Annotated in this window: 34 protein-coding genes, 1 rRNA gene, 3 pseudogenes and 1 riboswitch; of the genes and pseudogenes, 9 read left to right on the forward strand and 29 right to left on the reverse strand. The window is 37.4% G+C overall.

Translation table 11 applies throughout. The annotated features are described in order from the left end of the window. Window positions 1-596: 596 nt before the first annotated feature. The 8 genes and pseudogenes from ABH966_RS22575 to ABH966_RS22610 all read right to left on the reverse strand — a co-directional run. Window positions 597-5,822, reverse strand: coding sequence for a hypothetical protein (locus ABH966_RS22575; RefSeq protein WP_370082376.1), 5,226 nt, complete (start codon window positions 5,820-5,822; stop codon window positions 597-599). A gap of 111 nt (window positions 5,823-5,933) precedes the next feature. Further along, the gene (locus ABH966_RS22580) at window positions 5,934-6,962 is read right to left on the reverse strand and encodes a WxLIP family cell surface protein (RefSeq protein ID WP_370082378.1); all 1,029 of its coding nucleotides are present in this window, start codon (window positions 6,960-6,962) and stop codon (window positions 5,934-5,936) included. A gap of 78 nt (window positions 6,963-7,040) precedes the next feature. Continuing rightward, entirely contained in the window at window positions 7,041-7,826 is a 786-nt protein-coding gene (locus ABH966_RS22585) for a WxL domain-containing protein (protein WP_370082380.1), read from the reverse strand. A gap of 22 nt (window positions 7,827-7,848) precedes the next feature. Then, entirely contained in the window at window positions 7,849-8,694 is an 846-nt protein-coding gene (locus tag ABH966_RS22590) for a WxL domain-containing protein (RefSeq protein ID WP_370082382.1), read from the reverse strand. Window positions 8,695-10,114: 1,420 nt separating this feature from the next. Beyond that, window positions 10,115-10,981, reverse strand: a complete 867-nt coding sequence (locus ABH966_RS22595; protein ID WP_370082384.1) for a GNAT family N-acetyltransferase — start codon at window positions 10,979-10,981, stop codon at window positions 10,115-10,117. 440 nt (window positions 10,982-11,421) lie between these two features. Next, on the reverse strand, window positions 11,422-13,254 hold the full coding sequence (locus ABH966_RS22600; protein ID WP_370082386.1) for an ABC transporter ATP-binding protein: 1,833 nt from the start codon (window positions 13,252-13,254) through the stop codon (window positions 11,422-11,424). Further along, entirely contained in the window at window positions 13,254-14,975 is a 1,722-nt protein-coding gene (locus tag ABH966_RS22605; protein ID WP_370082388.1) for an ABC transporter ATP-binding protein, read from the reverse strand. Before ABH966_RS22605 ends, ABH966_RS22600 begins: the two co-directional genes overlap by 1 nt. A 77-nt stretch (window positions 14,976-15,052) precedes the next feature. Further along, a pseudogene (locus tag ABH966_RS22610) lies at window positions 15,053-15,499 on the reverse strand (DMT family transporter); the annotation flags it as partial. A 364-nt stretch (window positions 15,500-15,863) separates the two neighbouring features. Here ABH966_RS22610 and ABH966_RS22615 point away from each other — a divergent pair. After that, complete coding sequence (locus ABH966_RS22615) at window positions 15,864-17,885, forward strand: EAL domain-containing protein (RefSeq protein ID WP_370082390.1); 2,022 nt, start codon at window positions 15,864-15,866, stop codon at window positions 17,883-17,885. Between the two features lie 93 nt (window positions 17,886-17,978). Here the strand turns inward: ABH966_RS22615 and ABH966_RS22620 are convergent, their stop codons facing one another. Together ABH966_RS22620 and ABH966_RS22625 are read right to left on the reverse strand one after the other, a co-directional pair. Continuing rightward, the gene (locus tag ABH966_RS22620; protein ID WP_370082392.1) at window positions 17,979-18,446 is read right to left on the reverse strand and encodes a threonine/serine exporter family protein; all 468 of its coding nucleotides are present in this window, start codon (window positions 18,444-18,446) and stop codon (window positions 17,979-17,981) included. Window positions 18,447-18,458: 12 nt separating this feature from the next. Next, a complete protein-coding gene (locus ABH966_RS22625) occupies window positions 18,459-19,211 on the reverse strand; it encodes a threonine/serine exporter family protein (protein WP_370082394.1) in 753 nt (250 codons plus the stop codon). 272 nt (window positions 19,212-19,483) lie between these two features. On the opposite strand from ABH966_RS22625, the gene ABH966_RS22630 reads away from it, so the two are divergent. After that, window positions 19,484-20,893: a polysaccharide deacetylase family protein gene (locus ABH966_RS22630; protein WP_370082396.1), complete on the forward strand. Its 1,410-nt coding sequence runs from the start codon at window positions 19,484-19,486 to the stop codon at window positions 20,891-20,893. A gap of 847 nt (window positions 20,894-21,740) precedes the next feature. Here ABH966_RS22630 and ABH966_RS22635 read toward each other — a convergent pair. From ABH966_RS22635 to ABH966_RS22655, 6 genes and pseudogenes are all read right to left on the reverse strand, one after another. Beyond that, on the reverse strand, window positions 21,741-23,825 hold the full coding sequence (locus tag ABH966_RS22635) for a beta-propeller domain-containing protein (RefSeq protein ID WP_370082398.1): 2,085 nt from the start codon (window positions 23,823-23,825) through the stop codon (window positions 21,741-21,743). Between the two features lie 238 nt (window positions 23,826-24,063). Continuing rightward, a pseudogene (locus tag ABH966_RS27085) lies at window positions 24,064-24,339 on the reverse strand (pre-peptidase C-terminal domain-containing protein); the annotation flags it as partial. A gap of 69 nt (window positions 24,340-24,408) precedes the next feature. Then, a pseudogene (locus ABH966_RS22640) lies at window positions 24,409-27,294 on the reverse strand (collagenase); the annotation flags it as partial. A gap of 416 nt (window positions 27,295-27,710) precedes the next feature. After that, window positions 27,711-28,904: an acyl-CoA dehydrogenase family protein gene (locus tag ABH966_RS22645; RefSeq protein ID WP_370082402.1), complete on the reverse strand. Its 1,194-nt coding sequence runs from the start codon at window positions 28,902-28,904 to the stop codon at window positions 27,711-27,713. A gap of 10 nt (window positions 28,905-28,914) precedes the next feature. Next, on the reverse strand, window positions 28,915-30,087 hold the full coding sequence (locus tag ABH966_RS22650) for a saccharopine dehydrogenase family protein (RefSeq protein ID WP_370082404.1): 1,173 nt from the start codon (window positions 30,085-30,087) through the stop codon (window positions 28,915-28,917). A 26-nt stretch (window positions 30,088-30,113) separates the two neighbouring features. Continuing rightward, window positions 30,114-31,592 (reverse strand): aldehyde dehydrogenase family protein, encoded by a 1,479-nt coding sequence (locus ABH966_RS22655; protein WP_370082406.1) that lies wholly within the window; start codon window positions 31,590-31,592, stop codon window positions 30,114-30,116. 484 nt (window positions 31,593-32,076) lie between these two features. Here ABH966_RS22655 and ABH966_RS22660 point away from each other — a divergent pair, with 484 nt between their 5' ends. Then, on the forward strand, window positions 32,077-32,877 hold the full coding sequence (locus ABH966_RS22660) for a TIGR00266 family protein (RefSeq protein WP_370082408.1): 801 nt from the start codon (window positions 32,077-32,079) through the stop codon (window positions 32,875-32,877). Window positions 32,878-33,022: 145 nt separating this feature from the next. On the opposite strand, the gene ABH966_RS22665 is transcribed toward ABH966_RS22660, so the two are convergent. From ABH966_RS22665 to ABH966_RS22680, 4 genes are all read right to left on the reverse strand, one after another. After that, complete coding sequence (locus tag ABH966_RS22665) at window positions 33,023-33,985, reverse strand: 2-hydroxyacid dehydrogenase (RefSeq protein WP_370082410.1); 963 nt, start codon at window positions 33,983-33,985, stop codon at window positions 33,023-33,025. A gap of 527 nt (window positions 33,986-34,512) precedes the next feature. Next, a complete protein-coding gene (locus ABH966_RS22670; RefSeq protein WP_370082412.1) occupies window positions 34,513-35,814 on the reverse strand; it encodes a protoglobin domain-containing protein in 1,302 nt (433 codons plus the stop codon). A 391-nt stretch (window positions 35,815-36,205) separates the two neighbouring features. Then, window positions 36,206-37,039 (reverse strand): undecaprenyl-diphosphate phosphatase, encoded by an 834-nt coding sequence (locus tag ABH966_RS22675; protein WP_370082414.1) that lies wholly within the window; start codon window positions 37,037-37,039, stop codon window positions 36,206-36,208. Window positions 37,040-37,156: 117 nt separating this feature from the next. Next, window positions 37,157-38,236 carry a metallophosphoesterase gene (locus ABH966_RS22680; protein ID WP_370082416.1) on the reverse strand — a complete coding sequence of 360 codons (1,080 nt, stop codon included), beginning with the start codon at window positions 38,234-38,236 and terminating at the stop codon, window positions 37,157-37,159. A 426-nt stretch (window positions 38,237-38,662) separates the two neighbouring features. Here ABH966_RS22680 and ABH966_RS22685 point away from each other — a divergent pair, with 426 nt between their 5' ends. Next, window positions 38,663-39,811 carry an acyl-CoA dehydrogenase family protein gene (locus ABH966_RS22685; protein WP_370082418.1) on the forward strand — a complete coding sequence of 383 codons (1,149 nt, stop codon included), beginning with the start codon at window positions 38,663-38,665 and terminating at the stop codon, window positions 39,809-39,811. 128 nt (window positions 39,812-39,939) lie between these two features. Here ABH966_RS22685 and ABH966_RS22690 read toward each other — a convergent pair whose 3' ends face one another. Genes ABH966_RS22690 through ABH966_RS22705 form a run of 4 tightly spaced genes read right to left on the reverse strand, consistent with a single transcriptional unit; the run spans window position 39,940 to window position 43,238 of the window. Continuing rightward, window positions 39,940-40,179, reverse strand: coding sequence for a hypothetical protein (locus tag ABH966_RS22690; RefSeq protein WP_370082420.1), 240 nt, complete (start codon window positions 40,177-40,179; stop codon window positions 39,940-39,942). 22 nt (window positions 40,180-40,201) lie between these two features. Then, window positions 40,202-42,397 (reverse strand): sensor histidine kinase, encoded by a 2,196-nt coding sequence (locus ABH966_RS22695; RefSeq protein ID WP_370082422.1) that lies wholly within the window; start codon window positions 42,395-42,397, stop codon window positions 40,202-40,204. A 15-nt stretch (window positions 42,398-42,412) separates the two neighbouring features. Further along, a complete protein-coding gene (locus ABH966_RS22700) occupies window positions 42,413-42,568 on the reverse strand; it encodes a hypothetical protein (RefSeq protein ID WP_370082424.1) in 156 nt (51 codons plus the stop codon). Continuing rightward, window positions 42,546-43,238: a response regulator transcription factor gene (locus tag ABH966_RS22705; RefSeq protein ID WP_370082426.1), complete on the reverse strand. Its 693-nt coding sequence runs from the start codon at window positions 43,236-43,238 to the stop codon at window positions 42,546-42,548. Before ABH966_RS22705 ends, ABH966_RS22700 begins: the two co-directional genes overlap by 23 nt. Before the next feature lie 655 nt (window positions 43,239-43,893). Here ABH966_RS22705 and ABH966_RS22710 point away from each other — a divergent pair. After that, on the forward strand, window positions 43,894-44,124 hold the full coding sequence (locus ABH966_RS22710; RefSeq protein WP_049667308.1) for a MerR family transcriptional regulator: 231 nt from the start codon (window positions 43,894-43,896) through the stop codon (window positions 44,122-44,124). A gap of 51 nt (window positions 44,125-44,175) precedes the next feature. Here the strand turns inward: ABH966_RS22710 and ABH966_RS22715 are convergent, their stop codons facing one another. The 3 genes from ABH966_RS22715 to ABH966_RS22725 all read right to left on the reverse strand — a co-directional run bounded on the left by ABH966_RS22715 (window position 44,176) and on the right by ABH966_RS22725 (window position 48,041). After that, window positions 44,176-45,162, reverse strand: coding sequence for a homoserine dehydrogenase (locus tag ABH966_RS22715; protein ID WP_370082428.1), 987 nt, complete (start codon window positions 45,160-45,162; stop codon window positions 44,176-44,178). A 796-nt stretch (window positions 45,163-45,958) separates the two neighbouring features. Next, window positions 45,959-46,345 (reverse strand): hypothetical protein, encoded by a 387-nt coding sequence (locus ABH966_RS22720; RefSeq protein ID WP_370082430.1) that lies wholly within the window; start codon window positions 46,343-46,345, stop codon window positions 45,959-45,961. Window positions 46,346-46,739: 394 nt separating this feature from the next. Further along, window positions 46,740-48,041, reverse strand: coding sequence for an O-acetylhomoserine aminocarboxypropyltransferase/cysteine synthase family protein (locus tag ABH966_RS22725; RefSeq protein WP_370082432.1), 1,302 nt, complete (start codon window positions 48,039-48,041; stop codon window positions 46,740-46,742). 117 nt (window positions 48,042-48,158) lie between these two features. After that, a riboswitch (SAM riboswitch) is annotated at window positions 48,159-48,272 on the reverse strand. A 258-nt stretch (window positions 48,273-48,530) separates the two neighbouring features. Here ABH966_RS22725 and ABH966_RS22730 point away from each other — a divergent pair. Beyond that, window positions 48,531-49,163, forward strand: a complete 633-nt coding sequence (locus ABH966_RS22730) for a glycerol-3-phosphate acyltransferase (protein WP_370082434.1) — start codon at window positions 48,531-48,533, stop codon at window positions 49,161-49,163. Window positions 49,164-49,349: 186 nt separating this feature from the next. Beyond that, complete coding sequence (locus tag ABH966_RS22735) at window positions 49,350-50,831, forward strand: DASS family sodium-coupled anion symporter (protein ID WP_370082436.1); 1,482 nt, start codon at window positions 49,350-49,352, stop codon at window positions 50,829-50,831. A 171-nt stretch (window positions 50,832-51,002) separates the two neighbouring features. Here the strand turns inward: ABH966_RS22735 and ABH966_RS22740 are convergent, their stop codons facing one another. After that, window positions 51,003-52,523 carry a succinyl-CoA:acetate CoA-transferase ScpC gene (locus ABH966_RS22740; RefSeq protein ID WP_370082438.1) on the reverse strand — a complete coding sequence of 507 codons (1,521 nt, stop codon included), beginning with the start codon at window positions 52,521-52,523 and terminating at the stop codon, window positions 51,003-51,005. A 284-nt stretch (window positions 52,524-52,807) separates the two neighbouring features. Here ABH966_RS22740 and chrR point away from each other — a divergent pair, with 284 nt between their 5' ends. Continuing rightward, window positions 52,808-53,539 carry a class II chromate reductase ChrR gene (gene chrR / locus ABH966_RS22745; protein ID WP_370082440.1) on the forward strand — a complete coding sequence of 244 codons (732 nt, stop codon included), beginning with the start codon at window positions 52,808-52,810 and terminating at the stop codon, window positions 53,537-53,539. Between the two features lie 157 nt (window positions 53,540-53,696). Next, window positions 53,697-54,161: a GNAT family N-acetyltransferase gene (locus tag ABH966_RS22750; RefSeq protein WP_370082442.1), complete on the forward strand. Its 465-nt coding sequence runs from the start codon at window positions 53,697-53,699 to the stop codon at window positions 54,159-54,161. A 147-nt stretch (window positions 54,162-54,308) separates the two neighbouring features. On the opposite strand, the gene rrf is transcribed toward ABH966_RS22750, so the two are convergent. After that, window positions 54,309-54,392 (reverse strand): 5S ribosomal RNA (gene rrf, locus ABH966_RS22755); the annotation flags it as partial.

The following is a 54,392-nucleotide window of genomic DNA, read 5'->3' on the forward strand; positions in this document are numbered from 1 at the left end:
CAGGATCAAACTCTCCATAAAAAGAAATTTGATTAGCTCAAATTGTTTTGCTGGCATCATGTTTGATGTCCAAAATTTTGTTTCGTTCACTAACTTGAGGTTAGCTACTAAAAACTTTATTGATTACGTTTTGCTTGTTCAGTTTTCAAGGTTCATTTCGTTACTGTTTTTCTAACAGCAACTCTTATATAATATCATGTCACGAACTCAATGTCAACAACTAATTTATTTAACTTAATTGTTTTTCAGTAGATGTCTTAGCGACTTTTATAATATTACACTCTTAATCTAAGATGGTCAATACTTTTTCTAAAAAAAATTGATAGTTTCTTATTTCACCGAGAAACTTCCTATTATAGTGTTTAAGAAATAAATTAATATTAGACTCATTAATTTAATGTTATATTGTTATCTAACATATCATTTCTTCATAAAAAATTAAACAAAAAGAGCCTGAGACAAAAAAAGATGACTCCAAGCATCGAAGTCATCTAAATGCCACATAGTACGGCAATCCCTTTTTATTAAACTATCTACTTTATAAGGTTCACTCATGTTTGATACACACTTTAGTAGCTTTCAAAACTTCACTAGATTTATTCGTTGGTCGGTACATCCTGAAGCATCCACGTGATCGTTCCTTCAAAAGCATCAGCTCTTGCCTTTCCAGCTGGCACTTCTAGATAAAGTCCGTCTCCATCTTCACTCCATGTATTAGAAATATCGACTGTTCGGCGCCCGTCTGTTGTTTCCTTTGTATAGATTTCCGCTGAGATATCTTCAGTAAGGTATGAATCTTTCTTACCATAACGGTAACGTAAACCATCTAATCTAGCACCACCTGGCTTCGTCCCTATTAACGGCTTAGCAAGTTTAGCCATCACCGTCCATTTCGAAGATAGCGTACGAGTATCTTTTACAGCTAAAGGCATATCGAGCTTAATTGGATAATACTTTTTAGTTCGTGGTGAAATCACTAGCTTTTCTCCAAAGTCGATAACTTTAGGTGCAGAATCGAACTTCAACACGGCAGCAATTTCAGTTCTCACTTCATTTGATGTCCCTTTGAATTCTTCTTTAGTACTATATTTTCCAGATACTGTCGCCTGACCTGTAATCGTTCCCGTTATAGCATCTTCTTTCACTGTAGCATTATACGTAACATATATTTTCTTAGAACGAACCAAGTCAGCATCAGCATTCAGACTTGCTTCAATTATTTTTTTAGATTCATTGAATGTGGCTGTACCAACTTTGTTTCCGTCCTCATCAATTACTTTTATGTCTTTGTCTGCTAGTGGTTCTAAATTCGTATTATATGTTTGGGTAATTTTAACTTGATCATATTTACCTTTATCATCCGAAATATACCTGGGATTTACTGAAATACTATAGCTTAACGTTTCTCCTGGTGCGACTACCTCTGCCTCTTTACCCCCTTCATCAAATACTTGTTCTGTAACTGTTAACGTTGGGCGAAGTTTTATCATTTCGATATTTGATTGCTTTTTATCTTCGTCCAGTACATAGACACTAATATTGTGATCTACTCCTTTTTTTACTTGATCCCTTGGAATCGTATACGCCCAGTTAGTGACACTGCCTGGATTCGTATTTTTATACTCTCTTATTAGCTTAGCATCGCTACCATTTATCTTGTCGCTACTATCTATCTTATAGTAAAGATCAATTTTTTCGCTATCTGTAGCCGACCATGTTCCTGAAATATGATAATCACCATCATCTGTATATTTACCATCGTTATCTAATTCAATTATAGGCATAACATCTAATTTACTGGTTATTCCTATCTCAACATTCGCTTCTTTAATACGGTAAGGGTCTAGTCTTTCCGGCTCCCATCTCATAGCCCAACCCGGATGCTCTTGGTAAGCTCCCATTAAACCGCCAAACGAAGAATCAGGTGTACCCGGTGAATCCAATGTGGCATAATAAGAACCATCTTGATCGAATGGTCTTTCGGTTGGGAAATTACTTGCTTTTAATGCAACTGGATTATTTGCATAGCCACTACGGTAGAAATAAAGATAAAAAGGTTTTTTGTCAGCCATAGTTGTTCCACTTTCTTGGAAAAAAACACCTTTATAATTTCCTAACGAGTACATTTTACTTTGCTTGTGTTGTCCAACAATATCCATGTGGACAGAATAAGCAATATTTGTAAAGGCATGTTGATCGCTTAGTTTTAAATATTTCATACTTACATTTACACGACCTTTAGCACTTACCGAACTCATTTTAATTTTTATAAAGCCATCTACGTATTCACCATTAAGAACAGCCCCATAACCAATCAATTCTTGTGTCGTTTCATTTTTAAAAAGTTTTAACAGAGGCATAACCGTAGATTGATATTTTGCTGTATCATCTGCACTATCCCCATGAGCAATCGTGACTCCAGTCCCAGAGAGTATATTCGAAGCTCTCCCCTTTTCATAATTGTACGATACGATACTATAAGCACAGTAAGCGCAGGAGTTTTCTAAAGCTGTAATCATTTGGAAATTTTGCGCCATTATAAACATACGCTCACTAGCCAAAAATCGACTGTCCACTACTTGTTGAAGTGTGTTATCCATAGTAGGTAGTGGGCGGTTCCAGTCATCATTGTGTTTGTAATAAGAGGACAGATCCCATAACGAACTTACATACCGTTTTTCAGAGTCAATATCTCCGAAATACATGTAATAATCTCTGTAATTCGGGTCTTTTGTTTTGTATTTAAGCCCCTGGTTTATTTTCATTTGTGTAAATCCATCTAATTCATTCGGAGAATCTAACATCGAAAAATCAATCTCGCCAATCTTACCAACTTCACTTATTTTCATTCGCGTATGCAGATTAGTAGAATTAATTAAAATTTTCGTTTCAACTGATGTCTTATTGATTTCATCACCCGTACTATATTTTCCGGATGCTGTCGTCTGACTTATAATATATTCATTTTCCATATCTTTTTTCACTTTAGCGTTATACGTAATGTTTATCTTCGTAGAACGTGGCAAGTTTTCATCAAGCGTTATTTCAATTTCATTAGCGGAGTCTTTGTATGTGGCTGTACCAACTTTTTTCCCCCCTGCATCTATTACTTTAAGATTTTCTGGCCGTTCTAAACTCGTTGCATATTTTTGAGTAATGCTGACTTGGCCATATGTGCCTCCAGCTTCTTCACTATAATTTGTTTCTACTGCAATTTTATAGTTTACAGTTCCTTCTGGTGCAACTCTCTCTGCCACTTCGCCATCTTTATCAAAAACTTGTTCTGTAATAGTAAATTGCGGGCTGATTTTTGTTGTTTTTTCGTCTGATACAAAACCAGACTCATTTTTTATATATACAGTAATCGTGTGATCTAAACCTTTTTTCATTTCATCTTTTAGAATCGTGTGCTCCCACTGAACATCAGTACCAGGATTTTTATTTTCATATTCTTCGATTTTCTTAGGTTCACCGCCATCAATCGTATAATAAAGAGTGACATGTTGACCTCTATCATCATTCCAAGTCCCTTTTATACGGTAACCAGCATCTGTATATTCTATATCATTATCTAATTTAACTTCTTGCTCAATAGTATGCTGATTACTGTCAGTTACCATAAGCTCGAGATTCACTTCTCTAACCTCGCCATATTTTTGTTCGTCAGTTGCCCATCTTAATGACCAGCCCGGATCCTGCGTAGAAGGATATTTTGCATTCTCACCAGGATCTTCACTACCAAGTGAACTCATTGTAGGGTAAAAGGCATCGCTGAACGGTTGGTGTGCCGGGTCATCATTTACTTTCAACTCAGCTGGATGATTCGCATAGCCATCACGGAAGAAATAAAGATAATATGGATGTTTGTCTTTACGATGTGCCCAATTAACATTCTCATCAACAACAAAATAAAACCCTTTATTATTTCCTAACGAATTTATAGGCGCCTTATAATTAGAGACGCTATAGAGGTTACCAATATCTGTACGAACATTATAAGCAAAATTAGTATATTTATATTTGTCGTTTAATTTTAAAAACTTCATGCTTATATTAACAAGCCCTTTGGATTCACTTACTGAACTCATTTTAATCTTTACATAGCCATCTAAAAAGTCTCCATTAATAACAGCTGCATAAGCTACCAATTCATGTGTAACTTCATTTTTATATAGTTTTAAAATTGGCATTTCTGTTGATTGGAACTCTGCCTTACCATTTTCATCATTTCCTTGGGCAATCACTAATCCATTACCTACCTGATTTTTCGAAGGTTTTCCGTTTTCATAATAATATGTTGCGGTACCATAATACTCAGAGTGAGGGAACAATGTCATAACTGCAAAATTTTGTGCATGAATATAGTTCTTACTTTGCATTAAAGCTTCAAGTGTTGTGTCCCTGCTAGGTAGCGGTCGCATCGCGTCATCACCAAAGGCAACATTGCCGTGTTCTAATGCATTACTAAACCGATCATTATTGTAATCTCCGAAAAGCATAAAATATTTTCTTCCACTGGACTTTTCTTTCGAGAACTCAAGCAAGCTATTTTTGTCCATTTCTTTAAATCCAACTACAGGATCATTTTTATCCAATGGTGAAAAATCAATATTGCCGATTTTACCAACGTCACTTATTTTAATTCGTGCATTAGTAATTAAAATTTTCGTTTTATCGGATGTCTCATTGGCTTCATCACCTGTACTATATTCCCCGGATGCTGTCGCCTGACTGATGATATATTCTTCCTCTTCCATATCTGTTTTCACTTTAGCGTTATACGTAATGTTTACCTTCGTAGAACGTGGCAGGTTAGCATCAAGAGTTGCTTTAATTACATTGGCAGATTCATTATATGAGGCTGTACCAACCTCTGTTCCTTCTTCATCTATTACTTTAAGGTCTGCTGGTTGTTCTAAACGTGTAGCATATTGTTGAGTAATGTTGACTTCACCATATGTGCCGGTATCTTCGTCGATATAATCGGTTTCTACTATAATTTTATAGCTGACTGTTTTTTCTGGTGCAACTTCCTCCACCTCATGGTCATCTTCATCAAATACTTGTTCTGTAATCGTTAATGCTGGGCGTATTTTTATTGTTTCTTCGTTTGATTTCGTACCAGACTCGTTTTCTGCATATATCGTAATGTCGTGATCTAAACCCTTTTTCACTTCATCATCTGGAATCGTGTACTCCCACGGAATAGTTGGATCAGTGTCTGTGTTTTCAAATTCCGCGATTTTCTTCTCATCATTATCATCAATCTTATAGTAAAGAATGGTAGGTTGACTGACTTTACTCAGTGTCCCCGTTATTCGGTAACCACCATCTGTATATTCTCCGCCATTGTCTAATGTAACTGTAAGGTTTTCTTCACTGGCTGATTCTTCTGGTTTCTCACAGTCCATTGCTAGTTCTTCTTCACACTCCACTGCTGGGTTTTCTTCATTGTTCGACTCAGTCTGTTCCTCACCTGTAGCTGGTGGCTCTTTATCACCGTTCGACTCAGTGTCTGTTTCATTTTCAGGTGCTGACTCTTCTTTATTTTCTGACTCGGTCTGTTCCCCGCCTGTAGCTGGCGGCTCTTCATTACTTTCTGACTCACTCTGTTCCCCACCTGTAGTTGGTGGCTCTTCTTTGTTTTCTGACTCAGTTTGTGCATTATTTTCAGGTGCTGACTCTTCTTTACTTTCTAACTCGATCTGTCCATCATCTTCTGTTACTGCATTTTCGGGGTCAAAAGATGTCTCTGCTTCAGATATAGTCAGCGTTGAAAAGATTAAGATAAAGGTCAACATCCAGACTACTATTTTCTTCATTTTCACACCCTCCCTCTATTAGAATCCTATTCAATACTAAATAGATTACTAGAATTAATTGATAAAAAAACAATTGTCAATCCCAAGTTCAAACATACGTTTTTTTATCAATTAATCATTCATTCCTTGCTGCTTTCCCTGTTTCTTCTTGCTATAAAATATATACACTAGTAGCCCTATTACTAGCATAATTAGTAACCCTACCATATACGCTAAATAATTCGGACCTTCAATCGATACATCCATTGCATTGAATTGCTTCGCTTCTTCTCCTTTGATGGCAAAATCCTTTTTGAATTCCCATGATTCTTTGCTCGACTTAGCCTTTATATGTAACGTATATTCTCCAGTTTTGAACTTTTCACCATCTAACGGAATAGGGTAATCTAAACTTGAATTTGGCGCCATTTGCATGTCTTGTTTTTTAGCTTGATAGAGTACTTCTGTTTTTCCTTTTTTCGTCACTTCCGCATCCACTTCGAAACGATTTATATACGTAGCCGTAGGATTTTGAAGTGTAGCATTTATGACATTACGTGCATTCAATTGCCCAGCCTCAACTTCATGTAATTTCAAATCCTGCGCTACTACTTCATCTGTCTCTTGTAGCGTAATGCCTACTACATAAGCATATTTATTTTCAATACTTAAACCTTTATTGTTTTCTTCTTTTTTTGATGTTGTTTCCTTCTCTTCTAACGTAATACCGCCTGCTAAAATTCCATCAAATTCCTCTTCAGGCATCGTTACATTTAAGTGCAAATCTTTACTCCCATTAGCCGGAACTGTAATCTCCTTATCTGTTTTTATTAAATCTCCCATCTCATACAATAATGAAGAATCACGTTCAGTTTTTGTAGATCCATACTCTACAACACCATTGAGATTTGTTGTAGCTGTATTAATTTTAGGCTCAATCACGACATCCTCTGATGTATCGTTTCTTAAACGAATCGTTAATGTTTGCTTTTGATTAGGTTCCATTTTCAAATTAAAATACGTTTTTTCTTTATCAATTTGATTTTCCGGAATAACAGTATGTACACCAAAATTAAATTCAGATGCAGAAGCGAATGGTGCAAACCATACTAGGCCTACCATTACTATTCCAACTAAGGTCAACAACATATTTTTTCTCATAAATTCAACCTTCCTCATTACATAATTACTTAGGTGGGACACTGTAGAAAACTACAGTGTCTCATCCCTATTCTTTACTTATTCGTCGCCTTCGCCTTCATTACCAGTTGGTACGTTTTTTAATGTCCATATTAATTTTGTAGAATAGTTGTCAGCATATTTTGTTGTACTACCAGGCACCTCTAGCGTGATACTTTCTGCAGCTGTGTTGTTATCACCAAATACAAAAGCGAAAGTACCGGCACCTTCTTCATCACCAGCAACCATTATATTTTGAGCCACGCCTTTTCCATCTCCGTCAAATCCCAAAGTAAATTCTCCGTATGGAGTTGGTTCTCCAGATTCAGAAACCGTTACTACATGACCATTTTTAAAAGAAATTGCAGCTCCAGTTAACACTTTACCAGTTTCTTTGCCCTTAAATTGACCATCTTGCGTTAGCGTTAATATCCAACCTGTTCCTACTCCACGGTTATCTGTCACTTGAACATAGTTTGGACCCGGACCGCGATCGGTAAACTCTTGTGGTTTTACTTTATAAGTTTTAGTTGTAGATGTAATTTGTTGCTCACCAAAGCGCAAACTAGATGCAAAGTCAATACCTAATGGACCCTTCGTTCCTGGATCCGGCTTACCACCTGGATTTGTTGGATCTGTTGGATCAACTGGTGGATTTGTTGGATCTGTTGGATCAATTGGTTTTTCTGGGTCCGTTTCCCCGCCACCTTCACCAGTCGGTTGGAATTGAATAACTGCATTAGAGTTATAAGATTTTTCTTCTGCAAAGGCAGATGTGCTCCCTGCGAATACGCAGCCTGTTACCATAGCTGTAATACCTAACATTTTCAAATCGATTTTCTTCATCATTTTGACCACCTTTAATAGTTTAGTTACTCGGAATATCAGATAACTTCCAAGTTAATTTTGTACTGTATGTAACAGTATCCGTTGGCGTTTCTCCCGGAATAGTAAGGGAAATCGCTTTTGTTTTTTGAATTTTCTGACCAGAATCACCAGTCATCTCCTCAACTGTTCCCCAGCTCTTCACCCAAAGTCCAGCCCCCGCAAGCGGCTTCGCGGCCATTACAAGCGACTCTGCTCCATTCGGATCCAATGTAATTACTTCAGCATTTATTGGTGATGGCGCGTCTGATACACCTTCAACAGTTGGGTCAGCAAATTGGATTTGCGAACCCGTTAATTCCTTATGCTGTGCGCTAGCATTAGAAAATTGACCCTCTTGTTTAATCGTCAACGTCCACCCCGAATTTGTTCCACGATTATCTGAGATTTGAACATAGTTCGGTACATATTTACTTCCCTCACTAGTATGCAGTTCCTGTGCATTGGCATAGTACGTCACACCTTGCTCCGTATTAGCAATTTCACTAACACCAAAATCAAGGTTTGACACATGGTCCAAGCTTAAGGGACTGCCCGTCCCAAGGTTTGGATCTTGTGGATTTGTCGGATCTACTGAATCTACTGAATTTGCTAGATTCCCCGGGTCTTGATTAGTTGGTTTTACTGGCTTTACCGGTTTCCCTAGGTCTGAATCAGTTGGTTTTACTGGTTTTACTGGTTTTACTGGTTTTACCGGTTTTCCTGGGTCTGGATCAGTTGGATCTACCGGAACTTGCGGATCTGTAGCCGGAATAAATTTCACCACTGCCTTCGATTCAAAAACATCACCTTTGCCATCTGCTAAAGTAAATAGTGGCGAAATGGCCATCCCACTTAGTACCGCGGCAATTGCTGCAACTTGTATTGTTTTTTTCTTCGTAGGTGAATTCTCCTTTCATAATTATTTTTTATATTTACGTATCAACTAAAATGCTGACACGATAAATAACACTTCATGGATTACTTTTAAAAGTAGAATTAAATAAAACCATTTTTTAACCTATTTGTAATATTATTACATTTAATAGACAGAAAAGGACATACTTCCATAGGCCAAATCATCCTCTCATTTCATTGCTTTTTATTAATATTTACGTATCAGACAAAATGCTGCTACGGTAAATAACACTCTTTGAAATTACTATTCTTTAATAAGATGCGTCTCCCAATTGCGGATTTTTTCTAGGTCCCTAGACTTTTCCTAAAAACTATCTTCCTATTACTTTGATAATTTTACGATTCAGCATTAAATGAAAAGAGATACTTAGAAACATCATTACAATTACCGCAAATACAAGTTTATTTACTTTTTACACTTAACCTATACCTCTAACTGAACACCTTTAAACATATTTTTTCTCTTTTAAGTCTTTTTTAGCTTTTCATCACTTGCATTTTCAGATTGTATAGCATTTTACAAAAGAATAAAAATCAACTTTTGTTGCTTTTCTAACAAAATTTGATAATAGTGAATTTAAATTTACTATTCGGTATTAAATGAAAAGCATCTCTACTATAACTACAAATACAAGTTTATTTACTTTTTACACTTATCCTATACCTTTAACTGAACATCTATAAACATATTTTTCTTTTTTAAGTCTTTTTTTACTTTTCATCTCTTGCAGTTTCCGATTGTATAGCATTTTATAAAAGAATGAAAATCAACTTTTGTAGCTTTTCTAACAAAATCTGATAATAGTGAATTTGAAACTACTGATTTTTTAAAATTCGCACCCGATTTCCAAAGAGTATTGTTGAAAACTATTAGCGCTATTTGGATTTTGTGTCTGACAGGATCCTAGAGTTAGTGATGGTACCACTTCTGCCTAACTTGCAACAGTCGAATATCAAGGACCATTTTCCAACTTTTCGTGTGAAATTATTCCATTTCCAAAGGCAAAAAAAGAAAAAGGACATCCTTTTATCGGACATCCTTTTATCTTAAAGATTATGCTTATTAAGGGTAAAACCTTCTGGGGAAAGATGCAAATCAACTTTTGTTCACTTTTGAACAAACTTTGATAAACTTCTTATTTGAATCCGTTATAAATTTTTTTCAACCTTATATTATGGGGGCGAATGATGTTTTCTTGGAGTTTCCTTCGAAAGAAGACTTACCCACCCTTTTATGCTGTTCGTCTTCTCCATCTGAAAATTCTCCACATCCTTATCGCCGGTGTTTGGACTTCATTTCTAAACACAAAAAAATGAGGAGCGATGCTTCAAGCACACTCCTCACTCTTCACTTATTGTTTTACATAATAGTCTATTTGTTGAGCCTTCATAAAGCCGGCCTTCTCATAAACAGAAAGCGCCTTTCGATTGTCAATTTCTACATCGAGCATGACGAATTTGACTCCAATTTTGCTCGCATAATCTTTGGAAAATGACAGCATCGCAGTACCAATCCCTTGCCCCTCACAGTTTGGATGAACTGCCAATGCCGTTACCCATTGAATTTCATTTTCCTGGGCAGTCGTTACTGTTCCAACAATTTCGCCATCTTTACGCGCTACCCATAGCTTTCGTCCATTCGTTGAAGTATTAAAAGCGATTAGCTCCTCAGATTCTTCAGGTAGGTCTCCAAACGCTGCACTATAAATAGCAATCAGCTCTGCCTGTTCATCTGTATAAGGAATGATTTCGATATCATTCTTTAATTCTACTGACTCTGCTCTTGTTTCTAAAGTGGCCTCTGAAAAGCTATATGTAAAGCCTTTCTTTTCAATAAACTTGTGTCCACAAGGTGAGCCATCTATCACTACCGCCAATTGACCTTCTGCCCCACGATCTTCGAGGCCGGCCAGTAAAGCTTCTACTAAAGCAGTTCCAATTCCATTTTGACGGTACTTAGGTGTTACAACTAAAGACCATTCATATGTATGCAGCCCCATTAAATCTATTGCACTAGCTGCACCAACTAATACATCTTTGTCATCTTCATATGCAAGTACCATAAAGCCCTTCGATTCAAAGGAACTCGCCATAGGCAAACCCATAGCAGTCTCATATACACGATAATCATGTGTGGTCGCTTCTTCACACAATATTTTTAATTCATTTAATGTTTCCCCATCTAACGGAAAAGACACTGTCATCACTGAAATATTCATCATTTACTCCGTTCTTGTATAGACTATTGCCCTATTGTAGCAAGAAAGAAAATACGCTGGCAACAAATTATACTAACCACTGCTAATCACTTCTAATTATTAACAATTTTACTCCAAATATAGTGAAATTAAAAGGTTTTATATGATTTTTGACGGTTATAGACTGAAAATTACTAGAACAAGGTATGTATTTCTATACAACCACATTCATTTGTAAGCCCTATTTCCACTACGGATGAGCGTCGAGTTGCTCCCTTACCCAAAAGAATTATTTCCACTTAGCTGTTTGTACTCAATTATACCATTTATACTAATAAATTACATTTAAATTATAGGATAAAAGTCAATACTTCAACTAAAAAAGAGCAATTCCAAAATTTCAAAATCACTCTTTTTTATACTGGATGAATGAGATTTATACTTACATCGTTACTTTCACCCTACTCATCAAGATGATGAGATGAAGATTGTAACATCTGCGCATAGATGCCACCGGATTCCATTAATTTTTGTTGAGGACCTGCTTCAACTAACTCACCTTTGTGCATAACAAGCACAATATCGGCATTGTGCACTGTATTTAAACGGTGAGCAATAACAAAGCTAGTGCGTCCTTGCATTAACACATCTAGAGCCTCTTGAATCGCAAGCTCCGTAACAGTATCAATACTACTTGTCGCCTCATCCAACAACAATATTTTCGGATCAGCAATAAATGCTCTTGCTATTGACAATAACTGCTTTTGACCTTGCGAAATCCCACTGCCATCTGCGGCAAGTACAGTGTCATAGCCATCCTTTAGCGTCATAATAAAGTCATGTGCATTCGCACGCTTCGCCGCTTCCTCTATCTCTTCATCGCTAGCATCTAATCGACCATAACGGATATTTTCACGTACAGATGCTTCAAACAAAAACGGATCCTGTAATACAAAGGCCATTTGCGAGCGCAATGCTTGTCGTTCTATTTGCTGAACGTTTACACCATCAAATAAAACATCGCCCTTTGATACTTCATAAAATCTTGCAATAAGCTGCAAGATCGTTGTTTTTCCTGCTCCAGTAGCCCCAACAAGAGCTACCGTTTGTCCGGGCTCCACGTTAAAATTAATGTCCTTCAAAATGTAAGCTTCCTCTGCTTGCTCATATTTAAAGTACACATGTTGAAAGCTCACTTGCCCTAATAGCTTATGCTTTTGTGCGGAAGCAACTTCCTCCTCAGGCTGTTCATCCAGTAACGCAAATACACGCTCAGCACCAGCAATCGCAGACAGTACGGTATTAAATTGATTGGCCAAATCATTTAAAGGTCGTGTAAATTGCCTTGCGTATTCTGTAAAAATAACAATTACGCCAATTGATACATGCCCGTAAAAAGCAAGTACACCGCCAATACCAGCTACAATTGTAAAACTCATATTGTTTAAAAAGTTCATGACCTTTGGGATATACCCAGAGTATGTTTGTGCCCAAAAGCCAGTACTTTTTAAGCGTAAACTTTTTTCGCGGAATTCCGCTTTCATACGTTCTTCTTGTGAGAAAGCTTTGACAATTCTCTGACCCGAAATTGTTTCTTCAATCATGCCATTCAGAGCTCCTATGGCCGCTTGCTGTTCTTTAAACAAAGGTGCCGTTCTCCGTGTGATCCAACGCATTGCCCAAAACATAATCGGTATAATGGTCATCGTTAATACCGTTAGTAAAGGGCTTAAACTTAGCATGATAATCACCGTTCCCGTAAGCGTTATTACACTAGAAAACACTTGGATAAAGGAGCTATTTAATGTTGAGCTAACTGCTTCAATATCATTCGTCATCCGACTCATTAATTCTCCATGCTGACGACGATCAAAAAAAGCAATCGGCAGCCTTTGGAAATGAGCAAATACACTCGTTCGTAATCTATAAATGGTTTGTTGGGCAACACCAATCATCCAATAGTTTTGCAAAAATAATGATACTGCTAAAAGAGCATAAATGCCGATTAACAGCATAATCCCCTTCTCAAGTCCTGCAAGTTCTCCATGCGTTACGTACATGTCAATCATTTTACCGATTAAATACGGCCCAAGAAGAGAGAAAATGGAACTCGCCAAGACAAGTAACAGCACAATAATTAGTAGTACACGTTGTTCATCGACTATTTTCCATAAACGTAGTAGTGTGCTTTTCCAATCTGTCGCGCGAGGTCCCTTCTTTTTCTTAACAACTTGCTTCACATCATCTTTCGTCAAAATCGGCTCATAGCCAAAAGGCTTTTGGAAAAATCCCATTATTCCTCCACCTCCTGTTGAGAGATTGCGATTTTTTTATAAAGCACTGACGTTTGTAAAAGCTCTTCATGCGTCCCGTATGCGACCACTTTCCCTGCATCAATGAGTAATATGCGATCTGCACCTTTAGCTGTCCGAATTTTTTGAGTGACTACTAGCATCGTTGCTTGTTCCTCACTCAAAGCTTCCCATAATGCCTGCTCCGTTTTAACATCAAGTGCACTTGTACTATCATCAAGCATTAATATATGCCCTTTTCTTAATAACGCTCTTGCAATCGATAATCTTTGTTTTTGACCGCCTGAAAGATTGACACCCTTCTGACCGACTTTTGTTTCGTAGCCACTCGGGAAATCCTCCACAGAAGCATGGATTTGCGCTTGCATTGTAGCCTGTAGCACTGCATCCATTTCAGCCTCCGCATCACCCCAACGAATATTATCAGCAATGCTTCCTGTAAATAATAACGATTGTTGTGGAACATAGCCGATGATTTCACGCAGTTCTTGTAAATCCCATTGCTGTACATCTTTCCCCTCTACTACTATTGTGCCTTCTGTGACATCATAGAAACGTGGAATAAGCTGTAACAGCGTTGATTTCCCTGCACCTGTTGCCCCCATAATGGCAAGCTTTTCACCAGATGTCACTCGGAAGCTTACATCGGATAGTACAGGCGAGTCTTCCCCAGGATAAGTAAAGCTAACATGCTCAAAAGCTAATTCTCCAAAACTCAAATCTTTAGACGTTTTCTGTGAAGATGATGGTAGCTCAATCTCATTTTCAGTTGAAAGAACTTCTGCCATACGCTCAGCAGAGGCTTTGGCACGCGCGTAAAAAATAATAATAAAAGCAAACATCGAAAACGAGCCTGTCATACGCATTGCATAATTGACAATGGCAACTACATCTCCAAGAGGTGTTGTACCTGAAGCTATTTGTTTTGTCCCAAACCACAATACTGCAAGTAGACTCATATTCATAATGAATAACAGCACAGGCATAATATACTCCATTGTGCGTAGAGCCTTTACAGTATCTATTTTTAAGCGTGAGGCAACTTCATCAAACCGAGAAGCTTCATATGCACCGCGTAAGTATGCTTTCACCAATCGAATAGCCTGTAAATTTTCCTGTAGTACACGATTCAAACGATCCATTCTTTTTTGCACAAGTCCAAAATAAGACACGCCTTTTGTCACCATAAATATAAGAAAAATCAAAATAATCGGTGCGCCAATCACTAAAAACAACGCTAATTTTGCATTGACAACAAAGGCCATAACGATGCTACCGACAACGGCAAGTGGTGCACGAAGCATAATACGCAAACTCATAAACAACACCGTCTGAACTTGTGTCACATCATTCGTTAACCTTGTAATAAGAGAAGCTGTTGAGAATTTTTGATAAGTGGTTAATGTAAAGGATTGTATTTTTTCAAACAATGCATTTCGTAAATCATAGGAGAAACTCTGTGCAGTATGCGATGAAAAATACGAATTAACGACACCGGCTATAAAGGCTACGAAAGATAAGCCAAGTAAAACAATACCCCATTGCCAAATCATCCCTTGGTTTTGAGCTCGTACTCCATCATCTATGATTTTAGCCATGATCAGTGGCTGAGCGAGCTCCACAAACAATTCCAACAGCATTAAACAAAACGCGATAAATGCGGTCCATTTATATGGCTTTACATAGGAAAAAATTTCTTTCACATTCTTCCCCCTTGCTCTTCGCAAAGAAGTTCCATAAATTTCAAACATAGTAAAGAACTCCTGTGCAGATAGTATTTTTATGCTTTTCCTCTACCTACAGAAAGCCATGTTACACAAACAAGCATAACTAATTGCCAAAAATCTAACGATGTACCAAACACGATAACTGAAATAACCATCGCTGTTAGCAATACTTGTCTCAACTTAAAAATAGCACAAAAACCACTGATTTGACTCCAATTGCAACAATTAGTCTCTAATGTAAATCCCCTATCAGCATTCCCCATCCGACAACAAGTAGTACGCTCCATTCTTTCACCATACGTGCAGGGTACAATGTGAGAAGGCAAAAGTAAAACCAACCGCTACTCCCGCAATAGGGCTTTACTACTGACTAACAAAAAATCAAATGAAGCGTTCGTTAGTAGGAGTCAAAGACCCATAAGTGTACCAATAATCCCTATCACTTGATATTTCGATGGCCATTTCTTTAAACTAAGAGAGACATAGGCAACTACAAATAACTGCAATAAGGTAAACCCACTGAAGATCAATATGTAAGTACTACTGCGAGCGATCAACGAATTGTTAACATAAAGGAGACTGTCAATAGCTTACGGTTAAGCAACTACTCCACAAAAGTCAGTTGCTCCCCATAAAATCGCAACCAAGACAATAATTACTATTTTTTATCCATTTCATACACTTCTAGCTTCCTATATATATACTAAAAAATGTTATTTTTCTTCAAATCTTTCCATGTTTTTCGTTAAAAAAGTCCCTATTTTTTTTATTATCAAATATTTACAATCATATTCATAATGACTAATTCCCGATAATTAACTATAATAATAGTATATATAGATTACTCAAGGAGATCGAATAATCATGAGTCATATGCATAAATCATTTACGATCGATGAACATTATTTAAATTCACTTCCTTTTCCTGCTATTGTCATGAATCAAGATGGACAAGTTATAAATTTGGGAGAGCTTGCTGAACAGCTATTTGATTTTTCAGTTACTACTATTAAAGAACATACTACTTCATTCATTCATGAAAATTTACTACGTCAGCTTTCATTAGAAACCTTTCAAGCCATTTTGCAGAATAATGACAGCACGTATATTAATCAAATTCAATTAAAAACGTATACAAATGAAGAAATTACAACAGCGCTACTAGCTAAACCATTTACTGAACAAGGAGAGCATTTCGTTCTTATGATGTTCATGCTACCAGAGTTAATGATTAATTCTGTCTCAAGTAGCAGCACTCTCGTAGACTTAAAACAAGGATTAGACTCGACATTTATGACAGTAACACTTGATCATGATGGGTTCATTTTAGAATGTAATAATGAATTTCTAAAAACGAGTCAATGGACACCAAAACGCGTGATTGGCAAAACACTTTGGCAGCTATTCCCTGAAAATAAAGAAAGTGAAAAGATCACAAATACCATCTGGCGGAATTTAAACAATGGCCAAACGTGGCAAGGTGAAGTCGAAAAAGTTACAAAAGCAGGTCAATCTTACTGGGTGCTACTAACGGCTATCCCAACATTTAATATTGAAACGAATGAGCAACAATTTTTTTTAATTGAAAAAGATATCACGAAGTCCAAGACAATACAACATCAGCTTGAAAAAATCGCTTATATCGATACAGAAACAGGTCTGATGAATGCGCATCGACTCGAAAAAGTGATTTCTAATATGATTGAGGATGAAAGAAACTTTTCTTTTGTCTATTTAAGTATTGATAAATTTTATACATTAAAAGAGTTACATGATCAGCAAATCGGTCAAAGTCTTATTGTAGAGTTTACAAATCGTATAAAAATGTACTTCCAAGATAGCACAATGGCACGTATTAACGAAAATGATTTTGTCGTTATTACACCATTAAGTGAATGGTTTATTCAAGGCTTCCTGTCTTACTTACAACAACATCCAATTTATAACAGTAATGTTGCTGTCCCTATTTCTATTAGTGGCGGAATTACACGTTATCCAGAGGATCAAACTACATTCTCCCAACTAATGAAGGCATCCATTGCTACTATTACAACTGTACGTGATGCAGGTGGCGATAAAGTCGTCTCACTATCCAAAGCAACACATAAAGCATTAAATCGTAAAGCTCTAATTGAAAAACGTTTACTTCAAGCTCTTGACCAAAAAAACCTAAAAGTTCTCTATCAGCCGCAAATTGATGTTAATACAGGTAAAATCACAGCTGTAGAAGCACTAGTTCGTTGGGAAGATGAAGTAATAGGCGTTGTCTCACCAGATGAGCTAATCCCAATTGCTGAGGAAACTGGTCTTATTAATAATATCGGTTCCTTTATGCTAGAAAAAGCTTGTGAACAGGCACTAATCTGGAAAAAAGCTGGTCTTGATTTAAAAGTATCCATTAACTCTTCTGTACGCGAATTCCGTGATAAAAACATGGCAAAGTCAATCCTTGGAACTTTGGCAAAAACCGGCTGTCCTGCAAGCCTTATTCAAATCGAAATTACTGAGAAATTTGCGTTAGAAGCAGAAGCTGCTACCTTTATCACACAGCAAATGCGTAAGCTTGAAAATGAAGGTATTGCCTTTATACTAGATGATTTCGGTACCGGATATGGTTCATTTAGATATATGCAAATTCTTCCAATAGATACATTGAAAATCGATAAAACATTTACAAGTTCTTTATTAAAATCTGAGAAAACCCAAAAGCTCATGAACGGTATGGTGCAACTCGGAAAATCTATGGAACTTAAAGTTGTCGCAGAAGGTGTCGAAACGGCTGAACAAGCGGATCTTTTAACTACTTATGGCTGTGATGCTATTCAAGGATACTATATTAGCAAACCGGTTCATGCAGAGGAAATTGAAGCATTACTAGTTAAATAGTTTATTTGAAAAAGGAGGTTACGTTTTAAACGTAACCTCCTTTTTTATATTTGTTCTATCCGCCGTGCTCATTCCTACATTTGATGTAGAACCTTATTTCTTATAGACCTTTTTGAATGTCGCTTTACTAGTACGTACAGAACGGAAAATAAGCTGTATTAGTACCTCTGCAAATACAAGTCCTATAACGATGGCACCTGTAATTAAAAATGCCTTTAATCCATACTGTAGCCCTTGTATATAATCATCCTCTACAATATTTCTCATTGCATTATAAGCCATACCTCCCGGAACTAACGGGATAATACCACCGACAATAAAAATAATCATTGGCATTTTGAAGCGCCGAGCATATAAATGAGAAACGATAGCAATTATGAAAGAACTAAAGAATGAGGCATATACTATATCCATGCCATGTTCTGTTAGGATGAAGTAAATCATCCAGCCTACTACCCCAACAAAACCACAATAAACTAGGTTTCTTCTAGGTACATTAAAAATAATTGCGATCCCTGCAGTCGCAAAAAAGCTAAGTATCAACTGTATGATATAGTCCATGTCATCTGCCTCCTAAAACGATAGAGTGACGGCAATAGCTGCACCGATTGCAAAAGCTGTTAAAAAGGCCTCTACGCCCTTTGCCATCCCTGACATAAAATGACCTGCTATTAAATCCCGAACTGCATTCGTAATCAAAATACCGGGTACTAGTGGCATAACGGAGCTAATAACAATTTTATCTATTTCCGTACCATGGCCATATTTCACTGAAAAGACAGCAATAGACCCTACTACTAATGAAGCTGTAAATTCTGCGAAAAATTTTACTTTTGTTAAATCATTTATCAATAAAAGCACTAGGAAGCCTAACCCCCCTGCTAAACAGGCAAAAAGGAAATCAGACCATCCTCCCTTAAACATTATAAGGAAACAACCACTCGCAAGAGCCGCTGATATGACTTGAATATATGTTGGTAAAAAATAATTTGTTTTTTGTATCGACTTTAGCTCGTCATAAGCTTCTTCTAATGTTATCATGTGAGATGTGAGTCTCCGAGATACTGAATTTACCAAGGCTATTTTTTGCAAATCTGTTAACCTGTTGGAAATTGATGTAATTCTCGTCGGCTGTGTCTTGCCTAACGAAAAGATGATCCCTGTAGGTGTAGCATAACATTGTGCATCTAGCATATTTTGAGAATGTGCCATGCGTAGCATTGTATCCTCCACACGGTATGTTTCTGCACCACTTTCAATCATAATTCGACCTGCAAGCAATAAGCAGTCAATCGTAAATTCATTATCCACTTCATGTAAAACCATTACAGTTATCTGCCTCCTTTAAAAGGTTCCTTGCCAATAGTATCGAACTGCAAATAAAAACTCAACTAAAAAATTTTTTAACTTTTAACCAAAGTACTTTGGCTTTCATATGCTGAAAATGGTAAGCTATTGAGTAATTTATTTATGAAGATGGGTTTCCCATAAATTGATAGCAAAACTTTATAGATTCGTATAACTTTTTCAAAGACTAACACGTCTGATTTTATAAGCAGTATAGAAAATTAAATAAGGAAAGGAGCGTATCCACCAAAATGCCGGAACGCAGAAAAAAACGCGGCCCAATGATTGATTTCCTATTAATTGGCCTCATCATTACATTAACAACTATTATTTTAGTCATTATCCTATCAAAGGATGACTTTAAGTTTCAAAAAATTAGTGCCTCTAAAGAGGAGAAAACTTCAGATTCAATAAAGAGTAACCTATCCACAGATAGCTCTGCGTTTCCAGGCATACGTATTGTAACAGATGTCTCTAATGATAAGCGAACTCCTTTTGCTATTCACTATCCAGAAACAGATAATAAAGCTTTTAATGATGCTGTATTACAGTACATAACGGATTCAAAGGAAAACTATCTGTCATCTATGAAAGAAAATAAAGATAAAGAGGTAATGGGTGAGCTTAATATTAGTTTTGAGACTTTCCCATATCAAAAGCATTACTATTCCTTTGTGCTAACAAAAATGTTGTATACAGGCGGTGCCAACCCAGAGGTTTCAACAAAAACATTCTTCATCAATCATGAAACTGGTGAACTAATTTCCATTAAAACATTGTTGAACAACGATAAAAACAACTTATCAGCCTTAGCTACTCATGTACGTAACGACTTACAACAAAATCTCAAGTTAAAGGATGAGCTTTTCAAGGATGATTTAGTAAAGTCAACTGAACCAAAGTGGTCTAACTTTAATCGCTTTGCTATAGTTGATGATTCGGTACAATTCTATTTTGATGAGTATGAGATTGCTAGCGGGGCAGCTGGTTCACCAATTGTGAAGCTCCCTTTATCACTTATCAATCCGTTGTTAGCTTCTGATTTCCAGATTGCTATGGAAAAGCCGGTAAAGCCAACTAATACAGGAGATCCAAACAAAAAGCGTATTGCCTTAACTTTTGATGATGGCCCACATCCAAAGGTAACAGAACAGATTTTAGATACGCTCGATAAATATCATGCCAAAGCTACCTTCTTTATGCTTGGTAGCCGTGTACAATATTATCCTGATATCGCTAGAGACGTTCTTGCAAGAGGACATGAAATAGGTAATCATTCATGGAACCATCCTGTATTAACAAAACTGTCACTAGAGTCGGCAGTAAATCAATACACATCTACAGTTGCGGAAATTGAAAAGGCTATTAATCAAAAGCCAACTGTATTTAGACCACCGTATGGAGCAACAAACGATACAATTAACGCTCAAATTCCAATTCCTGTTGTTTTATGGTCGATCGATACATTAGATTGGAAGTATCGCAATGCGCAACAGTTACTACCTAATGTCAAAAATAATTTACACAATAACGCCATTGTCTTAATGCATGATATTCATCAATCGACTGCCGATGGTCTTGATTCCGTGCTTGCTTATTTGCAAGGGCAAGGCTATGAATTCGTGACAGTATCAGAAATTCTTCCATATCGTCAAAAATAACCACAGAAAAAGTCCAATAAACCTTGAGTTTATTGGACTTTCTTTTGTTGAAAAACTTATTACATCAATGAACTTCGGCATAATGAGAGGTTGGCTACTCGACTTTATGCGAGACGAGCGCGAGCCGCTTCCTCCGCCATTGTTGCTGTCGCTTCGCTTTCGCACAGATATTAAACATTGTTGCTGCCGCTTCGCTTTCGCACAGATATTAAACATTGTTGCTGTCGCTTCTTCAGGCGGTGGATGTCGATAAAAAGTGAAAGTTAGTAGATAAAATGCGAAAGTTAGTAGATAAAACTCAAAAGTTAGTAGATAAAACGCGAAAGTTAGTAGATAAAACTCAAAAGTTGGGTGATAAACTAAAAAGTTGGATGTCATTTTGTTAAAACGTATGTCATGCGGATAAGAATCGGAGTGGAAGCTAGGCGATATAATAAAGTAAAAGGATTCACACACAGTTTTGTCCTTTTTGCTCTTCGGAAGGTAGATGTCGATAAAACTCATAAGTTGGGTGATATTTTATTAAAAACGTTTGTCATGTGAGTAAGCGACCATACGTTATTGTGATGAATTCATTTTTATATGAATACTTTGAAGATTTATCGGAACAAAACCTCATTTTATCGGAATATTTTCTCGTTTTATCGGAACAATTCCAGTTTCTCTTCAGCGCCACAGACGAGACCCTGCAGTAAAGTGAAGCGGCTCACCTAGCAGGAACGAAATTAGCCCCTCGCTGTGCAGATGAGCCTTGTTTTATAAGACACCTGAATTTCATTAACATAATAGTTTTTCAACAACGCGAAAAGTCCAATAAACTCCACCTTGAGTTTATTGGACTTTCTTTTTATTTTATCGTTAATGTATCAAGTGGTTTGAAGTCTGTTAGCTGATAGCTCTTCACTTCATTGTTCGCTACTGTATAAAGAGCGTCGTCTATATAGACTACTCTTTGTACACGCTGTTCCCAATTTTCGTACTGATCGCCAGTGCTTTTATTAACAATATTTCCTTTTAGGACGATTCCTTTATCTGAAGTGATTTCATAGATTTGTGCACCTTGACCTTTGTAGACGATTTCATCGCCCTTCCCTGCATCGTACAGGACAACTGGGAAACCGAAGTAATTGTATTCTTTATTGCGGAATAGCGCTTTAGGATTGTATTGGACTTCGGAGTACGAGCCTTCTCCACCGATTTTTACTGTTGATTGTTCCTTTGGATTTTTGAAATCTGAAACATCAAACAATGACATTTTCATATTAGTTGTGACCGTAAAATTACGCTTCGAATATGCATCATAGCGTTGCTCGGTGTCATAGCCGATGCCGATTAAATGTGTATCGTCTAGTGGATGCAAATAGTTACTAAAGCCTGGAATCTTTAGCTCACCTAGCACAGTTGGCTTTTTTGGATTTGCGACATCAATAACAAACAGCGGATCCACTTGCTTAAATGTTACTACATATGCTTTTTCGCCCATAAAGCGTGCAGAATACACTTTTTCACCAGGAGCTAAATCTTTTACTGCACCGAGCTCTTGTAAATTTTTATCGAAAATAAATAGGTGGTTTCGTGATATTTTTTGTTCATCCCACGCATTTCCTTCAGTTGTAACGATACGAAAATTGCCTTCATACTCATCCATTGAGTATTGATTTAACACTGAGCCTTTTACTTCTGTTGTACCCACAAAATTCATGGCAGTTCCATCAACATTCCATTTAAAAACTTGTGTATTAGTTGTTCTTGGCATCCAGATCATATCCATCATGCGACCAGTAGCAGGTACTGGATTTCCATCATAAATTGGTGTTGTTAAATAAAGTGCATTCTCCGACATATAAAGCCCGCTACTACCTCCTAAGTATCCCTTAGTGTTCGCAGTTGTCTTTGCACCATTTTTTAAATCCACAGTTGTAATTAAGCTATATGTTCCATCCATTGTATTTGGTAAAATAGAAATTTTCTCTAGGGGTAAACTTTTGTACTCATTTCCTTCTACACTATCAAATGTTTTCGGTTTTAAATCCGGCGTTTTTTGCTCTCTAAGCATCCAATAATTCGGATACATATTACCGATTAAATATAATGTGTCATTTGTAATTCGAATATCTTGTAAATACCCCTCTTGCCCCACTTCACGTATGAGCTTCGGATTCTTTGGGTTTGAAATATCATACAAAGTAGCTGTCGACATGCTTGAGCCTACTTTTTCTAAATATTCATCCCCAATCACTATTAATAAATTTTCATATAATGCTAGCTTCGAAATATATTGTGACTCCTTCAGCTTGATTGTTGTCGCTAGCTTTAAATTTTTTGGATCTTTAGCATCTACTACAGTAATGCCTTGATCTTTTACAGCATAAATAAAGCCATCTTTGACAACAACTATATCGCCTTCCTCCACTCCTTCGACTTGATTATTCGTTGTAGAGGATTTGTCTGCACTCGCCTTGTCATCGCTCTTTGCCAATTCTACGGTTGCCTCATTCAGTTCTTTTTGTGAGTTAGCTAAAAGTGTTTCGAAATATTGTTGTAGTTCTTGTTCTGATTTTACAGCTTCAAGCTTTTCAATGATGGTAAATGCTATTACTTGCGATGTTGTTTTAGGCCCATCTAGTACAAACGCTTCTTTTTTCACATGTAATTTATAGCTTCCAGGTACTAAATCGCTTACGATCATTGTCTTTTTATCTTCCCCCATTGTTACCGTCGCTGCTACCTTTTGATTTTTGCTATTTGTTACGAACACATTCGCTATCGCGTTTTCTTTTAGCGCCTCAGTAAAGGATACTTGCCAGCTATGAGTTGTCATACTCGCACTCGCTGTCTGCGCCTCTACTTTTTGGGTCGACATCAGCATAAAAATTCCTGGCAACATAGCTAGTACGGTGATGAGTAAAATTGCTATCCACTTCTTTTTCATTAATTTACCTACCTTTCATAATTTCGTTTATTAATTAGACTACTAAAGAATAGGAAAGTTACATTATTCCGAATTTTTCTTCAATAAAAAAACGAGAGGAAGTGAATCCCTCTCGGCTTATAATTACGAGCAGCAGCTAATGTATTCTACGTTAGCGGTTGCTCTTTTTTTTGGTTAGACACTTGATTATGGTTTGCATTATAGAGATTAGATCAACCTCTACTAATTAAAAATATAATTATTGTACATTTACTGTATATGTCCCGTTTTCATTATCAAATTTATAAATATATAAATAATACTTTCCTGGTTTCGCAGTAAATTTACCTTTTATAACATTTCCATCTTCCTGCCCATAGGATGCGTAATTTTGCATATCAGACTCATGAAGAAGCACCCATGTCATTCCGATTTGATTTTCATTTACGACAGAAATATCTATTTCTTTTGGATACGTAACATCGAATGTGTATACATCCGTATGATCATCATCAATCAAACTACCTTTTAGGGGCATATTAAGTGGAATCATTTCCGCTTCTTCTGGATTATTATTTGGTTCTATATCTGTTTTTGCTCCATTTTGTACATTTACTGTATATGTCCCATTTTCATTATCAAATTTATAAATATATAAATAATACTTTCCTGGTTCTGCAGTAAGTTTACCTTTTATACTATTTCCATCTTCCTGTCCAAATGATCCGTAGTTTTGCATATCTGACTCATGATAAAGCACCCATGTCATTCCAATTTGATTTTCATTTAAGACAGAAATATCTATTTCTTCCGGAGACGTAACATCAAATGTGTATACATCCGTATCATTATCATCAATTAAACTACCTTTTAGGGGCGTATTAAATGGAATTATCTTGGCTTCTTCTGGATGATTATTCTCTGTTTGTTCTCCTTTCAGTACAGTTACAATTGCATGATCCTTACTTTCTATTCCCTTATTATTTTTCACTGTTAATGTCACATTATATGTGCCTTCTTTTTCGAATACATGAGTAGGGTTTGCCTCTTCACTTGTTTTTCCATCACCAAAATCCCAAAGGTAAGAAACTATTTCTCCATCCTTATCTTTTGAACCATCGCTCTTGAACTGGATTTCTTCATTTTCGATTCCAGCATATGGACCATTTATATTTACAATAGGCGCTTGATGATCTCCTTCATCCGTCGCAATGCCGTGGAAAACAATATCATATTCAAACTGGTTTGCTGCATTCACACGGTAGTTTACAAAATACGCTGTCACTGTTTTATAGCCGCTCCACTCTTTTTGCGATAGTTGATCCAGTACTTGGTTCACTTGTTCACTCATCGTTTTCCAGTCTTTAGATTCACCCTTTGTTTCACTACCTACATACGTACCTTCGACTGTAAATGTATTAAAAAACTGAGACTTATGTTTTGTAATTTTTGCATCTTTTACGTTAGCAACATCGGCAATTTCTTGTACTACTTCATTTAACGCTTTTGGTTCATGTTTCACTAAATAATCTTCTGATACTTGTGGCACCTCGTATTTTTCTTGATTATCAATCAATTGCTGCATATACGCTTGGTATTCCGAATTCAGTTGTGGATCTTTGCTTAATACGTCGCGATACGCATCATAATTTTTCACATCGTTCGCACGAATTAAATCTTGAATCTTAACAAATGTATCAAATTGATGATTATACATATAAGATTGCAGTGCAAATGAATAATTATAAAAATCCCACGATCCATATTTTGCAAACATTGTTTGTTCAGCGGTGTAGCGTTGTGATGGTTCATATGATAATCCACTAATAATACTATTACGTGGAACTACATCATTTGTACGTGTTGATCCTGCAAAGAATTCTGCATTTCCTTCCTGGAACCATGTAAGCCGTTCATTTTGATACATATCTCCTGTTCCGAATAAACCAGGAACCTCGTATCTTCCCTGTAAATAATGTGTAAATTCATGGCGGAACAACTCTTCTAAACTATAAATACTTTGTTCCGATGTACGTTCATATGTAAAGAATGTTCCCTTCTCTTCAATATAAATACCACCATTATTTGTTTCATACCCGTACAATTGACGATTTAATCGATATTGATCTGGAGAGTCATAAATTACAACTGTTAATACATCGTCAGCATTACCTGGTTCTAATGCTTTATCATTCCCAATTACACGGTGATATTGTGCTTTTACTTCTTTTGCAGCCCAGTATAATCTTTGAATTTTGTCTTCTGTTACGTTTTCTCCCGTCTTAAATACAATCGATCCATTATCAAAAGTATATGTTTTCGGTAAATACTGCTTCTTTCCCTCTTCACGCATTTTCTGTAAATCTACTGTATTGCCACTATAGTCTTTTCCACCATAATTTGTAGTAAGTTGCTCTACTGCCACAAAATAAGCTTCACTTAAATATGGATACATACGCAATGCTTGTGTAACAACTTCTAAACCTTTATCCGGATTACTATGGAATCCTCCTAAACGTCCTGCATAATAAATGCCATTATTGATTAACCAACTATTGCTATCTGTAACATTATGTATAAGAGCAATCTTATTCACTTCATTGATGAAACTATCAATCTTTCCATACCACATCGTCGTATTAGCTTCTTTCCCTGTCTCATGCAAATACGACTGCAAGTCATAATCAATTCCATGCATTAAATCATAGATAGCTTGCCCTTTTAAAGAATCGCTTTCATATGTAGAGAGATTTTCGTTATACTGTTTTAAAATCTTCGCAGCATACTGAACTGTTTCTGCATCACTAGAAGCATTACCTATTAATTTCCCATAGGCGGATACTATTTTATCTTGCTCATCTGTACCAAGTTCAAAATTCGGATTTTTAGCCATTTCCTTTAATGCTGGTAAACACTTATCATGGAAACTTCTCTCATTTAAATACCCTAGTTCCTTATTATAAAATCCAACATAAAAAGCAGAACGCAATAGTTCAACAAATGTTTCAATACCCTTTGAATCATCTTTCGTAAAAGAACTTCCTCTTTTCCCTAATTCATTGATGATAACTTGCATGCGTTCTTTGTTTTGATAAAAAGCTTTTGTTTCATCATTGAATTGGAATAGGTCTGTAATTTGATACCAGCGAATATTTCCTAGCGTATCAATTAACTCACTATTGCTCATTCTATTAAGCTCTTCCATCGAGTACTTTTCCTGCAATTGCTTCGTTTCAACAAGTTTTATTGTTGGAGCTGGGTGTTCCGAAAAATCTCCCATTTCCAAACGTTTTTCAAATGATAATGTTTCATCAGCCGTTGTAGAATGTGCAATTTCATCTTTCGGAGTATCTATGCCAACAGGCTTCATTTGTAATACATTATAAGGCGTTTTTTCTGCTGCTGATACTTCCGCTTGTAATGCTCCAAACGACAGTGCCATTGTACTTACCCCAATTAACACTTGATTGAGTTTTAATTTCTTTTTCATAACAAATCCTCCTATAGTACTACTTTTAAACAATGGTGATACATTGATTATTTGGAACTATATTACCAATCTAAAAATAACATATTATGTGAATAAAGCAATATAAATTGTAATTTTTAGTAATATTTACTTGTATAATTTGAACACTAAGACACAATTTTAGACCATAAAGTCATTCTTTAACATAAAAAAAGAACCCGAAATTTGGATCCCTAACTTGAAAGCAACTGCATCAATTAGACTCTCTGCGGCCACTACAGACTACTTAACAGTAAAAAGCCGATTATCCCTTTAACGTTTAGGAAATCGACTTTTTCTTTATGAATTTTACATTTTGTAGGTGCTACCCCCGAAAGAAGTTAAAAGAAACAAGTCTAATTAACTTTGAATCAATCAATAAAGTCTTGATAAAACGCCTACTCTTCAAACGGCCATTTTGGTAACATTTTTGTCAATGACTTATCTTGGCGTTTTCCTAATACATAGTCAGCCTGCATAATCGTATGAATCTCCCGCGTACCTTCATAAATAACCGGTGCTTTCGAGTTACGTAAATAACGAGCGACCGGATATTCATCCGAATAACCATATGCTCCATGAATTTGGACAGCATCATCCGCAGCTTTATTGGCAAAATCACAAGCTTGCCACTTTGCTAATGATGTCTCTCGCGTATTGCGTACACCTTTGTTTTTCAACTCTCCAACACGATATACAAGTAGGCGACTCATTTGATAGCCCGCTTCCATTTTGGCAATCATTTGCCCTACTAGCTGGTGCTCGCCAATAGGTTTACCAAATGTTTCGCGTTCATGACAGTATTTCACACTCGCCTCGAGACACGCTTGAATAAGACCGACAGCACCTGCCGCTACTGTAAAACGACCATTATCTAACGCAGACATGGCAATTTTAAAGCCTTCTCCCTCTTCTCCAAGGCGATTCTCTGCAGGTATACGTAGATTTTCGAAAAAGAGCTCGCCCGTATTACCAGCACGAATACCGTATTTACCTTTAATGGCCTTCGATGTAAAGCCCGCCATGGAACGCTCTACGATAAATGCACTAATGCCATGATGTTTTTTCGATTTATCAGTGTAGGCAAAAACGATAAAATGGTCAGCTAGATCACATAAGGAAATCCATGTTTTCTGTCCATTTAACACGTAAAAATCTCCATCCCTTACAGCGGTGGTAGACATTGCAGCTACATCTGACCCTGCTCCGGGCTCTGTTAAACCAAATGCCCCAATCCGAACTCCTTTTGCCTGTGGAATAAGATATTGCTGTTTTTGAGCCTCTGTTCCCCATTGCATTAAAGTCATGCTATTCAAGCCTGTATGAACGGAAACAGCTGTGCGAAACGCTGTATCTCCACGTTCAAGTTCTTCACAAACGATGGCAAGTGCATTGTAATCCATCCCACTGCCACCGTATTGTTCTGGTACACAAACACCCATTAAGCCAAGCTCAGCAAGTCTTGACCAAATCTTCGGATCGAAGCCACCCTCTGCATCCCACTTCGCAATATGTGGAATAATCTCGGCATCCACAAACTGTCGTACTGTTTTACGTAACATTTCCTGCTCGGTGGTAAATTCGAAATTCATGACCACGCACCTACCATTTCACGATCATTGCAGATATGTGAGACGTCTCCTTAATGACAACACCACGTTTTGCCATCTCTTGAATATAAATATCGCCCGGTACAATTGATTCAGGTGCAAATACACCGCGCTCTGTAATTTTATTTTCCCCAATCATTTGAGCAACGACAGAAATTGTATTTGCTGTTGCCCGAGCCATAGCCGTTTCATTAATCGTCATATCTTTACGCACAACCATTTCGAACTCATAAGTCACTTGTTGTTGCGCTTTTTCACCCGCTACAATTACGCGCAGCAGCACTGCATCTGGTTTTGTACCAAGCTCAAGTTTCTTTTTAAGTGCCTCACGAACAACTGGGCGCACAGAAACTTCTTGATCTTCTACCTCTACTTTATTACTAGCATCGAGGAATCCTAAATCTGCTAATAGCTTAAACTTCTCAGCATGTCCTTTATAACGAATCGTTTTATATTCTAGTGTTTGGACATTTGGGAATGTCTTATCCAACGTCGATATACCGCCAGATGTATAAAATGCCTCAAGCACACCAAAATCTTTGAAATAAATAGGTTCAACACCTGATAACGACGGAACTTCTTGAAGTTTACCTTTTAGAATCACTTTTGATGGCTCTGTGTAATGATCAAAGACACCATCTAGAGAAAATACTCGCGTATAGTGAAGAGGTGGCTTCGGCTCTGTTGGAATACCGCCTACAAATAGTTTAATAGATTCTACCTCATCTAATTTCGAAGCACCGTAGCCCGCTAAAATGTTGACCATACCTGGGGCAACACCCAAGTCCGGAATAATGGTTACACCTTTTGCTTTTGCCTCTTCGTCTAGATCTAATATTTTTTCTGTTACACCGCCAATATGACCACCTAAATCCACGGAATGGACACCAGCCGCGATTGCCGCTCTTGCCACACGCTCATTAAAGGAATAGAATAATGCATTAACGACTACATTGCCTTTTGAGATAACCTCCATTAACGAGTCATCGCGCTCAGCATGAAGCTCTACAACCTCAATCTTATCTGTATTTAGCGAGTCCACAAAGTTCTGCGCTAAATTCACGTCAATATCCCCTAAAAATACACGTTCCACATTGCTATTTTTTATTAAATCACGAGCTACCTCTTTCCCCATTAAACCTGCACCTAATACAACAACTTTCATCAAGAACATCCCCTTTCATTGATCTGTTATTCTGTATCGATTTGTGCTCTTTGTAATTTACCGCTATAGTCTACATAAATACTTTTCCATTCTGTATAGACATCTAAGGCAGCTACACCCGAGTCGCGGTGACCGTTCCCCGTGCCTTTTGTGCCGCCAAATGGTAAATGGATTTCAGCACCTGTTGTGCCAGCATTCACATAAACAATACCTGTATCTAAATCTCGTTGTGCGCGGAAAATCGTATTCACATCTTGTGAGAAAATTGAACTGGATAAGCCAAATTTTACGCCATTGTTTACTTCGATTGCTTCATCCAAACTTGCTACTTCAATTAAAGAAACGACCGGACCAAAGATTTCTTCCTGTGCAATAATCATGTCAGGCTTTACGTTGGTAAATAGTGTAGGCTCATAATAAACCCCTTTATCATAAGGAGGCTCAGATAAAATTCTACCTCCAGCTAACAACGTCGCCCCTTCTTGTTTACCGATTTGCACATAGTGATTAATCTTTTCCAATGCGGCTTTGTTAATCACAGGTCCGATTTTCACACTTACATCCAAACCGTCCCCAATTGTTAGCTTTTGCATTTCGTCTAATAGACGTTTTTCTAGTTCTTCTCTTACATCTTTATGCACAATCACGCGACTACATGCTGTACATCTTTGTCCAGCAGTGCCAAATGCACTCCATAAAATGCCTTCAGTGGCTAGCTGTAAATCGGCATCATCCATAACTATGACTGCATTTTTCCCGCCCATCTCTAATGAAATCTTCTTCAGGTGTTTACCACCTAGCTCTGCTACCTTACTGCCTGTTGTTGTAGAGCCGGTAAATGAGATGACCTTGACGTCTGGGTGTTCAATCAATGCTGTTCCAACTGTTGGCCCTGAACCAAAGACGATATTTGCTACCCCACCTGGTAAGCCAACCTCTTCAAAAATTTTGCCCATTTCATAAGCCATCATTGGTGTCTCATTAGACGGCTTCCAAATGAACGTATTGCCAGCAACTATTGCAGGGAATGACTTCCAAGTAGCAATAGCTACAGGGAAATTCCACGGAGTTATTAAACCTACAACGCCAATAGGTGCACGTACACTCATGGCAAATTTATTAGCTAGCTCTGACGGTGTTGTCTCTCCAAATAACCGTCGCCCTTCACCAGCCATATAATAGGCCATGTCGATCCCTTCCTGTACTTCACCTCTAGCTTCTTCAATAACCTTCCCCATCTCTTTTGTTAAAACGGTCGCCAAATGTTCCTTCTTTTCTTTCATTTTCTGACCGATGGCATATAAATAGTCAGCACGTTTAGGTGCAGGTACTAATGCCCAGATTTTTTGTGCATTTTTTGCAACCGCTACCGCTTCATCTACCTCACTTGCAGTAGATAGCGGTATTGTAGCTAGCTGCTCCCCATTAGCAGGGTTGGTCACTACTATACTTTGTAAATGCGAATGTGTTACCCATTCACCGCCGATATAGTTTTTAATTTCCACTACATACACCCCCTGAACTATCTATTGTGCCTCTGCCTCATTGTTACCAATTGCATTGCTTTCAGACAGATATCATCTATTACTCTATAGTATATAGAAATAGATGTGTCAAAATTCCGAATTTTTAATATATAGATGTCTAAAGAACATCCTTTTGGATTAATAACATCGGTGACAATTGTCAGAGGCTTTATTTTCTTTAGCTGAACATTGATGTCATCTTTTGTGAGCAACCAATTATGCCTTGGCATAATTGCGTCCGGAGGCTTTAACTTCTTTTAGCAGGATGTTTGACACCCACTAAAAGAAGTTAAAACAATCACAAATTTCCAGCTGAATGAAAATAAAAAATACTTATTCTAGTGTTTTATATTCGACATTTACTATCTTATTCCCTTTTTTTCTAAGATATTTAATTATGTGATGAAACTAATACAACTTATAATCGTATATAATAACAAAATATTTTTTGGAGGAATCCTTTATGAATAATCACGAAATTGACTACAAATTATATGGCGACGATATGCAATATGTGGAAGTTGAGCTTGACCCTCAAGAAACAGTAGTAGCTGAAGCTGGTGCTTTAATGATGATGGATGATTCTATCCATATGGAAACGATCTTTGGCGATGGTTCAAGAGGAAGCTTAGAAAGTGGTCTTATGGGTAAATTATTTGGAGCTGGAAAACGTCTAATTACAGGTGAAAGTTTATTTATGACGACATTTACGAACGTTGGTTCAGGTAAACGCCATGTGTATTTTGCTTCTCCATACCCTGGTAAGATTATTCCAATGGATTTAAGCCAAATGAACGGAAAGATTATTTGTCAAAAAGATGCATTTTTAGCTGCTGCTAAAGGAGTTTCAATCGGTGTTGAATTCCAGAGAAAAATCGGTGTTGGCTTCTTTGGTGGTGAAGGCTTCATTATGCAAAAGCTTGAAGGAGACGGCATGGCTTTTGTACATGCAGGTGGCACTATTCACGAAAAGACTCTAGCACCCGGTGAAGTATTACGTGTTGATACAGGCTGTTTAGTTGCTATGACATCTGATGTAGATTACGATATCGAGATGGTCAAGGGCGTAAAAACTGCATTATTTGGCGGTGAAGGTATCTTCTTTGCTACTTTAAAGGGTCCGGGTAAAGTATGGATTCAATCATTACCATTTAGCCGTTTAGCAAGCCGCGTCTTCGCTGCAGCACCAATTTCTCAAGGCGGTGGCGGTCAATCTAAAGGTGAAGGTGGCATTGGCGGTTTATTTGATATGTTTAATAAATAATGGGCGCTATTTATTTAAGGAGCACATCTAATTACGATGTGCCCCTTTTTTTATTACAGCTGATTTAGACCATTTATTCCTAACACAAAAAGTCTTTGCGGCTTTATTGCAAAAGATATTCCTACTTCTATTATCTTCGGTGTTATTAATCTATTCGATTCGTTACAGCCTTACCTTGCCCATATGCGGTAAGCTCTTTAACGTTCAGCATCAGCATTGCAGTTCTAGTTTGAAGCGAGGCACTGCCGATATGTGGAAGTGCTACAACATTAGGAAGTGTCATCAATGGGTGATCCAACGCAATAGGCTCTTGCTCAAAGACATCTAACCCTGCTGCCCACAGCTTACCACTTGTTAAAGTTTCATAAAGTGCGTTCTCATCGATAATGCCACCACGTGATGCATTAATTAATACCGCATCATCCTTCATCAAAGCTAGTTCCTCTGCGCCTATAAGTCCTACCGTATCATTGTTAAAAGGTGTCATAATAACAACAAAATCCGATTGTTTTAAAAGATCCTCCAACGATACATATTGAAAGCCATACATTTCTTCCACCTCATGGCGACGTCTACGATTGTTATATAAAATTTTCATATCAAAACCTTTTGCTCGTCTAGCAACAGCTTGGCCAATACGACCCATACCAATAATTCCTATAGTGGATCCTGAAACATCTTTACCTACTAATTGCATCGGATACCAGCTTTTCCATTTACCCTCACGCAAATATCGTTCACTTTCCGGAATTCTTCGAGCAGTCGCAAGCAATAATCCCCACACTAAATCTGCAGTCGTATTTGTTAAAACGCCCGGAGTATTAGTCGCCATTATTCCACGCTTACGCAAAGCTTTGACATCAATATTATTGTATCCAACAGCTAAATTAGTCACGAGTTTTAGATTGGGTGCGTGTAATAATAACTCTTCATCGACTTGATCAGCAAGCGTTACCCACAATACTTCACAATCTGCAACAGCTGCCAATAGTTTTTCCCGTGGTATAACAATTTCCTCCTCCTCCCATTGTTCGATATCATAATACTCTTTCAACGGTTCAACTATATGCGCTGGGAACTTTCGTGTAATAAATAATTTCTTTTTCATATTCCGAACACCCCTCAATTCAATTCGCCTATAGCGTAACACTTAGAACGCTCATTTTCTAGGGATTTCTTATCTTTGCGTATTTGAAGCTTTATCTTTCTATCACTCTACAAACTTCATCCTTCTATTTATTGTTTTATCCTTCAGAAAGGCGATTTTGTCCTATTATTTATGAAAAATAAAACTAGGCTTATCAGTTGTGGATGGCATTTTATTTAAAAGGTTTGTTCATGAGGCTAAGTTGATAGCGCCCAGTGAACGGAAACTCGCTATGGTAATAAGCCATACAAGTGTTTCTAATGAAATGGTTAGGAATAACATTTTGTTAAACGTATGCCATGTAAATAGGTTGATTGGAGTGGAGGATGGGCGACTCCTCGGGGATTAGTGTCACAGATGAGACCCTGCAGCGAAGCGAAGCGAAGCGGCTCATCAGACACCCCCAGGAAAGCGCCCATCCGGAACGGAAATCAACCCCTCACTATGGTAATAATCAAAAAACTATGCACAGACTTTATGCATAGTCGTTAAAAATCTCTAATTGTTGTATCTAATCGATTGGCAATTTGTTTTAATTCCTCGGAAGATTCCCCAATCGTTTCTATAATTTCTGCCAGTTCCGTTATTTTCAATCCGACGTTTTGGAAGTTTGAGATAGAACCGTTTACTGAGCCAGATATTGCATCGAAGGCTTTTAAAGATTCCTCATTTTGCTCGATACTATTGTTCACCAGTTCTTGAATCTCATGAATTGCTTGAACAACTTGTTGTGTAATTCCATTAGACATAGTTATGAGATCCGCAATTTGTTCAACCGAAGTTTTCGTCTGGTCTGCAAGCTTACGAACTTCGCTCGCCACGACCGCAAAGCCTTTTCCATGCTCTCCTGCTCGTGCAGCCTCAATAGCCGAATTTAACGCGAGTAAATTTGTTTGACCAGAAATATTTTTTACTATTTCAATAACAGCATTAATTTTGGAGGAAGAATGATCTAATTGCTCCACCATACCCGACATTTCAACTGTCTTATGATGAACTTTTCCTGTTTGCTCATTAATTAATATTATTTTAGAATAACCTTCAGACGATACCTCTTGCATTATTTTTGCCTCATCGATACTTTCCTTCAAGTATTCATTCACTTCCTTGGCGTTATAAACAAGTTCGGTTACTGTTTCATTGGTACTATGAGATTGAGTTTCTAGCTGCGTAGATATTCCACCTATAATTTCCTTCACATGTGCTCGAACACTATCCTGTTGCTTCTCCATTAATGTATTAGCATAATTATCATATTCCTCTAAGACAATCTGTTGTTCGAAATTACAGATTTTACTGATAGCATCACAAAACTTTTCTTCTTCGTCCCTCGATAATTGAAGCTTATAAACAATCTTTCTTAAAAATTTTTCAAGGTTTTGAAAGGCTGCTAAATACCACTTAGGATACAAGTTAATCTTCACATGCATTTTCGCTACTCGCCTTCTCTTTTCCAAAAATGCATCGTCTATACGCCCTTCGAACATTTCTATAATATGATGGCGTAATGTTTGTCGTAACTTCTCACTAGAGCTATACTTTTCAATAACCTCACGTAATGCTGGCACACTCTCAATCGCATGATAAAATGCTGCTACTACCTCTTCAACATTTCGTTCAATATACGGTTTTAAACTTCTAATTAATCGCAAATCTTCTCTAGTTAAATTTACTAGATTTAACTGTAGTAAACGTTCCTGATCTTGAATAATAACCCCTATACTTGATTCATCAGTAATCTCAATTGTATTCTTCTTAGACTTATTTCCAATTTGAAACAATTTATCCACCCCGTTGTGTCTATGTCTATTCTACCGAATATAATCCGAAAACAAAAAACTCTCTGAATTCAATTATAAGTTCTTTACAACTGTAATGACAATATATAGGTAAAAAAATCTGTTTTGCAATAAGCAATAAATCATACTGAACAATACTTATAACCATGTATTTCTTCTTAATTTGAGCAATTATACCACGGAAAAATTGCCGCTTTCGCGCAGTCCGGAATCCGCTTTGTGCTTTGGCTAGCATGAGGGCCGACACGATGTCGGTCATATTCCTCTATTTTAGCGGATGTCTTTTGTACCGAAAGCGTAGCGACAGGTACGGATGTTTGTACACCGCTGAAAGAAGTTAAAAAAAGCCACTCATTCTGTAATAGAAGAGTGACTTTATTATTTACATAAAGATAATAATAGCTAGTACAGCAGCAAGTACTATACGATAAATAGCAAATGGCATTAATTTCACTTTTGAAATAAGTGCTAAGAAGAATTTAATTGATAGTAATGCAAAGATAAATGAGCTAATGAAGCCTACTGCATAGAATCCAAAATAATCCATAGATAGCGTATCCCAGTTTTTCAGTACAGATACTAAACTAGCACCCGCCATAATAGGTACTGCCATAATGAAAGTAAAATCTGCCGCCACGCGGTGACTCATGCCAAATAGTACACCACCAGATATCGTTGCCCCTGAACGGGAGAATCCTGGCCAAAGTGATAAACATTGTACTAACCCTACTTTAAAAGCTAAACCATAAGAAATTTTATCTAGAGAATCCACTTTCGGTCTTTTCGGTGCTAATTTATCGGCAGCAATCATTAAAAGTGCTCCAGCTACTAATGCATAAATAACATGCTCTACTTTAAATAAATGATCATCGATAAAATCTTTGAACGCAAAACCTAATATAACTGCTGGCAACATACCCACAATCACATGTAGTAAGTTGAAGTGACCTTTCACTGATTTCGATTGGCCATCAATTTTATAAAGTCCAACTAAATTTAACATTCGTTTCCACATAACAACGACTACCGCTAAAATGGAGCCTAGCTGTACAACGATTTTAAATGTATTGGCAGGATACTTCCCTAAAAACTCCTCTGTCTTTAGCCACATATCGTCCACAATAATCATATGTCCTGTCGACGAAACTGGCGCAAACTCCGTCATTCCCTCGACAAAGCCTAAAATAAGCGCCTTTAATAATTCAATGATATCCACGTTTTCACCTTACCTTTTGTTAATTAAATACCAACATATTATAAAATACACTTTTTCATATACTATGACTATAGCATTCAGTTATGAGTAGACTGAGGGACATGGGCAACTTACCAACTAACGAAAATTTATATCTACAACCCATAATTCGGAACGGCTGCCTATTCGCATTGGGGGACCCCAAAAGCCAAAACCTGATGAAACAAGTGTATGCATTTTTTCCTTCATTTTATAACCATAGTCGAGCTCAAATACACGAGCCGTTATATACTGATTAGGCCATAGTTGACCTTTATGTGTATGCCCTGACATATGGAAGTCTACGCCCATTTTGGCAGGCGTATTTAAATCATTTGGGGTATGATTCATAACAAACCAAGGCAAGTCATCTGCTGTCTTCAATGCATCAAGTTGCTTTCTATCCTTGTTTGTAATATCCTCTTGCCCCGTTAATACTATCACATTATCGATTCTAATAGTTTCATCACACAAAACTTTTACATTAGCGTTTTCCATCTCTTTAATAAATTCTGGGATTTTCTTGCCATAGTATTCGTGATTGCCTAATACACCGTACACTCCATATGTAGATGTTAATTGCTTCATCACATCTGCCATTCCATCTTTAACAAACCATTTAGGATCATCATCCACAATATCCCCAGCTAAAAAGACGATGTCCGGCTGTGCTTCATTCGATAAAGTAACGAAGCGCTGTAAATGTCTTTTATTTGAAAGAACCCCTAAATGAAAATCTGATGCAACTACAACTCTCATCGAATCTAGCTCACTACTCTTTTTATCCATCGTTATTTCTAAATGACGGACAACAGGGGAATATGCTAAATAAGTGCCTACAATGCTTAGTACAAAAAACATAGCAACTGCAATACCACCTATTATCTGTACACTTTTAAAAGGACTTAGCCAAAGAATCAAGTGGGCTGCCAAACAAAGTAGTAATCCGTATTCAAAAATAAACATCCAGTAATTATGGATAATTGAAAACACCCGTAAAGACTCATGCAATCTGCTAATCATAATACTAAACGCAATGATATACAGCACTAACCAATATAAAATTGGATAACGGAACCATCCCATTGCCACAAGCCAATGTCTCAATCCCCATCCTAAGTAAAAAGTTAATGTACTATATATACTTAATAAAAGAATTCCGCCAATTACTTTAGGCATTTCAGTTCCCTACTTTCATATAGTCTTAGTTGATTATAGCATTATACTTAACACTCTCTGATAGAAAGTAAGTGCAAAAGGACAAGCAATCAGCTCATGATATTAAGTGTATATATCCCTTGTAATTTAATTGTATGATTTACATGACAATCTAATTAGGAAAGTGACAATATCGTAACCTGGGCAAATGATTAGACCTCTTTTGGTTTACAGATGAGACCTTTGAGCGCTCATCGGACGCCTCAAGAAAGCGCCTATGAAATCAAATTATGTTATGAAAGACCGCTCCTTACAATTCATTATGATTATAAGATTATGTAAAAAATCTATGAATAATATACTTTAATTTTTCTGAATCTTTAGGTAACATTATAATTGCAAGAAAAAATTTACACATGTACGGGAGAAAAAAGGGGTGTTGTTCATATGGCAAAATATAAATTCGAATCAACAGAGCATGAGTTATTTCGTAAAACCTTACGTAAGTTTTTAGCAGAAGAAGCTGAGCCACACTATCCACACTGGGAGAAAGATCATCTTATTCCACTTGAGTTTTGGCGTAAGCTCGGAGAAATGGGCTATCTATGCCCTCAAGTAGAAGAACAATACGGCGGCCTCGGACTAGATTTTAGTTTTGGCGTTATTATTCAAGAAGAGCTTGAGCGTGTAGGTTCGAGCCTTATTGGCGTTGGTCTACATAACGATATTGTTGTTCCTTATATTGAGGCATACGGCTCAAATGAGCAAAAATCACGCTGGCTACCGAAATGTGTTACAGGAGAACATATTACAGCAATTGCTATGACGGAGCCAGGCACAGGTTCAGATTTGGCAAACATCCAAACTACTGCTATTCGTGATGGCGATCACTATATCGTCAACGGACAAAAAACATTTATTACAAATGGTATTCATACAAATTTAGCGGTTGTTGCCGTAAAAACAAATCCTCAGGCTGAAAAAAAGCATCGTGGCATTAGCCTCCTTGTCATTGAGGACGGTACACCGGGCTTCACGAAAGGTCGCAAACTCGAAAAAGTTGGCATGCACGCGCAGGACACAGCCGAGCTATATTTTGAGGATTGTCGTGTACCAGTAGAGAATCTCCTAGGCGAAGAAGGTAAAGGCTTTATCTATATGATGGAAAAACTGCAGCAAGAGCGTTTAGCAGTAGCCATCGCCGCACAAGCCGCTGCTGAAGACATGCTATCTTTAACAATTGATTATGTGAAATCACGCGAAGCTTTTGGAAAGTCAATTAGTGACTTCCAAAACACGCAATTTAAAATAGCTGAAATGGCGACAAAAATTGAACTTGGCAAATCATTTTTAGAATCTTTAATAGAGGAACATATCGCAGGAAATGATGTTGTGACAAAAGTTTCAATGGCAAAATACTGGATAACGGAAAATGCACGTGAGCTTGCTGTCCAGTGCATGCAGTTACATGGTGGCTACGGTTATATGGAGGAATACAAGATTGCTAGAAGATATCGAGATATTCCTGTCATGTCCATTTATGCAGGTACCAATGAAGTCATGAAAGTGATTATAGCCAAGAATTTAGGTTTATAACTAAGTATTTAAATAAAATATGGCTCTTCGGCAAAACGAGGGGTTGAAGTGACGGATTGATGAGCCGAAACGACGGATGAAAAAGCTTAAGCGACGGATTGAAGTGCTGAAACGACGGATGAAATTGCCTAAGCGACGGATTGATGGGCCGAAATGACGGATTGAAACCTAAGCGACGGAATAAAGGGCCGAAATGACGGATGAAATTGCCTAAGCGACGGATTGATGGGTCGATATGACGGATTGAAACCTAAGCGACGGAATAAAGAGCCGAAATGACGGATAGAACCGGCAAAGTCGTGGATAGAACTGCTAAGTCGCAGATAGAACGGCCAAAGTTGTTTTTCAAAGTAAAAGAACAGCGGCAAAATGTTTGCCGCTGTTCTTTGTCTATGCTGTTGGAATTCGAACGATTACTTTAAATAAATCTCCGTCTACCTCTATACTCATACGAGCACCATGCAAATCTACAATGGATTGTGCAATGGCTAAGCCTAGACCTGAGCCCTCTGTATGGCGTGAAGCATCCGCTCGCTTAAAGCGTTCAAATAACTCATCGGCATTCTCGCTAATTTCATATTTTGCAACATTCTTCACTGTGAATTCTGCATCGCCCTCAGCAGTACGCTTCAATGTTACATAGACACGTGTGCCTTCTAATGCATATTTCAATACGTTAACGATTAAATTATCGATCAGTCTCCACCATTTTTGTCCGTCCACATACGCGTAGATTGGCTCATTTGGTTTTGTCAGGCGTAAATCTAAATGGGCCTGTGCTAAATCTTCCTCATGCTCCCCTACCGCTTGTTGTATAAGCTGGGTTAAATCAACTCGAGTGCGATGAAGCTCCATATTACCACTCGCCATTTTAGACACTTCAAAAAGATCCTCAATCAATAATTTTAGACGTTCTGATTTTTTATCAAGGATATGAATGTATTGCTTACGCTCTTCCTCAGTAATATCAGGATTTTTCAGTAAATCTGTATACGTAATAATAGATGTTAACGGCGTGCGTAAATCGTGACTAACATTCGTAATAAGCTCTGTTTTTAAACGCTCACTTTTTGCCTGCTCATGCATAGATGTGCGTACGCCTTCTCTTAAATGATTAAGATTTTCTGCATGCCCCGCGAGTGGTGATTTGCCCATTACCTTGACATCGCGATTTAAACGCCCTTCTGCCATGTCTTTTGTGTCCTTCATAATTCGATTTAAATAGCCCATTCTAGAAAGGAAGAGAATCATAGCTGGAATACCGATTATTACGCAGATGCCCAATACTAGAACGGTGAATCCGCTGCCTCTTAGCATTGAAGCAACAAGGCTTCCACCACCGAAAAATGCTGCCCCAATCATCACAATAGAATGTGATGCAATGGAACGATTTATAAATAAATCCGTGATTGATTCGCCAAGTGACCATAAATAGCTAGCTTTTAAGTTCTCCTTTAATTTCTGTGCTGTATTCACTCGATCATACAACCAAATAAGCTGTACAAAGAACAGCATTGCAATAATGATTAAGACACCTATTTTAAACAGCAAACTAATTAAGTAATGTACATAGTTAGATTGATAAGAAACAAACTCAATCGATTCAAAAGCAATTTGAGATGCTATCAAATATATGAATGCGCTTATTAATAATAATCCAATTGTGTAATCAATTTTCATCTTTGCAAGAGCTTCTTTTTCCTTTAAACCTCGTACCATTTGCAGTACTTCTTTACGCCCTTTCCATGCAAAAATAGCTGCCACAATACTCGTTAACCATATAAAGTAGAACATGTATTGATTGCGTGTAAAATGGTCATATCCTTCCAAGATGTCGACTGCTTGTGCCGATTTTTTTGAGATGGTTATAATACCAGTGTAATCAGAAGTTTCCCTCAAATCCTCTATATCCACGTAGGTATCAGTTCGGTAAACAAATTGGTTTAAATTATTACTTATATTCCAAGTAGTTAATGGGTGTTGTCCGTTATACTTAATTTTGAACGCACTACTATCCGAAACATCACCTGAACGATATGTTTTGCCTGTTTCAGTGTTCGTTAATTCATAAGACCAATAATTATTATTTTTCACAAAACTCTTTGCTTCTTCTTTTGCTGCCTTTATATATTGATCAACAAGCTCTTCCTTTTGAGCCAGAATTTTTTTACGGACATGCTCATCATCCTCGAAATTAGTCGTAATATCTTTAATTGTTGCATCTCGCTCTTTCTCAAGCTTTGTTTTTAATTCCGTTGCATTTACATTAGCAGCTTCTTGAATACGTCCTTCATATTGAGCTTTAATATTATCTATCTGTTCTCCTAATGATCCATAGTAATTACGATGTTCCTCAATTTGGCTTTGCGTAACCACGATTTTACTTTTTAAATCTTCAGCCGTCGGTAAATTTATTACTAATGGTCCTAATTCTGACTGAAAATTATCTAGTTTACCCTGGAAATTTTCAGATTGAAAATACGACTTCCCAATATATTGGTACCCGATATTAGAGAACGTAAATATACCGAATATTACCCAGATTAAACAAATAAGAGCGAGAAGAGGTTTCCAATTTTTTAACATACTTTTAACTCCTCTCTAAAAAATTCTCTCAAGCAATTGTAGCATTCCCGAAGAGCGTGCAGTTACTATTTGATAGGCATACACACCGAAATAAATTAGTCCAATAACCCCTGCTACAAACCCTGCGATTGTAACATACTGCTCTATTTTATTTTTCCATTTTATAGCCAACGCCCCACACCACCTTTAAATAGCGTGGATTTTTCGGATCTGCTTCGATTTTTTCACGTATTTTTCGAATGTGTACAGCCACAATATTTTCTGCATTGTAAGCTTCCTCATTCCACACACGCTCATAAATCTCTCTTATCGAAAATACACGCCCTGCATTTTTCATTAATAATTCCGTAATCTTATATTCGATTGGTGTTAATCGAACAGGCTCGCCTTCTAAAATGACTTCCTTTGCATCTTCATCTAATACAAGTCCGTCGATTTCTACCTTTGCTGCTCCCTCATTGTACGTCCCAAGTTGTACATAACGTCGTAGCTGAGATTTTACTCGAGCCAACAGCTCTAACGGATGAAAAGGCTTTGTGACGTAATCATCAGCGCCTACAGACAAACCATGAATTTTGTCGCCATCCTCCGCCTTTGCACTAAGCATAATAATTGGAATATTGCGCTCTTCTCTAATTTTAAACGTCGCTGTAATTCCATCCATATTTGGCATCATAATATCTAAAATAATTAAATGTACGTCATTGTTTTCTAATTTTTCGAGTGCCTCTAAGCCGTCAGCAGCTTTAATGACATTGTAACCTTCATTCTTTAAATAGATCTCAATACCATCACGAATATCTTGATCATCGTCTGTTACAAGAACTGTTAGTTTCGTCATGATATACACCTCGCTCTCAATTAATAGTGTACCTTTTAAATCTTAAAAACCAGTTATTATAAAAATGAAGAATTTCTTAAGGTTTTAATTCTTTCAGGGGTTTCCAAACATCCGCTGAAAGAAGTTAAAGCCCCACTCCAATCAACTTATATACAGGGCATATGTTTCAACATATATTTACAAAGGAAAGACCAGTAGAAAGGGCTAGTCCAATTCCCCCATACGGACAGCCCCTTCCTCATTAACAAATTGCCATTACAGTTGCTATTCGCCACACCTTTATCGGCTGTTATTTCCATAGTACTCATTCTAAAGCATCACAAAAGACAGGAGAGCTACCAATCGTTACAGCGGTTCCAATAACTACACCTGTAAGACGAATTGATGAGAAAAAAAGACCTTGAATAACACAATGCTAGCAGCAGCTAAAATTGTCAATTCCCATGACCATTTCAGAAAGTTTATTTTACTTGGCAAAATGGTATTAGCTAATCTTCATTATTGTCCCTCGACCGTCACTACTCATTAACATTAATAATACAGATTTATCCAAAATCAAACAATTACCATTTTCCTTTTTCTTTCATTTATTAACCCATAGTAGGCTTTCTATTAAAGGGAGGTTATAATAAAAACAATAAAAGGAGCGAAATTTATGTATAAAACAATTGAAGAAACAGCCATCGAACTTGGTATGCCAGAAGATCAAGTACTTCGCCTAGTTTACGAGGGCCGTATTCGTTCAGTATACGACGGGGACCAAATACTGATTAATAGTGGGCAGTTCAGCACTTATTTTGAGCAGTTAGATCGTATTAAAGAGGAAATAGAGATTTGGCGGAATACACCTATTCCAGAGGATATTGATGTTAAAGATGAGGATTAAAAAATGCCTATCATTCAAACAATTAGAACATTGTTGAATGATAGGCATCTATTATATTGTTACGACAAATCCAGCTCGTTTACCGATAATTTCCGCATAATCCTCAACCATTACACTAGCTGTTGGATACATACCTGCCCCTGGTCCAATTAGCGTTAATGTGCCAATATAATTTGTGTCCAATGCCACAGCATTATTGACGTCATCAACTGGATAAAGTGGATGTTCTTTATCAACTAATTGTGGCCCAACCTTCGCGACCACTTTACCATCTGCTAGCTTCTCAACCTCAGCTACATGGCGATAACGCAAGCCTTTTTCACACGCTTCTTTTACTTGCTCTGCCGAAATGCTATCAATTCCGACTACTTCGACGTCAGACCAGTCTGGTTGTTCACCAAATGCCAAAGCACTTAAAATCATTAATTTTTTGAAGGCGTCCTGTCCTGAGATATCATTAAATGGATCTGCCTCCGCATAACCTAAATTTTGCGCCTCTTTTAATGCAGTTTCGAACGACCAGCCCTGTGAACGCATTTTCGTTAAAATATAGTTGGATGTCCCATTTAAAACACCCTGAATACGACTAACCTCATTGACAAGCAAAATGTTTTTCATCGTTTTAATAACTGGTACACCGCCAGCGGTCGTTGCTTCAAATCCTACAAAAACACCATTCGCTTTTGCAAGATCCTGTAACTCCAAGCCTCGTTTTGCAAACATTACTTTGTTAGCTGTGATGACATGACATTTATGTTCAACAGCGCGCTTTAAATAAGTAAAAGCTGGCTCCTCATTGACGATTGCCTCAAAAACAACCTGCATACCTGGTTCTGCTAAGACTTCATCCATACTAGTTGTCATTAAATGCGCGGTACCTGGTACACGTTCACGGCTAGTGTCTGTAACTAAAATTTTTGCTACTTCTAGCTCAATTCCTAATTTATTTTTAAGCTCTTCACGCTTTTCGTTTAATATATGGTAAATTCCTTGACCTACCGTTCCAAATCCTAATATAGCTGCCTTTATAGTTGCCATTCCTATTCCCTCCAACTTACATTCCGCAGTTTCATTATATTTATTTCGTCTCAGCTTAATTCTTACAGATTTTGAATTGTGTGCCGACTATACAAAGCAGGTCAGTTTGCCGTGTTTCTAACACTTCGTCTTCAAACAGATATTTAGTCATGGCGTTTCACTTTCGCTACAAAAAACATTCTGAATGAAGATACACTGTGAAACAAACAAATTCAAATAATTCAAAAATCAACTTAAAGAAAATTGTAACGTAAATACATACATTGCACAAGAAAAATCTTTCTAGGATGGACATTTGTTTCCTGTAGACGTGCAAAGGAAATCGTTTTCATCCCTTTTATTATATGATTTTTCACTTAAATCTATAATGATTGAACAAATATTGACGTTTCTTTACCAATTATGCCTCGGCATAATTGCGTCCGGAATCGGCTTTGTGCTTAGGCCTGCGTGATGCAGGTCAGTTAGCCGTTATCGCATGGATGCGATGATTTTAGGCTAACATCCTATGTGAGCTCTTTCCGATTCCGTGACATCCGCCGGAGGCTTTGGGCCAACTTGATGTCGTTGCCACAGGACGTGGCGTTCTTAGACTGAGTTCCTCTATTTCAGTGGATGTTTACTGAAAGAAGAAAATAAATGCCTTTCTTCTATTATATATATGTATGTAAAGACATTCATAAAAATTGTTCTTTTGAAATATATTAATAAAATTTTTTCTGTATATCTTCATCATCTAATTTAAAAAGCTCATTCCCTGTAGCAGCAGAGAATGAGCCAAATATATGAGGGATAATTAACTAGCTTTGGCTAGCAATTTATAACGATATTGTGTTAAAGCTTGTTGCACCAGTCTTATTTCCTCCTGCGTAAAATTTGGTATTGCATACGTACGTTCAACTAATTGGAATGTGCCGTATTTTAAATAATACTCTGTCGCAGGTAGAGGAATATGATTTGCTCCATAGCTTTCATAAGCTTCGAAAACTTCTTTTACTGTATAGCCTTCCTCTTTGACATAAACCATTTCCTTAAAAGCAGAATGTCCAAAGATCTCTTGCCATTTACGCTCAACTGACACAAGTATGTTTTGAATGGACATGTTGTTCACAAACACATGACCTTCATTTAATTCATAAATAAGATAAGATGCAATGTTTTGCGCACTATACACATTTCCCATTTAAAACACTCCTTTATCATCAGTTTTGTAGATAAGAGTAGCTACTGGCTGAGTAACTACTCCTCTTCATATATTCAAAAGTGGGGGAGCACTTATGAAACTAAATTAGTTTGAGCATTAATTGAAAACACTTTACCGATCAACAAGTCGGCGCTTTAAATTGGTTCTAGGTTGGTAGCCCTTCGAACACTTTTCTTATTTCCTAGTATAAAACAAGGATTTAACCAAGTCAACAATACTTATAAAATTACTAGGTATTAATTTTAAACCATTTCATTACTCTCACCAAATGAGGGGAGCGGATGATGTAGCAACGTTTGACGCATTACCAAATGAGGCCTATCGAATGAGAAAATACGTAAACGCTACAACATTAGCCAATGTATTTTATTTATTAAGCTTCTACTTCTTGTTGTGAAGCTGTTACTTGTTCAATAGCTTGTTCTAAATCTGCAATGATGTCCTCTACTGCCTCTAAACCGATTGATAAGCGAATGAGCGACTCGGTTACGCCAGTTTGGATTAGCTCTTCAGCAGATAGTTGCTGATGTGTAGTAGATGCTGGATGAATAATTAATGATTTAGCATCCCCTACATTTGCTACGTGTGAGAATAATTTCACACTATCGATTAATTTACGCCCTGCTTCACGTCCACCTTTAATGCCAAATGTAAGCACAGAACCGAAGCCATTTCTTAAATATTTTTTAGCTAAATTATGGGTAGGGAAATCTTCTAAGCCGTTGTAATTTACATATTCCACAGATGGGTGGTTTCGTAAATATTCAGCTACTGCTAATGCATTTTCATTGTGTTTAGGAATACGCAAATGAAGCGTTTCTAAACCTTGTAATAAATTAAATGCCGCATCAGCACTTAATGTTGGTCCAAAGTCACGTAGCAGTTGCACACGCAGTTTTGTGGCGAATGCTGCATCTGCTGTGTCAATACCATAACGCAAACCGTGATAAGAAGCATCTGGCTCAGTAAAGCCTGGGAAACGTCCACGAGTCCAATCGAACTTCCCTGCATCTACTACAACGCCACCTAAAGTTGTTCCATGACCACCAATCCATTTCGTTGCAGAATGAACAACGATATCTGCACCGTAGTCAATTGGTGTAGAGCCATATGGTGAAGCAAATGTGCTATCAATAATTAATGGCAAGCCGTTTTCATGTGCTATATTTGCTACTGCTTCAATATCTAGTACCTTTAAACTTGGGTTACCGTAAACTTCAGCGAACACGGCCTTTGTTTTATCAGTAATAGCAGCTTTGAAATTTTCTGGATTTGTTTCATCTACAAAAATCGTTTTAATACCGTAGTTTGGTAGTGTGTTAGCGAATAAATTATAAGTACCTCCGTATAAAGAGCTACCTGCAACAATTTCATCGCCTGCCCCTGCAAGATTTAAAATGGAAAACGCGATTGCTGCTGCACCAGATGAAAGTGCTACTGCTGCTGTACCGCCTTCTAATAAAGCGACGCGTTTTTCAAAAACATCTACAGTTGGGTTTGTAATACGAGTGTAAATATTACCAGCTTCCTCTAAGGCAAAAAGACGTTGCGCATGAGCAGTGTCTTTAAAAACGAAAGCCGTTGAGCGATATACGGGTACTGTACGAGATCCTGTTACCGGGTCTGGCTCTTGGCCACCGTGTAACAGCAATGTTTCTGGTTTAAATTTTGTCATTGTATACCTCCAAATGGTTATTTTTTTACGATGGTACCGGAGATGAGGAGGATTTTTTCAGTAGAAAACAAAAACCCTCTTCAGCTAAGAAGAGGGTTGCGGTTGCAAGTTTTCCTCCCCTTATCTGCCAGATCCAAGTAAGAATCTGTAGGAATTAGCACCTTAGCAAGTTCGTCACTTACTGGTTGCCGGGCATCATAGGGCCTATCCCTCCGCCGCTCTTGATAAGAGTATGAGATTCAATTTCCATCGTTGTTACAAAGTATAAACATAGACTTTTTCTCTGTCAATACTAAAATTTTATTTTTTCCGAAACTTCTGTCTGCTTCTTTACGTAATCCAAACACATACACTATTTTAGATATTTATTGTTTTGGTCACCAAAGCATGGACTGATTTCCGTTTCGGCTGGGCGTTTCCTAGGGGCTTCGGGCTAACACAATGTTAGAACTTTTGTGATGAACCCATTATTTGGAAAGGAGAATTTTTATGATAAAAGCCGTTATTATTTTTCTTCTTGTTGGTTATTTGATTGGCTGTATTCACGGCTCTAAAGTTGCTCAGTTTTTATCAGGGGTAGATTTAAAAATGGCCGGTCATGGCAATGCAGGTGCCTCTAATGCAACACTTTCCCTTGGCTGGAAATACGGCATATTAGTTGCACTGATCGATATCGGTAAAGGCGTTGCAGCTATAATCGGTGCACATGTTTATTTAGCAGATATAACACAATTAACAGAAGTACAAGTTTGGCTCTTCATCTATATCGTAGCTTCCGGTGTCATTCTAGGTCATAATTTCCCATTTTATATGGGCTTCAATGGCGGTAAAGGAACTGCTTCAATCATAGGAATATTACTTGCGATTGATTGGAAAATTGGCTTGTTTGCACTCATTTTATTTGTTATTTTATCTTTCGTGACGAACTATTTAATTGTCGGTGTACTTGAATTTTATCTCGTTTTTTGTACAGCCACTTATTTATGGATTCCTGGAGTTGGCCCAACGATTTTAGCCCTATTACTTTTTGGTATAGCCATCATTTTGCATATCGAAAATATTAAGCGATTGATGCTAGGAACTGAGCCTAAAGTAACTTCAGCATTCAAAAAGAAAAAATAAAATCTTTTGGATATTTTTGTCTTTTCTTTGACCGTATATTTTCTCGCAACTGCCCATTATCGCTATAAATAGAGGGTATTTCACATACTAGTTTTTTTACAATAATTAGACAAATTAACTTTCTTAATAAAGCATTTTACTAGCCGATGTGAAAATTACAGTCATGTTTAAGAAAGGATGAAAAGTATGTCTACTTCTGAACAAGCAAAACAGAAACGTAATTTGAAACCACTCTGGATTGGATTAGCCTTCGCTTCATTAATCATCATTACTTTTTTACCTAACAACGGCGATTTACCTGTAGCCGGACAACGAGCTTTGGCTATTTTAGCTTTCGCGGTCATCCTATGGGTTACAGAAGCAGTATCCTATCCCGTTAGCTCTGCCATGATTATTGCTCTCGTTACAATCTTACTAGGGCTAGCTCCGTCAATGGAAGATCCAACGAGAGCGTTAGGAACATCGGATGCATTAAAGTTAGCATTAAGCGGATTTAGTAATTCTGCAGTTGCACTAGTAGCCGCAGCTCTTTTCCTAGCGGCAGCCATGCAAATTACGAATTTACATAAACGTCTTGCGCTTTGGATACTTTCACTAGTTGGGACAAAAACGAAAGCCATTGTATTCGGTGCTATTTTAGTATCTATTGCACTCGCATTCTTTGTCCCTTCTGCTACTGCACGTGCAGGCGCAGTTGTACCAATACTACTCGGAATGGTAGCAGCATTTGGTTTACCACGTGATAGTCGACTTGCTGCTTTACTAGTCATTACTTCTGTACAAGCTGTTTCCATTTGGAACATCGGTATTAAAACGGCAGCAGCTCAAAATATGGTCGCTTTAAATTTCATCAAAGAACAATTCGGTGTAGATATTTCTTGGGGTGCTTGGTTACTTTACGCTGCCCCCTTCTCAATCATCATGTCAGTGGCTCTATTTTTCATTATGATTACACTAATTAAACCTGAAACAAGTAATATTGAAGGTGGTAAAGAAGTAATCAAAAAACAGCTTGCGGAACTTGGTCCATTAAAAGCTCCCGAAATTCGATTAATCATCACATCGGTAGTTTTACTATTTTTCTGGGCAGCAGAGGGTAAACTCCACCCATTCGATACGACAACCGTCACAATCGTTGCAATCGCCATTTTATTAATGCCAAAAATCGGAGTCTATTCGTGGAAGCAAGTTGAGCCTCATATTCCTTGGGGAACAATTATCGTCTTTGCAGTAGGAATTATGCTAGGAACAGTCTTGCTTAATACTAAAGGTGCATCGTGGTTATCAGATAAGGTATTCGGTTCACTCGGTTTAGATTCTATGCCAATTCTTGCAACAATTGCGCTTGTCACTTTATTTAATATTCTTATTCATTTAGGCTTTGCGAGTGCAACAAGCTTAGCATCTGCACTTATACCAGTATTTATCGTTTTAGCCTCAACATTAACGGCTAATGTCGATCAGGTTGGTTTCGTTATCGTGCAACAATTCGTTATTAGCTTTGGCTTCCTCTTACCTATTAGTGCACCGCAAAATATGCTTGCCTATGGTACAGGAGCCTTTACAACAAAGGATTTCTTAAAATCTGGTATTCCATTAACGATTATTGGATACATCCTAGTTCTTCTATTCTCCGCAACATATTGGAAATGGATTGGCTTATTGTAAAAAGCAGCTAGGGTTTTCTTTGGACACCTGAGCACTTGAGAGGGTTACCTGATCACTTACCGGGGTTACCGATCACTTCGCGGGGCTACCTAAGCTTTCGGGACAACATTAATAACAATCAAAAGCCTTGAAGGAACAGGTCAACTGTCCTTCAAGGCTTTTATTACTTTATTATTTCAATAAAGCAGGGTTCTTCATCGTACCATTTTTTGCGTAATTCACATGCCAGGAAAGCGCTTTTTCTAGTTCGTGTGGCGTATGGTGCCCACCTGTTGCTTCATTGGCATCGTTAAAATACTTCCATAATTGCTCACGATATTCCGGGTGTGCACAGTGATCGATAATGAGCCCAACCCGTTCTTTTGGAGCCAGCCCACGTAAGTCTGCTACTCCCTGCTCTGTTACGATAACGTCTACATCATGCTCTGTATGGTCTACATGCGATACCATTGGAACGATACTAGAAATATTTCCGCCTTTCGCGTAAGATTTTGTGACGAAAATACCTAATCGTGCATTACGTGCAAAGTCTCCAGAGCCACCGATTCCATTCATCATTTTCGTGCCAGAAACATGCGTAGAATTCACATTCCCATAAATATCTACTTCGAGTGCTGTATTAACAGAAATTAACCCGAGTCGGCGAATAATTTCTGGTTGGTTTGAGATTTCTTGCGGACGTAATACTAGCTTATCTGCATACTTTTCAAAATCACCATAAACTCGGTTTCCTACTTCTTCGGAAAGGGTAATAGAAGTAGCAGATGCGAAGTTTACTTTTCCTGCATCAATTAATTCGAATACTGCATCTTGCAGTACTTCTGAATATACTTCTAAGTTCTCAAACTCAGAATCTCTAAAACCTAATAAAACGGCGTTTGCAACTGAGCCTACACCGGATTGAATTGGTCTTAAGCTTGTTGTTAAACGACCTACTTTAATTTCTTCTCGTAGGAAATTTAATAAATGATTGGCCATAATATCTGTTTCTTCATCTGCAGGAACAATCGTTGATGGCGCATCTAAAATATCTGAAATCACTATGCCCTTTACTTTATCTAAATCTAGTGGTATGCCAATTGCGCCAAGCCGATCGGATACATTTTGTAATGGAATTGGATCACGTTTTCCCTGTGGACCTGGTACAAAAATATCATGGACACCCTCTAATGCATCAAGCTGAGCTACGTTCAACTCAATGATTATTTGGTCTGCTTCTTGCACAAAAATCGGAGAGTTACCAACTGAAGTTGTAGGAATTAGTAAGCCGTCTTCTGTAATAGCAGCTGCTTCAATAATCGCAAAATCAATAGGACCAATAATGCCTTGACGTACTAACTCCGCATTATGTGAAAGATGAGCATCAACAAATGCGATTTCACCACTGTTGATTTTGTTACGAATACCAGCATCCGCTTGGAAAGGTCCACGTTTACGAATAACGCCAGCTTCCGCTAAGTATTGGTCAACCTCTGGACCAAGTGATGCACCTGTATACACATCTACCTGGAAGCTCTCTTTTTTAGCTTTCTCCACAAGTGCAAGAGGTACCACTTTAACATCACCAGCACGTGTAAACCCGCTCATTCCAAGTACCATACCATCTTTAATCCAAGATGCTGCTTCTTCTGCTGTTACAACCCTGCTCCGTAGCTGTTCATTACGAAGCTTTTTCGCCAACTTTTCTGCCATCCCTTATTCCTCCATCCGACTTTATTTTTATTCAACTAATTACTCGGTTTAATCCACTGGTATAGTCATCCAATTATTAGAAATCTAACCAAATAAACCGTCCATACATAATTTTAAACTATTTAGAATTTTTAATCTATAACTAACAAAATATTTTATTATACGAGAGATTTTATGCATTCGTAAATTATCTGAAAATAACTTCAACATCGAAAAAATTCGATTTTGAAGACGAAGCGTGATATGCTCTTGGTATATATAAAGGGAAAAAGGAGATTTTATAAATGGTTAAAGAACTATTACGGAACCACTCTTCGGTTCGTATTTATGATGGAAATCCGATTTCAAAAGAAATTATTGAAGAATTAATTGCTACTGCACAAATGGCTGCTACATCACATTTTGTACAAGCTTATAGTGTCATTTGGGTAACAGATGCCGAGAAAAAAGAAAAATTAGGATTGCTCTCTGGTAATCCTCGTCAATACGAAACTTCTGGCGGTGCCTTTGTCTTTTGTGTAGATTTCAAACGTCTTCAATCAGCAGGTAAATTAGAAGGTGTAGACATTGTAGCTGATTCGGCAGAAAACGTACTTGTTGGAGTAGCCGATGTATCATTATTCGCACAAAACTTTGTCGTTGCCGCAGAATCTATGGGATATGGAATTTGTTACATTGGAGGAGTGCGTAATAAGCTTGAAGAAATAAGCGAATTATTCAATCTACCTGACTATGTTTTCCCACTATTCGGCTTAACAATTGGAGTTCCTGCTCGTCGCAATGAAGTAAAACCTCGTTTACCTGTCGCAGCAGTATTACATGAAAATGAGTACAATGCAGAAAAATACGAGGAGCTTTTACCAGCTTACAACGACACAATGGAAGCATACTACAATTCTCGCTCATCCAATCGAAAAATTGATAACTGGACAAAGCAAATGGCTGATTTTTTAATTGAACAACGCCGTCCTCATATCAAAGATTTCTTAGCGAAAAAGGGTTTTAATTGGAAATAATTTCATCAGCAAGCTATGTGGAGTTACTATCTTATGATAATAACTCCACTTTTTTATGTTTTGTTTAATTGGATTGTAGATGAGCGGTTTCAAGTATCATTATCAGAAATTTTAAAAAGATGCTAAAATTAAATAAATAGAATAGGAGGAAAATAAATTGATTACATTAAAACCTATGAACCAAGAGGAGTTCAAACAATATATTAGTTATGCAATTGAAGACTACGCAAAAGACAAGATCGCTTCCGGAAATTGGACTGAAGATGAAGCGCTTGACTTGTCGAGGGAATCATTTGAACGACTACTACCACAAAATGAGAAGACCGAGAATAATCATTTATTCTCTATCTTTCACAACGATATCTTAGTTGGAATGATTTGGATTTCGCAAAAGGCGCCTACAAATCCTAATGAAGGTTTTATATATGATTTTGTGATTTTTGAACAATATCAAGGGCAGGGGTATGGCAAGAAAGCAATGAAAGAAGCTGAAATTATTGCTAAAGAGTTAGGTATGAATAAAATTGGTCTAAACGTTTTTGGTCATAATAAAATTGCACGTGGCTTATATGAAAAAATGGGTTATGAAATTACGAATATTACAATGGCTAAAATGATTTGATAATGCAACACCAAAGCCCAAGTACTAATTAATTTTGAGCCTGGGCTATATAATGTCGACACTTCTTCAACTAATAAGGTAGGGTTAACGTTTACTAAAAAATTGCAAACAAAAAAGTCGAGGAATAAATCCTCGACTTTTTCAGGTGCCTAGCGACGTCCTACTCTCACAGGGGGAAGCCCCCAACTACCATCGGCGCTAAAGAGCTTAACTTCCGTGTTCGGTATGGGA

Source organism: Lysinibacillus sp. RC46, from assembly GCF_041262385.1.
Classification (GTDB): Bacteria; Bacillota; Bacilli; order Bacillales_A; family Planococcaceae; genus Lysinibacillus.

What these genes read in the sequence shown, in the direction of transcription:
- ABH966_RS22660 (WP_370082408.1), top strand. Translation starts at nt 32,077, where the DNA reads ATGAATAATCACGAAATTGACTACAAATTATATGGCGACGATATGCAA.
- ABH966_RS22720 (WP_370082430.1), bottom strand. Translation starts at nt 46,345, where the DNA reads ATGGGAAATGTGTATAGTGCGCAAAACATTGCATCTTATCTTATTTAT.
- ABH966_RS22595 (WP_370082384.1), bottom strand. Translation starts at nt 10,981, where the DNA reads ATGAATATTTCAGTGATGACAGTGTCTTTTCCGTTAGATGGGGAAACA.
- ABH966_RS22680 (WP_370082416.1), bottom strand. Translation starts at nt 38,236, where the DNA reads ATGCCTAAAGTAATTGGCGGAATTCTTTTATTAAGTATATATAGTACA.
- ABH966_RS22625 (WP_370082394.1), bottom strand. Translation starts at nt 19,211, where the DNA reads ATGGTTTTACATGAAGTGGATAATGAATTTACGATTGACTGCTTATTG.
- ABH966_RS22620 (WP_370082392.1), bottom strand. Translation starts at nt 18,446, where the DNA reads ATGGACTATATCATACAGTTGATACTTAGCTTTTTTGCGACTGCAGGG.
- ABH966_RS22575 (WP_370082376.1), bottom strand. Translation starts at nt 5,822, where the DNA reads ATGAAGAAAATAGTAGTCTGGATGTTGACCTTTATCTTAATCTTTTCA.
- ABH966_RS22685 (WP_370082418.1), top strand. Translation starts at nt 38,663, where the DNA reads ATGGCAAAATATAAATTCGAATCAACAGAGCATGAGTTATTTCGTAAA.
- ABH966_RS22710 (WP_049667308.1), top strand. Translation starts at nt 43,894, where the DNA reads ATGTATAAAACAATTGAAGAAACAGCCATCGAACTTGGTATGCCAGAA.
- chrR (WP_370082440.1), top strand. Translation starts at nt 52,808, where the DNA reads ATGGTTAAAGAACTATTACGGAACCACTCTTCGGTTCGTATTTATGAT.
- ABH966_RS22730 (WP_370082434.1), top strand. Translation starts at nt 48,531, where the DNA reads ATGATAAAAGCCGTTATTATTTTTCTTCTTGTTGGTTATTTGATTGGC.
- ABH966_RS22630 (WP_370082396.1), top strand. Translation starts at nt 19,484, where the DNA reads ATGCCGGAACGCAGAAAAAAACGCGGCCCAATGATTGATTTCCTATTA.
- ABH966_RS22585 (WP_370082380.1), bottom strand. Translation starts at nt 7,826, where the DNA reads ATGAAGAAAATCGATTTGAAAATGTTAGGTATTACAGCTATGGTAACA.
- ABH966_RS22635 (WP_370082398.1), bottom strand. Translation starts at nt 23,825, where the DNA reads ATGAAAAAGAAGTGGATAGCAATTTTACTCATCACCGTACTAGCTATG.
- ABH966_RS22725 (WP_370082432.1), bottom strand. Translation starts at nt 48,041, where the DNA reads ATGACAAAATTTAAACCAGAAACATTGCTGTTACACGGTGGCCAAGAG.
- ABH966_RS22580 (WP_370082378.1), bottom strand. Translation starts at nt 6,962, where the DNA reads ATGAGAAAAAATATGTTGTTGACCTTAGTTGGAATAGTAATGGTAGGC.
- ABH966_RS22600 (WP_370082386.1), bottom strand. Translation starts at nt 13,254, where the DNA reads ATGGGATTTTTCCAAAAGCCTTTTGGCTATGAGCCGATTTTGACGAAA.
- ABH966_RS22590 (WP_370082382.1), bottom strand. Translation starts at nt 8,694, where the DNA reads ATGGCCATTTCGCCACTATTTACTTTAGCAGATGGCAAAGGTGATGTT.
- ABH966_RS22695 (WP_370082422.1), bottom strand. Translation starts at nt 42,397, where the DNA reads ATGTTAAAAAATTGGAAACCTCTTCTCGCTCTTATTTGTTTAATCTGG.
- ABH966_RS22735 (WP_370082436.1), top strand. Translation starts at nt 49,350, where the DNA reads ATGTCTACTTCTGAACAAGCAAAACAGAAACGTAATTTGAAACCACTC.
- ABH966_RS22650 (WP_370082404.1), bottom strand. Translation starts at nt 30,087, where the DNA reads ATGAAAGTTGTTGTATTAGGTGCAGGTTTAATGGGGAAAGAGGTAGCT.
- ABH966_RS22615 (WP_370082390.1), top strand. Translation starts at nt 15,864, where the DNA reads ATGAGTCATATGCATAAATCATTTACGATCGATGAACATTATTTAAAT.
- ABH966_RS22665 (WP_370082410.1), bottom strand. Translation starts at nt 33,985, where the DNA reads ATGAAAAAGAAATTATTTATTACACGAAAGTTCCCAGCGCATATAGTT.
- ABH966_RS22645 (WP_370082402.1), bottom strand. Translation starts at nt 28,904, where the DNA reads ATGAATTTCGAATTTACCACCGAGCAGGAAATGTTACGTAAAACAGTA.
- ABH966_RS22740 (WP_370082438.1), bottom strand. Translation starts at nt 52,523, where the DNA reads ATGGCAGAAAAGTTGGCGAAAAAGCTTCGTAATGAACAGCTACGGAGC.
- ABH966_RS22705 (WP_370082426.1), bottom strand. Translation starts at nt 43,238, where the DNA reads ATGACGAAACTAACAGTTCTTGTAACAGACGATGATCAAGATATTCGT.
- ABH966_RS22715 (WP_370082428.1), bottom strand. Translation starts at nt 45,162, where the DNA reads ATGGCAACTATAAAGGCAGCTATATTAGGATTTGGAACGGTAGGTCAA.